General features: G+C 32.9%; 55 protein-coding genes and 7 tRNA genes (2 of these 62 cut by a window edge). 49 read left to right on the forward strand and 13 right to left on the reverse strand.

Annotated features, from left to right (window positions below; translation table 11 throughout):
• From EG348_RS10650 to EG348_RS10680, 8 genes are all read left to right on the forward strand, one after another.
• On the forward strand, nucleotides 1-158 hold the 3' end of the coding sequence (locus tag EG348_RS10650; RefSeq protein WP_228414861.1) for a hypothetical protein. It extends 376 nt beyond the left edge of the window; the window shows 158 of its 534 coding nt (coding positions 377-534); its start codon lies off the left edge, out of view; the stop codon is at nucleotides 156-158.
• 446 nt (nucleotides 159-604) lie between these two features.
• Nucleotides 605-1,132, forward strand: coding sequence for a hypothetical protein (locus tag EG348_RS10655; protein WP_228414862.1), 528 nt, complete (start codon nucleotides 605-607; stop codon nucleotides 1,130-1,132).
• A 100-nt stretch (nucleotides 1,133-1,232) separates the two neighbouring features.
• Entirely contained in the window at nucleotides 1,233-1,502 is a 270-nt protein-coding gene (locus EG348_RS10660) for a reprolysin-like metallopeptidase (protein WP_123983108.1), read from the forward strand.
• 4 nt (nucleotides 1,503-1,506) lie between these two features.
• Complete coding sequence (locus EG348_RS10665; RefSeq protein WP_228414863.1) at nucleotides 1,507-2,124, forward strand: hypothetical protein; 618 nt, start codon at nucleotides 1,507-1,509, stop codon at nucleotides 2,122-2,124.
• Nucleotides 2,125-2,681: 557 nt separating this feature from the next.
• Complete coding sequence (locus EG348_RS21690; RefSeq protein WP_164463281.1) at nucleotides 2,682-2,828, forward strand: phage baseplate assembly protein V; 147 nt, start codon at nucleotides 2,682-2,684, stop codon at nucleotides 2,826-2,828.
• 192 nt (nucleotides 2,829-3,020) lie between these two features.
• Nucleotides 3,021-3,734 (forward strand): DUF434 domain-containing protein, encoded by a 714-nt coding sequence (locus EG348_RS10670; RefSeq protein WP_123983109.1) that lies wholly within the window; start codon nucleotides 3,021-3,023, stop codon nucleotides 3,732-3,734.
• Nucleotides 3,735-4,385 carry a hypothetical protein gene (locus tag EG348_RS10675; RefSeq protein WP_123983110.1) on the forward strand — a complete coding sequence of 217 codons (651 nt, stop codon included), beginning with the start codon at nucleotides 3,735-3,737 and terminating at the stop codon, nucleotides 4,383-4,385.
• A gap of 60 nt (nucleotides 4,386-4,445) precedes the next feature.
• Nucleotides 4,446-5,231, forward strand: coding sequence for a TatD family hydrolase (locus EG348_RS10680; RefSeq protein ID WP_123983111.1), 786 nt, complete (start codon nucleotides 4,446-4,448; stop codon nucleotides 5,229-5,231).
• A gap of 56 nt (nucleotides 5,232-5,287) precedes the next feature.
• Here EG348_RS10680 and deoD read toward each other — a convergent pair whose 3' ends face one another.
• Nucleotides 5,288-5,998 (reverse strand): purine-nucleoside phosphorylase, encoded by a 711-nt coding sequence (gene deoD, locus EG348_RS10685; protein WP_123983112.1) that lies wholly within the window; start codon nucleotides 5,996-5,998, stop codon nucleotides 5,288-5,290.
• 114 nt (nucleotides 5,999-6,112) lie between these two features.
• On the opposite strand from deoD, the gene EG348_RS10690 reads away from it, so the two are divergent.
• From EG348_RS10690 to EG348_RS10770, 20 genes are all read left to right on the forward strand, one after another.
• A complete protein-coding gene (locus EG348_RS10690; RefSeq protein ID WP_123983113.1) occupies nucleotides 6,113-6,502 on the forward strand; it encodes a VOC family protein in 390 nt (129 codons plus the stop codon).
• 407 nt (nucleotides 6,503-6,909) lie between these two features.
• Nucleotides 6,910-7,551 (forward strand): hypothetical protein, encoded by a 642-nt coding sequence (locus tag EG348_RS10695; protein ID WP_228414864.1) that lies wholly within the window; start codon nucleotides 6,910-6,912, stop codon nucleotides 7,549-7,551.
• 156 nt (nucleotides 7,552-7,707) lie between these two features.
• Nucleotides 7,708-8,841: an AAA family ATPase gene (locus tag EG348_RS10700; RefSeq protein WP_123983114.1), complete on the forward strand. Its 1,134-nt coding sequence runs from the start codon at nucleotides 7,708-7,710 to the stop codon at nucleotides 8,839-8,841.
• Nucleotides 8,814-9,557, forward strand: coding sequence for a hypothetical protein (locus EG348_RS10705; protein ID WP_123983115.1), 744 nt, complete (start codon nucleotides 8,814-8,816; stop codon nucleotides 9,555-9,557). Before EG348_RS10700 ends, EG348_RS10705 begins: the two co-directional genes overlap by 28 nt.
• Nucleotides 9,548-11,941, forward strand: coding sequence for a hypothetical protein (locus tag EG348_RS10710; protein ID WP_123983116.1), 2,394 nt, complete (start codon nucleotides 9,548-9,550; stop codon nucleotides 11,939-11,941). Before EG348_RS10705 ends, EG348_RS10710 begins: the two co-directional genes overlap by 10 nt.
• Complete coding sequence (locus EG348_RS10715; RefSeq protein ID WP_123983117.1) at nucleotides 11,931-13,643, forward strand: APC family permease; 1,713 nt, start codon at nucleotides 11,931-11,933, stop codon at nucleotides 13,641-13,643. Before EG348_RS10710 ends, EG348_RS10715 begins: the two co-directional genes overlap by 11 nt.
• A complete protein-coding gene (locus tag EG348_RS10720; RefSeq protein WP_123983118.1) occupies nucleotides 13,636-14,658 on the forward strand; it encodes a tetratricopeptide repeat protein in 1,023 nt (340 codons plus the stop codon). Before EG348_RS10715 ends, EG348_RS10720 begins: the two co-directional genes overlap by 8 nt.
• Before the next feature lie 877 nt (nucleotides 14,659-15,535).
• A tRNA-His gene (locus EG348_RS10730) sits at nucleotides 15,536-15,603 on the forward strand.
• Between the two features lie 91 nt (nucleotides 15,604-15,694).
• Nucleotides 15,695-15,768: transfer RNA gene (locus EG348_RS10735), tRNA-Arg, on the forward strand.
• 69 nt (nucleotides 15,769-15,837) lie between these two features.
• Nucleotides 15,838-15,909: transfer RNA gene (locus tag EG348_RS21695), tRNA-Pro, on the forward strand.
• Nucleotides 15,910-16,294: 385 nt separating this feature from the next.
• Nucleotides 16,295-16,376: transfer RNA gene (locus tag EG348_RS21700), tRNA-Cys, on the forward strand.
• 186 nt (nucleotides 16,377-16,562) lie between these two features.
• Nucleotides 16,563-16,646, forward strand: a tRNA-Tyr gene (locus EG348_RS21705).
• A gap of 175 nt (nucleotides 16,647-16,821) precedes the next feature.
• Nucleotides 16,822-16,893 (forward strand) — tRNA-Glu (locus EG348_RS10740).
• Between the two features lie 77 nt (nucleotides 16,894-16,970).
• Nucleotides 16,971-17,044 (forward strand) — tRNA-Leu (locus EG348_RS10745).
• Nucleotides 17,045-17,186: 142 nt separating this feature from the next.
• Nucleotides 17,187-17,672: a ribonuclease H-like YkuK family protein gene (locus EG348_RS10750; RefSeq protein WP_123983120.1), complete on the forward strand. Its 486-nt coding sequence runs from the start codon at nucleotides 17,187-17,189 to the stop codon at nucleotides 17,670-17,672.
• A gap of 18 nt (nucleotides 17,673-17,690) precedes the next feature.
• A complete protein-coding gene (locus tag EG348_RS22020) occupies nucleotides 17,691-17,852 on the forward strand; it encodes a hypothetical protein (protein ID WP_317127007.1) in 162 nt (53 codons plus the stop codon).
• Nucleotides 17,849-18,061 (forward strand): cyclic-phosphate processing receiver domain-containing protein, encoded by a 213-nt coding sequence (locus EG348_RS22025; RefSeq protein ID WP_317127008.1) that lies wholly within the window; start codon nucleotides 17,849-17,851, stop codon nucleotides 18,059-18,061. Before EG348_RS22020 ends, EG348_RS22025 begins: the two co-directional genes overlap by 4 nt.
• A gap of 216 nt (nucleotides 18,062-18,277) precedes the next feature.
• On the forward strand, nucleotides 18,278-18,823 hold the full coding sequence (locus EG348_RS10760; RefSeq protein WP_123983121.1) for a 3'-5' exonuclease: 546 nt from the start codon (nucleotides 18,278-18,280) through the stop codon (nucleotides 18,821-18,823).
• 106 nt (nucleotides 18,824-18,929) lie between these two features.
• Nucleotides 18,930-19,478 carry a 3'-5' exonuclease gene (locus tag EG348_RS10765; protein WP_123983122.1) on the forward strand — a complete coding sequence of 183 codons (549 nt, stop codon included), beginning with the start codon at nucleotides 18,930-18,932 and terminating at the stop codon, nucleotides 19,476-19,478.
• A 983-nt stretch (nucleotides 19,479-20,461) separates the two neighbouring features.
• Entirely contained in the window at nucleotides 20,462-21,562 is a 1,101-nt protein-coding gene (locus EG348_RS10770) for a slipin family protein (protein WP_228414865.1), read from the forward strand.
• A 55-nt stretch (nucleotides 21,563-21,617) separates the two neighbouring features.
• Here EG348_RS10770 and EG348_RS10775 read toward each other — a convergent pair whose 3' ends face one another.
• Nucleotides 21,618-22,064 carry a VOC family protein gene (locus EG348_RS10775; RefSeq protein ID WP_123983123.1) on the reverse strand — a complete coding sequence of 149 codons (447 nt, stop codon included), beginning with the start codon at nucleotides 22,062-22,064 and terminating at the stop codon, nucleotides 21,618-21,620.
• A gap of 232 nt (nucleotides 22,065-22,296) precedes the next feature.
• Here EG348_RS10775 and EG348_RS10780 point away from each other — a divergent pair, with 232 nt between their 5' ends.
• A complete protein-coding gene (locus EG348_RS10780) occupies nucleotides 22,297-23,814 on the forward strand; it encodes a TROVE domain-containing protein (RefSeq protein WP_123983124.1) in 1,518 nt (505 codons plus the stop codon).
• 496 nt (nucleotides 23,815-24,310) lie between these two features.
• Entirely contained in the window at nucleotides 24,311-24,538 is a 228-nt protein-coding gene (locus EG348_RS10785; protein WP_123983125.1) for a phosphate ABC transporter substrate-binding protein, read from the forward strand.
• Between the two features lie 1,807 nt (nucleotides 24,539-26,345).
• Here EG348_RS10785 and EG348_RS10790 read toward each other — a convergent pair.
• The 4 genes from EG348_RS10790 to EG348_RS10805 form a co-directional block, all read right to left on the reverse strand.
• Nucleotides 26,346-27,851 (reverse strand): transcriptional regulator, encoded by a 1,506-nt coding sequence (locus tag EG348_RS10790; RefSeq protein ID WP_123983126.1) that lies wholly within the window; start codon nucleotides 27,849-27,851, stop codon nucleotides 26,346-26,348.
• A gap of 1,512 nt (nucleotides 27,852-29,363) precedes the next feature.
• Complete coding sequence (locus EG348_RS10795) at nucleotides 29,364-30,824, reverse strand: helix-turn-helix transcriptional regulator (protein ID WP_164463282.1); 1,461 nt, start codon at nucleotides 30,822-30,824, stop codon at nucleotides 29,364-29,366.
• A 290-nt stretch (nucleotides 30,825-31,114) separates the two neighbouring features.
• On the reverse strand, nucleotides 31,115-31,450 hold the full coding sequence (locus EG348_RS10800) for a helix-turn-helix domain-containing protein (protein ID WP_123983128.1): 336 nt from the start codon (nucleotides 31,448-31,450) through the stop codon (nucleotides 31,115-31,117).
• A 10-nt stretch (nucleotides 31,451-31,460) separates the two neighbouring features.
• Nucleotides 31,461-31,889, reverse strand: a complete 429-nt coding sequence (locus tag EG348_RS10805; RefSeq protein WP_123983129.1) for a helix-turn-helix domain-containing protein — start codon at nucleotides 31,887-31,889, stop codon at nucleotides 31,461-31,463.
• 739 nt (nucleotides 31,890-32,628) lie between these two features.
• Between EG348_RS10805 and EG348_RS10810 the strand changes: the two genes are divergently transcribed.
• The gene (locus EG348_RS10810) at nucleotides 32,629-34,167 is read left to right on the forward strand and encodes a SulP family inorganic anion transporter (protein WP_123983130.1); all 1,539 of its coding nucleotides are present in this window, start codon (nucleotides 32,629-32,631) and stop codon (nucleotides 34,165-34,167) included.
• Between the two features lie 230 nt (nucleotides 34,168-34,397).
• Here the strand turns inward: EG348_RS10810 and EG348_RS10815 are convergent, their stop codons facing one another.
• On the reverse strand, nucleotides 34,398-34,610 hold the full coding sequence (locus tag EG348_RS10815) for a hypothetical protein (protein WP_317127009.1): 213 nt from the start codon (nucleotides 34,608-34,610) through the stop codon (nucleotides 34,398-34,400).
• Between the two features lie 180 nt (nucleotides 34,611-34,790).
• Here EG348_RS10815 and EG348_RS10820 point away from each other — a divergent pair, with 180 nt between their 5' ends.
• The 7 genes from EG348_RS10820 to EG348_RS10850 all read left to right on the forward strand — a co-directional run bounded on the left by EG348_RS10820 (nucleotide 34,791) and on the right by EG348_RS10850 (nucleotide 40,889).
• Nucleotides 34,791-35,459 carry an HAD family hydrolase gene (locus EG348_RS10820; protein ID WP_123983131.1) on the forward strand — a complete coding sequence of 223 codons (669 nt, stop codon included), beginning with the start codon at nucleotides 34,791-34,793 and terminating at the stop codon, nucleotides 35,457-35,459.
• Nucleotides 35,460-35,465: 6 nt separating this feature from the next.
• Nucleotides 35,466-36,290: a phosphoribosyltransferase family protein gene (locus tag EG348_RS10825; RefSeq protein WP_123983132.1), complete on the forward strand. Its 825-nt coding sequence runs from the start codon at nucleotides 35,466-35,468 to the stop codon at nucleotides 36,288-36,290.
• On the forward strand, nucleotides 36,280-36,834 hold the full coding sequence (locus EG348_RS10830; RefSeq protein WP_123983133.1) for a TerD family protein: 555 nt from the start codon (nucleotides 36,280-36,282) through the stop codon (nucleotides 36,832-36,834). The genes EG348_RS10825 and EG348_RS10830 overlap by 11 nt, the downstream gene beginning before the upstream one ends.
• Nucleotides 36,835-36,840: 6 nt before the next feature.
• Complete coding sequence (locus tag EG348_RS10835) at nucleotides 36,841-38,019, forward strand: toxic anion resistance protein (protein WP_123983134.1); 1,179 nt, start codon at nucleotides 36,841-36,843, stop codon at nucleotides 38,017-38,019.
• Nucleotides 38,020-38,035: 16 nt separating this feature from the next.
• A complete protein-coding gene (locus EG348_RS10840; protein WP_123983135.1) occupies nucleotides 38,036-38,983 on the forward strand; it encodes a hypothetical protein in 948 nt (315 codons plus the stop codon).
• Nucleotides 38,984-39,047: 64 nt separating this feature from the next.
• Nucleotides 39,048-39,659: a TerD family protein gene (locus EG348_RS10845; protein ID WP_123983136.1), complete on the forward strand. Its 612-nt coding sequence runs from the start codon at nucleotides 39,048-39,050 to the stop codon at nucleotides 39,657-39,659.
• A gap of 189 nt (nucleotides 39,660-39,848) precedes the next feature.
• Nucleotides 39,849-40,889 (forward strand): TerC/Alx family metal homeostasis membrane protein, encoded by a 1,041-nt coding sequence (locus EG348_RS10850; protein ID WP_123983137.1) that lies wholly within the window; start codon nucleotides 39,849-39,851, stop codon nucleotides 40,887-40,889.
• A 94-nt stretch (nucleotides 40,890-40,983) separates the two neighbouring features.
• Here EG348_RS10850 and EG348_RS10855 read toward each other — a convergent pair whose 3' ends face one another.
• Nucleotides 40,984-41,982 carry a catalase gene (locus tag EG348_RS10855; protein ID WP_123983138.1) on the reverse strand — a complete coding sequence of 333 codons (999 nt, stop codon included), beginning with the start codon at nucleotides 41,980-41,982 and terminating at the stop codon, nucleotides 40,984-40,986.
• A gap of 176 nt (nucleotides 41,983-42,158) precedes the next feature.
• Here EG348_RS10855 and EG348_RS10860 point away from each other — a divergent pair, with 176 nt between their 5' ends.
• The 5 genes from EG348_RS10860 to EG348_RS10880 all read left to right on the forward strand — a co-directional run bounded on the left by EG348_RS10860 (nucleotide 42,159) and on the right by EG348_RS10880 (nucleotide 46,116).
• Nucleotides 42,159-42,593, forward strand: a complete 435-nt coding sequence (locus tag EG348_RS10860) for an FKBP-type peptidyl-prolyl cis-trans isomerase (protein WP_123983139.1) — start codon at nucleotides 42,159-42,161, stop codon at nucleotides 42,591-42,593.
• Nucleotides 42,594-42,785: 192 nt separating this feature from the next.
• On the forward strand, nucleotides 42,786-43,736 hold the full coding sequence (locus tag EG348_RS10865; RefSeq protein WP_123983140.1) for a hypothetical protein: 951 nt from the start codon (nucleotides 42,786-42,788) through the stop codon (nucleotides 43,734-43,736).
• A gap of 66 nt (nucleotides 43,737-43,802) precedes the next feature.
• Nucleotides 43,803-44,213, forward strand: a complete 411-nt coding sequence (locus tag EG348_RS10870; RefSeq protein ID WP_123983141.1) for an Rrf2 family transcriptional regulator — start codon at nucleotides 43,803-43,805, stop codon at nucleotides 44,211-44,213.
• Between the two features lie 58 nt (nucleotides 44,214-44,271).
• Nucleotides 44,272-44,925 (forward strand): NAD(P)-dependent oxidoreductase, encoded by a 654-nt coding sequence (locus tag EG348_RS10875; protein WP_123983142.1) that lies wholly within the window; start codon nucleotides 44,272-44,274, stop codon nucleotides 44,923-44,925.
• A gap of 15 nt (nucleotides 44,926-44,940) precedes the next feature.
• Nucleotides 44,941-46,116: an MBL fold metallo-hydrolase gene (locus EG348_RS10880; protein ID WP_123983143.1), complete on the forward strand. Its 1,176-nt coding sequence runs from the start codon at nucleotides 44,941-44,943 to the stop codon at nucleotides 46,114-46,116.
• 75 nt (nucleotides 46,117-46,191) lie between these two features.
• Here EG348_RS10880 and EG348_RS10885 read toward each other — a convergent pair whose 3' ends face one another.
• A complete protein-coding gene (locus tag EG348_RS10885) occupies nucleotides 46,192-47,229 on the reverse strand; it encodes a M23 family metallopeptidase (RefSeq protein ID WP_123983144.1) in 1,038 nt (345 codons plus the stop codon).
• Between the two features lie 227 nt (nucleotides 47,230-47,456).
• Between EG348_RS10885 and EG348_RS10890 the strand changes: the two genes are divergently transcribed.
• Entirely contained in the window at nucleotides 47,457-48,497 is a 1,041-nt protein-coding gene (locus tag EG348_RS10890; RefSeq protein WP_123983145.1) for an NAD(P)H-dependent glycerol-3-phosphate dehydrogenase, read from the forward strand.
• 55 nt (nucleotides 48,498-48,552) lie between these two features.
• Here the strand turns inward: EG348_RS10890 and EG348_RS10895 are convergent, their stop codons facing one another.
• The 3 genes from EG348_RS10895 to EG348_RS10905 are packed head-to-tail and all read right to left on the reverse strand — an operon-like array spanning nucleotide 48,553 to nucleotide 51,279.
• Entirely contained in the window at nucleotides 48,553-49,335 is a 783-nt protein-coding gene (locus tag EG348_RS10895) for a hypothetical protein (RefSeq protein ID WP_123983146.1), read from the reverse strand.
• A gap of 11 nt (nucleotides 49,336-49,346) precedes the next feature.
• Nucleotides 49,347-50,174 carry a hypothetical protein gene (locus EG348_RS10900; RefSeq protein WP_123983147.1) on the reverse strand — a complete coding sequence of 276 codons (828 nt, stop codon included), beginning with the start codon at nucleotides 50,172-50,174 and terminating at the stop codon, nucleotides 49,347-49,349.
• A gap of 4 nt (nucleotides 50,175-50,178) precedes the next feature.
• Complete coding sequence (locus EG348_RS10905) at nucleotides 50,179-51,279, reverse strand: hypothetical protein (protein WP_123983148.1); 1,101 nt, start codon at nucleotides 51,277-51,279, stop codon at nucleotides 50,179-50,181.
• Between the two features lie 441 nt (nucleotides 51,280-51,720).
• Here EG348_RS10905 and mqo point away from each other — a divergent pair, with 441 nt between their 5' ends.
• Complete coding sequence (gene mqo, locus EG348_RS10910; RefSeq protein WP_123983149.1) at nucleotides 51,721-53,226, forward strand: malate dehydrogenase (quinone); 1,506 nt, start codon at nucleotides 51,721-51,723, stop codon at nucleotides 53,224-53,226.
• 96 nt (nucleotides 53,227-53,322) lie between these two features.
• Nucleotides 53,323-53,724 (forward strand): hypothetical protein, encoded by a 402-nt coding sequence (locus EG348_RS10915; RefSeq protein WP_123983150.1) that lies wholly within the window; start codon nucleotides 53,323-53,325, stop codon nucleotides 53,722-53,724.
• Nucleotides 53,725-53,905: 181 nt separating this feature from the next.
• Here EG348_RS10915 and EG348_RS10920 read toward each other — a convergent pair whose 3' ends face one another.
• Nucleotides 53,906-55,483 carry a GMC family oxidoreductase N-terminal domain-containing protein gene (locus tag EG348_RS10920; protein WP_123983151.1) on the reverse strand — a complete coding sequence of 526 codons (1,578 nt, stop codon included), beginning with the start codon at nucleotides 55,481-55,483 and terminating at the stop codon, nucleotides 53,906-53,908.
• Nucleotides 55,484-55,739: 256 nt separating this feature from the next.
• Here EG348_RS10920 and EG348_RS10925 point away from each other — a divergent pair, with 256 nt between their 5' ends.
• The 3 genes from EG348_RS10925 to EG348_RS10935 all read left to right on the forward strand — a co-directional run.
• On the forward strand, nucleotides 55,740-56,357 hold the full coding sequence (locus EG348_RS10925) for a DUF1684 domain-containing protein (protein ID WP_123983152.1): 618 nt from the start codon (nucleotides 55,740-55,742) through the stop codon (nucleotides 56,355-56,357).
• Nucleotides 56,358-56,365: 8 nt separating this feature from the next.
• On the forward strand, nucleotides 56,366-56,839 hold the full coding sequence (locus EG348_RS10930) for a GNAT family N-acetyltransferase (protein WP_123983153.1): 474 nt from the start codon (nucleotides 56,366-56,368) through the stop codon (nucleotides 56,837-56,839).
• A gap of 206 nt (nucleotides 56,840-57,045) precedes the next feature.
• Nucleotides 57,046-57,671, forward strand: partial view of a glucose 1-dehydrogenase gene (locus tag EG348_RS10935; RefSeq protein WP_123983154.1) — the 5' portion only. 184 nt of this gene lie beyond the right edge of the window; only the first 626 of its 810 coding nucleotides appear in the window; it begins with the start codon at nucleotides 57,046-57,048; its stop codon lies off the right edge, out of view.

Raw genomic sequence — 57,671 nt, forward strand, 5'->3', positions numbered from 1 at the left:
AAACAAGTGTTTATAAAAAGGAAATAGATGGCAAAAAAGTTTGGCAAATCTCTTATGTAATTGCAGTGGGAAAAGAGGAGTTTATTGAAGAGATCATTCTTGATGGTAAAACGGGTAAGCTAATTAAGAAAAAGCAGGTTTCTTATATTAATAATTAAGAAGGAAAAACTAGCTTTAAATATTATTCAAAGAATTACTTTAAAATACAGCAATCACTTCAAAGCATTTTATTTTGCCGAAAAAGGATATAGCGAACCTGTTTCAAACCTTAATGGATATTCAGCTACTAATGCTGATTTTGTTGTTGCTTTTAATACTCAAGACGATCAAACAGTTGTGCATGAATTTTTACATTCAATGGGATTGGCACATACATTTACCAATAAATATACTGACAAGAATGCATTATTTACTTATGATTATGAAAGAACTGATAATTTAATGGATTATGTATCGGATACAGAAAAAAATAAACGTAACTCACTTTACTATTGGCAGTGGAAATTGGCAAATAATTCAATAAAATAATAACATGAAAAAAATACTAATCATCATAATATTAATAAATACTCTGAATCAATGCAACTCTCAAAGTAATCAAAAAATGAAAATAGACCCATTAGATAAAAAATTCGAGCTCATTTATCCTGAAAAAGCACAACGTATTTCTATAGAAGGAGATAAAAAAACAATTTATATTTCATCAAAAGTAGGATATAATTTAACGAGTTATTACAATAATAGCTTTTTTATGCAAGTAAAAAATTATTACCCTTCCAGAAATATAGAGAACAAGGGTATTGCTTTTAATGAAGGGGCTCCTATTGGAATTTGGTACTATTTTGACGAATCTGGAAAACTAATAAAAGAAGAAAATACAGATGATGGTTACGATTTCACACCAAAAGATGTTGTAAAATACTGCGAAAGTCATAAAATAAAACTCCCAAAAGGATATCAAGATTCCGGCTATAAAACAAGTGTTTATAAAAAGGAAATAGAAGGCAAAAAAGTTTGGCAAATCTCTTATGTAATTGCAGTAGGAAAAGAGGAGTTTATTGAAGAGATCATTCTTGATGGTAAAACGGGTAAGCTTATTAAGAAAAAGCAGGTTTCTTATATTAATAATTAAGAAGGAAAAACTAGCTTTAAATATTATTCAAAGAATTACTTTAAAATACAGCAATCATTTTAAAGCATTTTATTTTGCGGAAAAAGGATATGGCGGACCTATGTCAAACCTTAATGGATATTCAGCTACTAATGCTGATTTTGTTGTTGCTTTTAATACTCAAGACGATCAAACAGTTGTGCATGAATTTTTACATTCAATGGGATTGGCACATACATTTACCAATAAATCTACTGACAGTAATGCATTATTTACCTATGATTATGAAAGAACTGATAATTTAATGGATTATGTATCTGATATGGAGAAAAACAAACGCGCCTCACTTTATTATTGGCAATGGAAAGTTGCCAACGAAACAATAAAATAATATTATGAAAAAAATAATTTTAATAGTATTGATAAATATGTTTATACAATGCCATACACAGAAAAAAAATGAAATAATGATACCAATAATAGATAATAGATTTGAAAAATTTGATGTTAATTCTTTTAATACTAATTCTACTAAAGATTATTTTTATATAAGTAAAGACAGCACTATCTATATTCAAGAAACCCAATCATTTGGTTATGTTGAAAGTCAGTTTAATTTAAATACATATTTTAAAATTAATAAATTTTTCTTTAAAAATGGTAACGTAAAAATGAAGGGTTATTTATTTCATGAGGGTTCTGCCATTGGTATATGGTATCATTTTGACGAATCTGGAAAACTAATAAAAGAAGAAAATACAGATGATGGTTACGATTTCAAACCAGAAGATGTTGTAAAATACTGTGAAAGTCATAAAATAAAACTCCCAAAAGGATATCAAGATTCCGTCTATCAAACAAGTGTTTATAAAAAGGAAATAGATGGCAAAAAAGTTTGGCAAATCTCTTATGTAATTGCTGTGGGAAAAGAGGAATTTATTGAGGAGATCACTCTTGATGGCAAAACGGGTAAGCTTATTAAGAAAAAGCAGGTTTCTTATATTAATAATTAAGAAGGAAAAAATAGTCTAATATGAAATCACAAATACAGATTTTATATACCTTTCTTATTCTATTAATTTTTCTGGGAGCTTTAATAGAATGTTTAACTTCTGCTTACCAAAATAATGTTATTGGAGTATTTATGAAAAAAAGAAATACAATCTTTTAAAAACCAATGGGGAAACATTATTAATTGACTTCGATTACATACATTATGATGGTAATTTTGGTTTAAAAGAAAATTCAATTCTAGTGTTTAATTCTGTTGGAAGTTATTTCTATTATTATAAGATAAAATAAAAATATATATATTTCTCAAAACAGTTGGCATGATTTGATTTCCAGAAGTTTATAGAATAGGCATTCCGTTTGGAAGATAGAGCATTTAAAGAACTAATTTAATTGAAATTATAAAATTAGATGGTGTTACAGGAAAAATTGTAGGTACAGAAAATCAGGAATATATTAATAATTAATAACAAAATCTCTGCTATCAATTTAGCGGAGATTTTGTTATTAGGCACAACCATGATCCGATTGGAAAGGAAAAAATAAGAGTTCAGTTCCTATGGCAGGAAAAGAAAGCGGGAAAACGCCTTGGCAGAGACTGATACAGCCACATTCGGGAAGTGGAAAAGGTTTTCATTTTATTCCTGAAATTGGCGAAGAAGTATCTGTTGATTTGAATCTCATAATATTGAGAAACCTTTTGTAGCGGAAGCTCATTATAATAGTTCAGAAACAAACTCTAACCATACATGTGGAAATTTAAAAAATAACTCAACACAAAGCTGAACTAAAGCCAAAGCTCTTCAGTTTTGTTACTAATCTAAAAATTAAATTCTTTTCATTTTTTATATCAAGAACCCATGCTTCAAATTTTAAATAAATCTTTTTACATTTGAGCATGAACAACAGAAACCGCGGTAAAAACACAGGCGACGACACCCTATTTGGATCAGAAAAGCAAATTGACAAATTAAAATTGGCGGTTCAGGATATGAATTATCTTTTAAGCAGAGACTATGCTGAAAAGGCAAGTTCGGAATTGATAGGAAATCACTATAGATTAAAAACCAGACAGATTCAGGCTTTGCGTGGGGTATCTGCATCAGAAAATCAAATCCAAAATCGAAGATTAAAACAGTTTGAAATATCAGATGTAAAAGATAAAATTATTTATTTAGACGGTTTTAATGTGTTGATTTTATTAGAAAGTCTGCTTTCCGAAGCCTATATTTTTAGAGGTGTTGACGGTTGCTATCGCGATCTTTCGGGTGTTCATGGAACGTATAAAAGAGTGAATCAAACGCAAAGGTCTATAGAATTGGTTTCAATTTTTTTCCAAAAAGCAGAACTTCAAAAACTGATCTGGATTTTCGATAAGCCCGTTTCAAATAGCGGAAGGATCAAAGAAATTATTATCAAATTTGCTCAGGAAAATAACCTCAGTTGGGAAGTTGATCTACAATTTAATCCAGATAAGTTTTTAGCAGAAAATGCTGAAATCATCGTTTCTTCCGATGCTTGGATCTTAGATCATTGTCAGAAATGGTTCAATCTTATTGATTTTTTAATTCAGGAGGAAAAACTTTCTGTTAATCTTGTAAAAATATTTTAAATGAATGTATTCGAAAAATATATTCCACTGTTTTCTGAGCCTTGGAAAGAAAGATATAAAACCATTTTATCCGAAGAGCACGTAAAAAGTATTCAAAATAATATTCAAAAGTATAAAGACAACGCTTTAGATTGGGACTTACCTTATTTTAATGAAGAAATAAAAATAAAACGCCACCAAAGTTTTAATACATTCATCAATATTCTTGAAACAGCTGATTCAGATGAGGTTAAAGTTCAAAAACTACAGAAAATTCCGTTTGAATATTGGCTTGATGTTTTAGGGCAGAGATTGACTTCGGCAAGTATTCGTGATGAAACTGCAATTCCGCCACTTAGAAATATATTGATTGAAAGCTGTGAGAAACCTTTTAATAATGAAATTACCATCGCACAGCGCGCTTGGGAAAAGCATGTCGGGAGAATGGATGACTTGTTTTGGAGCGAAGTAAAAGGCAATAACAAACAGAAACAGCAAAAAGTAATGGAGAAAATTAATTACATTATTGACAATAAAACCTGGTGGAATGTCTTCTTTCATTACAAACATGAGTTGGTCTACGAAATAAGAGAAAAAGAAGGTCACGGAATCCGATGGAGCCATGGAGGTGAAAATTTGATTGGTTTTTTAGAAGGTTTTATTAATGAATAAATGTAGAACGTAAAAATATTGCGCACCTGTTTTTCATTTTTACACATTAAAATTATAAAAATGAACACATTTATCGACATTGGCATTAACCTGACCAATAAACAATTCGACAACGAACACGAAGAAATCATCAACAGAGCGTTGGATAATGGAGTAGAACAGATGATCCTTACAGGGACAAGCGTCCGCGGAAGCAAAGAATCAGCAGAGATTGCAGAGGATTTTCCCGAAATTTTATTTTCAACGGCAGGAATTCATCCTCACGATGCTAAATCTTTTAATAATGAAAGCATCAATGAACTTCGAAAATTATTAAAACAAAACCAAGTCATCTCCGTCGGAGAATGCGGGCTGGATTTTGATCGCGATTTTTCACCAAGACCTATTCAGGAAAAATGTTATCGCGCTCAACTCGAATTGGCAATTGAAGTTGACAAACCTCTTTTTCTTCACGAAAGATCTGCATTTAAAAAATTCAATGAAATCACGGATGAATATCTTTCAAAACTTCCTGAAGCGGTCGTTCATTGTTTTACAGGAACTTTAGAAGAAGCAAAAGTTTATCTGGATAAAGGATTTTATTTAGGATTTACGGGAGCAATTAGTGATGAAAAAAGATTCAAACATTTGGAAGATGTTATCAAATATATTCCTCTTGACCGAATGATGATCGAAACAGACGCACCATTCATGTTGCCGAAAAATATGCCGAGGACACAAAACCGCAGAAACGAACCATCTTATCTACCTTATGTTGCACAAACAATCGCCAAATTAAAGAAAGTAAGTATTTCCGAAGTCGCGGATGAAACGACAGAAGTCGCCAGAAAGTTTTTCAGAATATAGAAAAGAGCTCTACAAATTAATGTAAAGCTCTTTTTATTTATAGCATTGCTTTTTGTTTAGATGCTTTTCCAAGCAGCTTCTAAAGCCAGTTCGATCATTGGTTTCAAAGCTGTTTCTCTTTGGTCAGCCGAAATATTTTCGTGAGTCGGAATAATATCAGTTACGGTAAGGATCGTTGCTGCATTTTTCCCTAAATGTTTTGCATTGGCATATAATCCGAAAGCTTCCATTTCCACGGCCGGACAGTTATATTTTGTAGCAATTGCCGGAACAGCAGGATCTTTTCTGTAGAAAATATCACTACTGTGAACATTGATCGCTTTAGTTTTTAAAGCTAATTCTTCCGCAGTTGTATTAATGGTGTCAAAAATATTTCCTTGGTGAGAAAGAATTTCATCTTCAATTTCCCATGCGTATTTTGCATAGGTACTTTCACTCGCAGCATTTTCAACATTTAAAATATCAAAAGTTTTCAAATCTGTTGTATAAGCACCACAAGTTCCGATTCTGATGATCGTTTCCACTTCATATTCTGTGTACAGCTCAAAAGAATAGATTCCAATGCTTGGAAATCCCATTCCGCTTGCTCCTACAGTGATTTCTTTACCTTTATAAAGACCCGTATAATAAAAAATACCTCTTGTTTTACTTACTAATTTTGCGTTTTCTAAAAAGTTTTCTGCAATATACTGTGCGCGAAGCGGATCCCCCGGCTGCAATACAACTTTAGCAATTTCTCCTTTCTTTGCACTGATGTGAATACTCATAATTTTATTTTGAATGGTGCAAAGATAGCAAATCTGTGAAAAGCGAATTGTCAATTTGTTCTACACATCAATGTATAAGAGACAATTATTATCTTTATGTAAAATTTAAAAAAAATGAAGATAGAGCATATCGCTATTTGGGTCAAAGATTTAGAAAAAATAAAAGAATTTTATCAAAAATATTTCGGAGCGGTTTCCAATGAAAAATACCATAATCCTATAAAAAACTTTGAGTCATATTTCTTAAGTTTTGAAGACGGTTCACGATTGGAGATCATGACAAGACCAGATATCCAGGAAGGAAACAGTTCTTATGAAGCTCAGAGATTCGGAATTACACATCTTGCATTCTCAACAGGCAGCAAAGAAAAAGTTGACACGCTGACAGAAACCTTAAGGAATGACGGCTACAAAATTGCCGGAGAACCGCGTACATCAGGCGATGGTTATTACGAAAGTGTAATTCTCGATCCGGAAAATAATATTATTGAGATTATACGTTAAGTCTTTGTGAGAAACAAAGCGAGCTAGTGATGAGGCTGTTGAAGTAAAGTAATCTCAAAAATATTTATTACCAATTACCAATTGCTCATTATTTATTTTTAGGAGCAATTTCCCGATTGAAACGGCATCCTTTTTTGTTACGGCCTCCGCTTCGCTCCGGCCGTAACAAAAAAGGATGCCGTTTCAATCGGGGCTAGGGTCTTTGTCTTTCTTTCAAAATTTGTCATTGAGAACCGAAGGTGAAGCAATCTCAAATAAAATAATAAAGCCAACTATAACATCCATTTTGTCATTTCGGAGGAATCTCAACTATCACCAATAAAACCTTGTTAAAAAAACAATATTTACAGCAAAATATTTATATTTTTTTAATTCATTAATAACGAATAATATTTTATTTTTGTTAGATGCTGGAAAATACCTCCCCATTTTTAGACACCTTGTTTCTTCTCCGAAAAGATGAATGCATCACTATTTTCTCGGATTTGAAAGAAATTTCAAAAAAGGAAGAACAAGACGCATCCGATTATTTTGAAACCGAGTTTGAAAAAGAAAGACTGGAGTTTTTATCAGATCAAATAAACTGTAATAAAGAAACAGCAGTTTGGGCAGGAAAAATATTATATCACAGTGCTCAATTGTATTTAATTCGTAGAGATACAGCAAAGGATTTAGGTCAATTAATTCCACCATATAAAGGAACAAGGGATATTTCATCAATTTTGTCGGCAGACTTATCATTAAGATTTTTACCGCAAATTGTTGAGGGATTACAAATTGCAGATGCGGAGGATCCTTTGATTAAAATGTTGGAAAATATTTTATCACAATTTCATTATTCAGCAATCGGATCTGAAATTGATGTAGAAAAAGTAAATTGGGAAGAAGAATTAAAAGATAAAACCTACCGAAAACTATATCTCGAAAGAATTGTAGAAAAGAAAGCCTACCAATTGGCGGAAATTCCGTTTATTAACAAATTATTGATTGCAGAATTTGGTATGCATAAAGACGTATTCTGGAGAGAATTAAAAAATGTAAATAGTTGATAGAAACTTTGTGAACTTTGCTGAGTTGAACGCCTTTGCGAACTTAAAAACAGTTAGTAGTCAAAAAAACTTTGCGTGCTTTGCGTTAAAAAAAGCATTATTCAGGAAAGAAAGCACTCTTTACATTAGAAAAAAAATATAAAAACTGAGAAATCAATGACTCAAAATATAAATAAATTAAACACAGTTCTTAATTACGTAAAAGATACCTTCGTCGGCAAAAACGATGTAGTCGATCTGTTGGGAATCTGTTTATTAGCAAGAGAAAACGCCTTTTTATATGGCCCTCCGGGAACGGCAAAATCCGCCATTATAAGAACATTGGCAAAAACCGTGAAAGACGGAAAAAACTTTGAGTATCTCTTAACCCGCTTTACAGAGCCAAACGAAATTTTCGGACCTTTTGATATCAGAAAATTAAAAGATGGCGAACTTTTAACCAACACAGAAGGCATGATGCCGGAAGCATCAATGGTCTTTCTGGACGAGATCTTCAATGCCAATTCTGCCATTCTGAACTCACTTTTGATGGCGTTAAATGAAAAGATCTTCAAAAGAGGAAAAGAAACAAAAAAGCTTCCTGCATTAATGTTTGTGGGTGCAAGTAACGTTCTCCCTGAAGATGAAGCTTTGAATGCATTATTCGACCGTTTTCTGATCAGAATTAATGTTGATTATGTACATCCGGATCTCCTTCAACAGGTACTTTTAGCCGGAAGAAAATTAGAAAACAATATTGAAACTGAAACTCCTGAAATTCTTTCTGACGAGATCCGAGAACTTCAAAATTTATGCAGAAGTATTGATCTGAAACCGATTTATGAGGTTTATCTAAATACAATTATCAGCCTTCGAAATACAGGAATCGCAATTTCCGACCGTCGAGCCGTGAAACTGCAAAATTTAATTGCTGCAAGCGCTTTGATTTGTGGCAGAAATGAAGCGATCCTTTCTGATCTTTGGGTATTGAAACACATTTGGGACACTGAAGAACAGATCGAGATTCTGGAAGGAATCATCAACCGAACCATTGAAAAAGATGAAGATCCGAAATCGCATCCGCAAGCTTTACAAAACAAGACTCCGAATCCGGAGGAAGTGATGAAAGATGTAAAAATCTTGATTGATAAATGGGAAGGCGGAACTTTGAGTTTTGAAGAGCAAAATGTTATTAAAGATAAATTAAGATACCTTCAAACCCGATGCGACTGGATCAGACATCCTGAACAAAAACTATACATTCAAAAAGAAATTGAAAGTCTATGGCAGAAGATTCTTCAAACCGTATAAAAGAATTTTGGGCAGAACTTCCACGTGCTGATGAAGATTTTCTGGGCTCAATTCGTGACTGGAAAAATGTTCAGATCGCTTTGGAAGAAGATGTAATCTGGTTGAAAAAATTTACCGAAGAACAGTCTGTTTCTGCGGAAATTCAGCAATTGCCTAACTTTTTATTGTATGAATTAAGAGGCGGACTTCTGTTCCGAAAAGATGCTTTGGTTCCCACTAAGAAAGTGAGAACAGCTTTGCTGTGGTCGCCAATTGATAAAGCTTTGCGTTTGACTTTTCCACCATCAAATCATAATTTTTTTGGAATTGATGAAAAAGTACTGGTTAGATTAAAAACAAGCGAAGAAGAGCAACCCGCAATTGCTTTATTAAGCTCAATATCAGAAATAAAAAAAGTGATTGTTGCTTTTCCAAAATTCAAATTAAACAAAATTGAATGGATCGTGATGGAAAATAAGGCTTTATTTCTCGGAACTCCGTTATTAAGTTTTCCGGGGAAAACATATTGGACGAAAGACGGACATCTTTTGCCGACAGGTTTTGATTTTGAATTTAAAAATTTGAGTTCATTACTTCAAAAAAAGTATAATGAAAGTTTAGATCAATGGCTTGTGTGGAATGAAGACGGAACTTATATTTCAATTAATAAAAAGGATTTCCGAAAATTGTCTGTAAGCTCGTTTCGTCTCACTGAAAAAGCACAAGAATGGATGTAAAAGAATATTTTCAGTCATATGAGCATTATTTCTGGGAGTGGACAACTGATGAAGATATTCATGATGACACCGGATATAATGAAAACAATCTTATTTCGATTCCGAATGTAGGTACAATCGCTTATAGACCTTATATTATAGAAGTTTTAAAAGAATTACAGTCTCAGGGATTTCCTCCTTTTGGAGCTATACTTTTAGCTTTATATGCAACTCAAGATGGATATTTAAATTTGGATGGAGTTTTTTATTATTTAAAAAAGATCCAATCAGAAAGTCGTGAAGAACTTAGATTAGATATTGATTTGGGCTTAAAATTTCTTGAGAATTTAAGGAATTTAGATATGATTTATAAGAAAGGACAAAATAGGATTATTCTTTTACAAACTATTTTTAAACATTCTCCTAAATCAGTTTCATCTGTTAGTTCAGAGCTCATGTTGAAGGTTTTTGCAAAAAGACCTTATAGTATTTCTGAATGTGCAAAGAAGAAAGAGTTGACAGAACCCGTTAAGATAAAAGATATTCGCACTTTAGCAATATTAAACGGGAAATTTCCCACAGCGCAGTCTATTATCGATGCAATGAAAAGCATGGTAGATCTTCCCGAATTAGAAGATGAAGTTATACAAGAAGAAACCACCATTGAAACCAATAAAGACTTTATTCAGGAATTAATTGAAGATCCCAAAACGTTTCAGGTTGGTAGCTTGATAAAAAGAATTTGGAGCGGTCTTAAAATTCCGATGCGCCATCTTTCTCCCGGTGAACAACCGATCGGAGGAATTTCTGATATGACCAACAAAGGCGAATTATCAAGAATGCTTTTATCTGAATTTGCGAATGAAGATGAGGTTTTCATGAATCGGCTTGCCAATAATGAAGCCTTGTACATTCAGCGTGAAATTCCGCCTGAGGAAAATATTTTTGAAAGAATAATTTTAATTGATACTTCTCTTAAAAATTGGGGAACACCAAAGGTTTTGGCCTTTGCTTCAGCCATCGCTGTGATCAAACATCCGAAAGCGCATTCTGAATGTAAAGTTTTTGCTTTAGGGCAGACAAATGTGGCGATTTCTTTAGATAAAGTGGAAGAAGTGGTTGATAATTTAAATCAGGTAAGTCCGGTTTTAGAAGTTTCATCAGCTTTGGATAGATTTTTTCAGGAGGAACATAAAGAAAAAGATCTGGAAGTTTTCTTCATTACGCATCAGGAAAATTTGTTGAACGAAAATATTCAGAGAACGATTCACGAAAATAGAGATCGGTTAAAATTTTTAGTCACTACTTCGGCTGATGGAGAATTAAATTTCTATAAACATCACAAGGGAGCAAGAAAACATGTTCAAAAAATAGTTCTTCCTTTAAAAGAATTATGGGCAAATCCGCCACAGAGAAGAAAGAATAGAGATCATGATACTTCGTCAAGTGGTAAAAAAACAGACTTACCATTAAATTATCCGATTTTATTTCCAACACCGACTCATAAAATTGCTCAATTTTTATATGAAGGTGAATTTTTCATTTTAAGTAATAAAAAACAGTTGTTGAAGACTTATCTTTCTGATAATTATTACAATAGAGATTATTATGATTATTACAAAACCTACCATGGAAGCGAAGTTTTGATTGAAGATATTTCTGTAAAACCGCGAGGACAGTTTGCTTTGGCGAAAAATAAGCAACAGCAGTTCATTCTCTGTCAATATCAACCGGATAAAAAGTTGATTTCTAAATTAAATGTAAATACTAAAGAATATTCAGATCTTAATGTAACGGGACAGAATATTCCTGCAGATTCAAGACTGATTTATTTTGGCAGGAGTTTTTACTTATTTCATGCAGATGTGCCTTCAATTTTCAAAATAAATATTGATGGAAATATCTCTATTGAATCTGTAAAAAACGATGCAGAAATTCAAAAAAATGATACAAAAGCATTAGCAGAAGCTTCAAGATTAAATTATAATGGAATTAAAATAGTAGGTAATTTCAGTAAAATTGGAATCAATACAAAAGGTAATTTAGTTGTTTCCGGAAATGAATTAAATAAGAATTATGAAAACTCAATAAATTTCATCAAAAACAAATTTGAGATTAAAATTCTTGCTGAACAAAATAAAAATAAATTCACTTTTCCTGATGGAAGCGAGATGATTACAGATTCCCGAGGAATGTTGACCTTTAAAAGCAGTAACGGAAATATTCCAACATTTTATATACCTTCTACAGAACAGGGTTTCTTGTCGTTGTCGACCAATGTAGAATTCGGTGGATCAGAATATTATCTACCCGAAAATACGTTGTTGAAAGTGAAAAAAATGGAAGATATGTACTCTGAATATCTCGAAAAATTTATCAATCAAATTTTGGAATATGGAGCTTAGAATTAAACCTTTTCCGAAAAATAATTATCCTAAAAAAGGACTTTTAATAAAAGGTTCTTCACCATCGATTTGGCTCCACGAAATGGAGATTTTAGGAATTGATTTAGACCAAATTCAGTCTTTTCCGATTCCTTCTAACAAACCGAATATTTTGTATGGTTGTTTTTTAGTTTTTCAAAATAATACTCCAAACGAAATTGGAAAAAATTCTTATTTTCAATGTTTTGATAATAAATTATTCATTCCTGAAAACACGATTTTTTATCCCAAAATAAATTCTGAAGACTGGCAAAATATAGATGCTGACTATCTCATTATGCATCCGGAATTTGGTTTGGTTAAGGTATCAGAACAAATCGATTGGATCTCATTAATTCAAGATCCTGAAAAATCAAATATTGTTGTCCGAAAACCATCAAATGGTGTAAAAATTCCTCAGAAAATTGAGAGTTATACCGTAGAGATGGATGATGAAAAAATTCTGGAAGCTCTTGAAAAACCACAGACAGAAGAAGAATGGATGAAAAACCTGCCTTTTGACTTGAAAAAAGTGATGGCAGGAAACAAAAAAGAAGTTGAAAAATATCTAAGTTATATCGAAAAATATCCCGACAGAGCGGTAGAATTAGGTGTTCCGCTTGATGTGATGGGAACTTCAAGAGGTGACGGTTTCGGGATTTTTAAATTTCAGAATCCATGGCTCAATAAATTATTTGGCGGAAATTCTTCAAATGACAAAAAATCTGCCTATTCTCAAAAATACCGTTGGATATTTTTTGTGTTTTTGATTGCTATTGGATTGTTCAGATTTTTCATTTTTCTAAATAAAGAAAAACCTGTAGAAAATACTCCGATGCCTTCATCAGGAAAGGTTTCGAATGTAGATGAAAATATGATGAAACCTGTGGTTGCCTATCAATCGGGAGTTACAGATATCGATATGAAGATTGATTCAATGTATGGAAGAGAAAGACGCGAATTGATGAACGAACATTTGAATGCATCATTAAAAATTAATATGCCCAATGAAAAAAGTTATGAAGAATATTTAAAGAATGGCGGAAGACCGATTAATAAAATTCAGGATGAAATTTTCAAACTTAATGATAAAACAGATGTTTCAAAAGATTCATTAAAGAAAGTTTACAGCAAAAAAATTGTAAAATATCTTGCTCAAAGTGAAGAAAAATACAAGAAAAAAATCACAGATTCTCTTAATAAAATAAGCTCAGGAAAACCGGCTGAACAGGGAATTGTAAAAACGATATTGAAAAAGAAACAGGTTTTGATTGAAGATTCTTTAGGTCGCCTTTATGGGACAAAAGAATACATCGAACCACCAATTGATCCGAATAAAGCCCAAAAAGTGGAGACATTGGAAAAGGAAAAACCTTATTCAAAATATGATATTTCTTTCTCGGAGATTATCTGGTTAATAATTTTCATGACAGGAGTTGTCGGGCTGTATTCTTTTATTGTAAAAAGAAGATCTTTAAATATTGGAGGCGACAATGTCCCAAGTGGAATTAAAATTTTTCTAATTATAGTGCTTGTCGCTTTGTTAGCATATATTTTCTACCCTTTGATCGAAATGTTCGGCTACAACTGGTTTGTCTGGCTCCTCATTATTGGTGTCGTATTGCTTCTTTACAGGCTTTTCAGTGAAGATAAAACTATTTTAAAATCAGATAAAGATGAATAGGCAGAAGTTTATAGACAAGTTCATGACGGCATTTTTTATTCTGGTGATCATCAAGGTTATCGGGATTTTAGCGCAGCTTTTTCATCAGAGTTTTTGGAGTGTTATTGGGACTTTAGTGATTTTTGCCTTCGTTGCATTTATCATTTTCATTGTCCTTATTCGTTTAGAAGACAAGGAAAAAGAAAAACAAGCATCCGGCCGTAAAGGTGGAGCTGGTGGCGGCAATTTCTATCTTGAACCTTCACTTTTCGATAAGATTAGAAGTAAATACGAAGACTTAGCTCAAAAATATATTGACGAAAAAGATTACAAAAGAGCTGCAAAAGTGTACATGAATCTTCTTCGTGACCATTATCGTGGCGCTCAAACATTGCAAGATGGTGGATTTTATAATGAAGCAGCTGTAATTTATCTTAAAAAATTAAAAAATAAATCTGAAGCAGCAAACTGTTATGAAAAAGCAAAACAATACAGAAAAGCTATCGATTTGTATAAAGAACTAGAACAAAAAGAAAAAGTTGGGGATTTATATATTGAAATTCATGATATAAAAAATGCACATACCTACTATCAAATGGTCGTTGATGATTATGTAAACAATAATCAGATGGTAAAAGCGTCATTAATTTATCGCAAAAAAATGGAAACACCGGAAGCTGCTCAACAGGTTTTATTAAATGGCTGGGAGGAAAATAAAGATGCTTTTAATTGCCTTAATAATTATTTTGCGAATATTTTTGATGTGAAAAAACTGGACAGCGAAATTAAAAATTTATATAAGAAAACTCCATCTGATAAAAAGAATATTTATCTGGAAGCCTTGAAGTATGAGTTTAAAAAAGATGAAAAACTTCATTCTACAACAAGAAATATAGCATACGAAATTATTGCAGAAAAGGTAAACACCCATTCAGAAATCGTAAATGAGCTGAAACATTTCAATCCAAAAGATGAAGTTATTCTAAAAGATATTTCCAGGTTTAAAACTGGGAGGAATAAAATGTTTAGGAATTAATAATCATTAAGTAACAAACTCCTGTCATTGCGAACCGAAGGTGAAGCAATCTATGTCAAAATAACCTGTTTTTTTATTGAGATTGCCTCGGCTCCTCTCACAATGATAAAATTATCAACAAATTAAGAAAAAGATTTATCTTTGCGGCAACAAAATTATGACAATACAAATAGCACATATCAGTTTGAATCTATGCGATCGCCCTGCAATAAAGGGATCGTTTGGATATGAATGGATGATATGGAATGAAGCGAAATGTGCTTGCTTTGGAAATTATTTACTGTAAACTCGTAAAAATTTAATCAAAATACCACAAAAACGCTTCGACAATCGAGGCGTTTTTTGTGTTTTTAGGTCAGAAATTATTTAGAATGAAAAAAAATAACCATAAAAGTGAAAATTATTTAATCAACAATGAACATTTAATACGATAAATAAGCGTGATAAGTAAACCCGATGAGAGACAGTCATTTAGGTAATTAAGATATCTGTAAAATATTACGGACAGAAATTCTCTACTCTAAATGTTGATTTTAATTATTTGATTTTCAGTTAGTTGAAATAAAAATAAATTTGCGAGTTAAAAAAAATCACATTTACTTTGCAACCGAAAATTGAAAGCAACAGGTTTTCAACATTTCAAAAACTTTTTAACATTTCAAAAACTTTTTAACATAACAAGAATATAATGAAACAATTACATAACATATATAATCAGTATTCAAGACTACACGGACAAGAGCCGATGGGATGTGTTGCATGTATTCTTGATAGTGAATTTGTGGATAAAAGGTGCTTATATAAATACGTCAGTTAATGAACTGATACGTCAAAATATAGAGCGCCTCCCAAAAAGAGGCGCTTTTTTTATGGTTTCTTTAGCTTATTTGGTAAAGCGTCGGTCTGTGGCACCGGAGAACAGGGTTCGATCCCCGGAGATACCCAAAATGTGAATGGTTAATAGTGAATTTTGTTTCGCAAGTGAATTAAAATTGACAAGTAAATCGAATTGACAATTGACTATTCACACTATCAAAATTCTGTAGCTCAATTGGATAGAGCGTTGGTTTTCTAAACCGAAGGTTAGAGGTTCAATCCCTCTCAGAATTACAAAAGATTCATGGATAATTTCCGATCCGACTGTCTCTCGGAAAAGAATTTTGAAATGAATCTGCAAAGCTGGAAAGATAACGGTGGTTGTTTACCCGTCTTGGACGCGGGAGGTCGCAAGTTCGAATCTTGCTTTCCAGACGAAGAAAGTGAATAGTGAATGGTGAATTTTGTTTCACAAGTGAATTTTAAAAATTGACAATCAAAACGAATTGACAATTCACAATTCAGACTAAGTTAATTGTTTCAAAAAGAGAAAAGGAAAAGTTTGTCAAGAGCAGAAGATCTTTACGCAAAAACACAAAAAATAGACAAGCTTTTTCTTAACTCAATTGAAACAGAAAGGTGGAAATTAACTAAGTATAATATAAATTTTTAGGTAAAGTAAAGTTTGTCAAAGCGCAGAAGTTCTTATATCAAATAAAAAATTAAGACAGGCTTTATTTTTTAATTAAAATTAAATAAAAAAAGAATAATCAATACGGTGAAAATTACTCATTACCCATTATTGATTACTCATAAAAACGATGGTTCGCCGAAGTGGAAGAGTCGGGGCGGCCTGCAAAACCGTTGTGAAAACTGAGTGGGTTTGAATCCCATAACCATCTCAAATAACTAAAATGAGATTAGTTCCGGAGAAAAAGTAAAAGTTTGTCGAGCGTAGAAGTTCTTATATCAAACTAAAAAAATAATGACAGGCTTTGTTTTTCTTCACAAAAAAGAAGTTAGATGTTAGAGATTAGAAGTTAGAATGAAAATCATTAATCTCTTATCAATTATCATTTATAAAAAAGGGAAGTACGCCGAAGTTGGAGAGTCGGGGCAGACTGTAAATCTGTTGCTTCATTGCTGAGTAGGTTCGAATCCTACTACTTCCACAAATACCGCTGATAATGTAATGGCAGCATGCAGGAAATGTACTCTTGTTGTTTAGGTTCGATTCCTAGTCAGATGGTCAAAGAAAGTGAAATGTGAATAGTAAATTTTGCTATGCAAGTGAAGTTAAAGATTGACTACGAAGTAAATTGACTATTGATAATTCACAAGAAAAATGCTCCATTCGTCTAACGGTTAGGACGCCTGCCTTTCGAGCAGAAAACAAGGGTTCGATTTCCTTATGGAGTACAAAATATGAGTAATAAGTAATGTGCAATGGGTAATTATGTTGAACGTTTTTAATATGACGAATTACTCATCAATTTGCGGGAATGGCGGAACTGGCAGACGCACTTGATTTAGGCTCAAGATATTGAGGGTTCGACTCCCTTTTCCCGTACAAAAACATGAATAATGAGTAATTACGGTAAATGTAAATTATTAAATATGATTTTAATATTACTAATTACCGATTACTCATTACTAATATCAAAGATCATTTATGAATTATAAAAAGTATAAAACTTAAACATGTAGAAAAAATGGAAACGCAACAACAAACATGGCAGAACATGACCGGAAAAATTTTCCAACACTCTATCACACAGCTGGTAGAAGAAGCCATCATCCGCGAACAGGCAAATGGACACCGACTGAAAGTGTGTGTGGGTTCAGACTCCCACGTTTATGGTGACGCCATTAATTATGCTACGGCAGTTGTCTTTATTCGTGAGGGAAAAGGAGCGTTTACCTTTATCAGAAAAGAAAGAGAAATACAGAATATCAGTATCAAAGAGCGAATGTTGAACGAGGTCAACAAATCCGTAGAAATCGCCTATGCAATTTGCTCTATTCTGGAAACTTATGATGTGGAAATGGAGGTACACGCAGACATTAACACCGACCCTGATTTTAAATCCAACGTTGCTTTGAAAGACGCAATGGGATATATTCTGGGAATGGGATATGTGTTTAAAGCAAAGCCTCACGCATTCGCAAGTTCAAATTGTGCTGATATGATGGTTTAATCTTAAAAAAATAAAGCAATGGAACATACAAAAAGATTATTGTTTCTGGATGACATAAGATATCCGATTGAGGTATATCATTATACCAAACAGGATGTTTTTCTCAGAAAAGACTGGCATATCGTTCGAAATTACGAGCAATTTGTCAACAGGATTTTTGAAAAAGGACTCCGGAAATGATTTCTTTTGACCACGACCTTGCTGATGAACATTATTTAGAACAAGATTCTCAGGAATTTGTTGAAAAAACAGGTTACGATTGTGCAAAATGGTTGGTAGAATATTGCATGGATAACTATTTGGACTTACCAAAATTCTACTGCCACTCAATGAATCCTGTTGGAAAAGCAAATATTGAAGGTCTTTTAGAGAATTTTAAAAACTATTAAAAAACAATTGTAAAAGAGGAATTATTGACTCTGAAATCTAGTTTCGGTATTTATTATCGAAACTTTTTATATTACGTAAATAGAATGCGTACTGGTGGCTTTATCTTTGCAGAGTTTTAGCAGCGATTCTTCTTTAGGGTATTTCTTCCCGCTTTCTCTTCCAACCAATAAAACCGAATGCAGATGAATGAAAATATGTAGAATAAAATAATAAAAATGAAAACAACAAATCAAATATTAATAGTCGACTTAGAAGCTACGTGTTGGGAAAACGACAGAATTCCCAAAGGGCAAAAAGTCGATATTATAGAAATAGGAATTTGCGAATTAGACAGAACAACAAAATCAATTTCCAAGAAACAAAGCATTTATGTCATTCCTGAAAGGTCTAAAATCAGTAAATTTTGTACTGAACTTACAGGAATTACTCCACAATTAATAAAAGAAAAAGGAATTCATTTCGAAGAAGCCTGCGAGAAAATAAGGGATGAATATGATTCAACTTTCCTTACCTGGGCAGGTTTTGGAAATTTTGATAAAGAGCAGATCATGGAACAGTGTGATTATCTCGGAATCGAAAATCCTTTTTCAGAAAATTATCTGAATGTGATGAATCAATTCAAAGGATATAATGGACTTCATAAAATGATGGGTTTAAAAAGAGCCCTGAAGTTCCTGAACATGGATTTTGAAGGTAATCATCACAGCGGAGCAGACGATGCTTATAATGCAGCCAGAATTTTGAGAGAAATTTTGGAATAATAATTTTGGTAAGGAAGATGGGAGCGGGAAGCAGGAAGTTTTTGAAGTATGTCATTCACTTCTAGCCTCGAACTTCAAACTTTCAAGTTTTTAAAACATTTAAAAAGTGAAAACAACAGACAACATATTAATTATAGACCTCGAAGCCACGTGTTGGGATGACCGCCCGCCGAGAGGTCAGGAAAGTGAAATCATAGAAATCGGAGTTTGTATCATAGATGCAAAAACCGGTAAGATTTCGCAAAATGAAGGAATTTTAGTGAAACCTCAATATTCAAAAGTAAGTCCGTTTTGTACGGAACTGACTTCCATTACTCAGAAAATGCTTGATGAAGAAGGTATTTTGCTTGAAGATGCATTAGATATTCTACGAGCAGAATACGATTCTGAAGACCTGACTTGGGCAAGTTATGGAAACTATGACTTGAATATGCTTAAAGATCAGACAAGAAGATTCAATGTCGATTATCCTCTGAGTGATGATCATATCAATGTGAAAACATTATTTGGAGAATTGCATCCGACTGTCAGGAAAAGTGTCGGAATGGCAAGAGCTTTAGGTGAACTGAATTTTAAGCTTGAAGGCACCCATCACAGAGGTGTTGACGATGCGAAAAATATTGCGAAGATTTTACATTGGTGTTTGCAACAATAGTAATGTAACAATTTAGCAATAGCTTCCTTTTTAGGGAGCTATTTTATTTTCAAATTATTTCGTCATTGCGAGGAGCGAAGCGACGAAGCAATCTCAATAAATAACAATAGATTGCTTCACTTTCAGTTCGAAATGACAAAAAAAATCACATTAAAATTTTCTACGCAAAAACATTGCGTAATAACACCCTTACTTTGCATCATCAAAACAAAACAATACTAAAATTTTGAAAAACAGATTTTAGTCAAAATATCAGGCAAGTCTTGTTGAGTGTTTCTGTATAGCACCATTGCAGGAGATTTTGTTGAGAAACATTATTTTTTTCTGTTCAACTTGACTTGAAGGTTTCAGAAGTTTGCCAAAAAACTTCTACCATGCGCTATGGGTCGAAGGTTCGAATCCTTCTATTTCCTTCGGGGAATATAACTCAGTTCGGTTAGAGTAATAGCTTTTTTGGATGCGAGGGTTCGACTCCCTCCCTCATTTCGGATGAGGTAGCTCAGTTGGTTAGAGCACTACACTGTCACTGTAGGTTGAAAATAGACTCAAAATCTATTTTTTATTAGAGTTTGAATATCTCGTTAAAAATATTCACCATGGGAAAATTTGAGTTTTTTTTCAGTTGTTGAATCAACATTTTGAAAAAGCTTGTAAGAAAAGATTTTTTCTGGAAATGAAATTCAGTTGATGAATAGTCAATAATTGGACTGAATTTTCTAAGAAGGACGATTTTCCGCGTGAGCGATGGTAACGGATATCCTTTTTTGTTAGCAAAAAAGATAGAAGTGAACGTAGCGGCCCGAGTTGTTGCTTTCAGCGATGGCAAGGGACACGCCCAAGATCTGATTCATTAGAAAATAAGTTTAAGAATACTATTCTGAAATGAATGGAATTTTGTGAAAAACTTTCCTTCCGCCATTTTTGGAAGAGAGAATCTCGAATTTTCCTTTTTTAATTAAAATTAATAACACTTAAAATAAAATATGATGTTTAAAAATGTACAAATTAAAGCATATCAGGTTGGTTTGGTTTTCAAAAACCGAAACTTAATTGAGATCTTAAAAGAAGGTAATCATTGGATTTTCGGGAATAAATCTGTGGAAATTCATGAAATGAAAAACGAATTTAAAACGACTGAAGACTTGAATCTTTTATTGAAAAATGAAGGCTTGAATTCAATGTTGGAAGTCATTGACGTAAAAGATGGTGAAATCGTTTTAGTACAGGAAAACGGTATCTTCAAAGAAGTTTTGAATGTTGGTCAATATGCCTTTTGGAAAGGTGTTTTGAACAGAGAATTTCAAAAAGTTGATTTAACGAAAGTTGAGATTACAGAGAAAATCTCCAAAACAATCCTGGAAAATATGAAGTTGAAAAATTTCACAAGAAAGTTTGTTGTGACGAATCAATATAAAGGATTATTGTTAATTGACGGAAAATTAACCAAAGTTCTGGAAGCGGGAACTTACTATTTCTGGAACAACGAAATTTCTGTTGAGGTAAAAGCCATTGATACGCGTATGCAACAAATGGAAATTGCAGGGCAGGAACTTTTAACGAAAGATAAAGCGATGCTTCGTATCAATTTCTATGTGCGTTTTCAGGTGGAAAACATTGAAAAAGCCTTGATGGAAAATAAAGAATATGATAAGCAATTATATATTTTGATGCAACTCGCTTTGCGTGAGTTCGTTGGAGCTTTGACGTTGGATGAATTGCTGGTGAAAAAAGATTCTGTAGGAAAAGAAATCCTAGAAAATCTTGGAAACAAAGCAGAAGATCTTGGTCTGAAAGCTTCTGACGCCGGAATCCGTGACGTGATCCTGACCGGAGAAATGAAAGAAATTATGAATCAGGTTTTGATCGCCGAGAAAAAAGCTCAAGCCAACAGCATCATGCGTCGTGAGGAAACGGCTTCCACAAGAAGTTTACTGAACACCGCAAAACTGATGGAAGAAAACGAAGTCTTGTGGAAACTGAAAGAAATGGAATACATGGAGAAAATCGCCGACAAAATTGGAGATATCACCGTTTCCGGAAACAGTAACATCCTTTCCCAACTGAAAGAGATCTTCGCAAAATAAAACTAATAACCATTATTATAAAGGCAGGTTTTGAGAAATCAGAATCTGCTTTTTTTTATTTGTTTTCCAACCATTTTTCGTAAGAAATAACTCCCAATTCCGGTTTTCCATCACCTTCCAAAATAGAAATAAATTCCAGTTGATTTCCATCTGGATCATTAAAATAAATCGCCAACGCAGGCATCCAAGCAAAAACCATGGGTTCATCAATTCCGTCTTTTAAGAAATTGTAAGGCTTTAAATTTTTGTTTTTCAAAAACTCAACGGAATAATTCAGAATATCTTCTTTATCAGCAGAAAAAGCAAAATGTCTTGTCTGTAAATTTTCTTTTTGTTCCCACAAGCCAAGCATGGCTTCTTTATTTTTTCCAATCCATAAAAATGCAATCGGACGAGTTTCGTCATGATGAGCAAATTCCAAACCTAAGACTTCAGTATAAAATTTTATTGAATCGTCTAAATTGCTAACCTGAACATGAGTTTCATATAATCCTTTTATCATAGCTTACATTTTAATGTACACAAAGCTAGACAAAGGATTTTCAAAAATACTGAACTACTGATTCCTTTATGTAAAATGAATGATAGATTTTATCTAAAAACAAAAAAATGTAAAAATTTTTAGTAATTAATTTGTCTACGTAAGATGATTGCGTAATTAGGTTTTTACTTTGCATAAGAAATAAGAGAGGAAGTGATAATCTTCCAAATGTTTAACAAAAAAAACAGTAACCATGAAATTTAATATTTTAAAAAAAGAAAATAGAGTAGTGACCAACTACGAAGGTGCAAAAGCATATACAATGACGCCTGCAGAAGAACTATATAGTGCTGTTGTTACAACAGGATTATCAAACACTTCATATGAAAAAGGAAATGACAGATTGACGAGAATTCAATCTTTAATTACAAACAACGATCCTGAATTCGTTGCGAAATTGGCAATCTATGCAAGAAAAGATATGTACTTGCGTTCAATTCCATTGGTTTTGACAACAGAATTGGCAAAACAAGCTTCAGGTACAGATTTGGTAAGCAGAACTGTTGACGGAGTTATTAAAAGAGCAGACGAAATCACAGAATTGTTGGCTTATTACCAATTGGCAAACGAAAGAACAGAAACAAAAAAGCTGAACAAACTTTCAAAACAAATTCAAAAAGGTTTGGTAAAATCTTTCAACAAATTTGATGAATATCAGTTCGCAAAATATAACAGAAAAGCTGAGGTTACTTTAAAAGATGCTTTGTTCTTGGTTCACCCAAAAGCAAAAGATGAAAATCAACAGGCCATTTTCAACAAAATCGTCAACGATTCGTTGGAAACTCCATATACTTGGGAAGTTGAGCTTTCAGTTTTAGGTCAGACAAAATTCGCTGATGAAGCAGAAAGAAAATCCGCTTTCAAAAACAAATGGGAAGAATTGATTTTCAGCAACAAATTGGGTTATATGGCAACGTTGAGAAACCTGCGAAATATTATAGAAGCCAACATTTCTTCAGACGCGATGTACAAAGTGTGCAATTATTTGTCGGATGAAAAAGCGGTGCGAAATTCAAAACAATTGCCATTTAGATTTTTGGCGGCGTATAGAGAATTGAAAACGATCGATTCACCATATTTGTCGTCAATTTTGGAAGCATTGGAAGATGCTGTGATGGTGAGTGCAAAAAACATTAAAGGTTTTGGTTTCGAAACTTCACTGGTAATCGCGGCAGACGTTTCGGGTTCGATGCAACAACCTGTTTCTCCGAAATCTAAGGTTTTGTTGTACGATATCGGTTTGTTGATGTCGATGATGTTGCAGTCACAATGTAAAAACGTAATTTCAGGTATGTTTGGTGACACGTGGAAAAGAGTTCCGATGCCTAAAAACGGTATTCTGAGAAACGTAGATGCTTTCTACAAGCGAGAAGGTGAGGTTGGTTACTCCACAAACGGTTATTTGGTGATCGAAGATTTGCTGAACAGAAGTGAAAAAGTGGATAAAGTAATGTTGTTCACCGATACTCAGCTTTGGGATAGCAACGGAGGTAGAAATTCCTTTGAAAACTCATGGAATCAATACAAAAGTTTCAATCCTAATGCAAAATTGTACATTTTTGATTTGGCAGGTTACGGAAAACAGCCGTTGGATGTCAGAAAAAATGATGTATATCTTATCGCAGGTTGGTCCGACAAAATTTTCGATGTACTGAATGCTTTGGAAGACCGAAAATCAGCGGTAGCAATGATAAAAAAAGTAGTGCTGTAAAAGGCACTTCTTTAATTATAAATGATGAATGATGAATGATGAATGATGAATGATGAATGATTTTCAAGCTTAAATAATTTAGGAGCTATTTCCCGCTTTCCACTATATCTTTTTCTCCAACGCTTTTTTCAAAGCCAATTCAGAAAAAGGATGTCGTTGCAATCGGGGCTAGAAAAGTGCAATGTTTTAATTAACAGTTAGTTTGTCATTCAGAGCGGAACGAAGTGGAGCGTGGAATCTTTGTGATTAAAAGAGATTGCTTCGTCATTTCATTCCTCGCAATGACAAAAAGAATAGGCGTAAAATCAACTTAAAAGTCTTGAACTTTTGGTTCTTTTGCTTCAAGGCAAAACGAACAAATTAAAAAATAAATTTCAACTGCGTAAAAAGAACGCGTACTAAAGCGATAATTTTGCTACAACAAAAAACAATAATCATGAATAATTGTAAAAAATGTTTGAAAGAAGCAGTGTATTGAGGTTAATAATCAATACTTATGAAAAAATTTAAAACATTAAAACAATCTTTTGGAATCAATGAATATGGATTAATTGATTTCCCAAAGAAAATTTCAAATGTACAAGTTTCCAGAGTTTTATATGGGGACGATATGGGATGCTCTTACTGTTTTCCACATGGCTATGAAACGATAAACTCTAAGGAGGATAAGTTTCAGAGAAATTGGAAAAAATACAGAAAAACCCAATGGAAAAATAAAAAGTAAGTGTCGTAAAATAGAATTTCTTCGTTTGGGGACAGCAATACAGGTTCGAGTCCTGTTCCCGAAAAGTCGGGATGGCGTAAATGGTATCGCTCTGTCAGTAAGTCTCTGTTTGATTTTTCACCTTACTTTATAAAAATAATCGATGCCGTAAGAAAGAGTTCCTTCGAATCCAAATTGAAAAAAAGTCTCTTTCAAATTTTTGCTCGATTTTAAATTGTTAAATATAAAAATCAAGTGTCGTCTTAGAATCATACTTCGATATTAAATCATTCGGTCGCAGGTTCGATTCCTGCCCTTTCTGTTGTAAACGAAATGTAGCTCAGTTGGTAGAGCAAATGAACTGAAAGATTCTTAATTTTTACCTTGATTTAAAAACAAAAGAGTGCCGTAGAAAAGGCTTACTTCGATTAAAATTTAGACCTCAAAATCTATACAAAAGTGCAATTTCCTGAATAATAGTAAGGACCGGGTGCATGTCTGTCTTTTCGCCTTTTGCCTCTTTTTTAATTTAAAAATAAAAAACAAGTGCCGTAGAATAGCATTACTTCGCTCATTACGACGGGGTCACGGGTTCGAGTCCCGTCTCTTCCACAAATCAAAACACAAAATCTTTATAGGAAGAGTAGCTCAGTTGGTTAGAGCACGACTACGCTTTTTGATTGTTGCCTTGTTTTCTTTAAAAATAAAAGTGTTGTAGAAAAAAGTTACTTCGTTACCATTTGAAGGGGAGGAATAATGAAGCTGGTAATTCCGGCAAGGTTATCCGGTTCGATTCCGGCACGACTATGCCCCGATCTTTTCTTAAGAATTACCTTTTAATACAAAAGCCCGTTAATAGTTATTTTATCGGGCTTTTTTGAAAATATATTAAAAAATGAATGTTTTTTTAATGCAATTAGTACACGCGAAAAAAAAGAGCAATATGTTATATTGCCCTTTTTCATCTAATGTTTTTTCATCTTGTGTTTGGTAAAATAAAATCAGAGTTTTCTAATAATTGTTACGACTAATCTTTTTTTGAATTATATCATAGAATATGGGGGCATTATCTATTGATATAAATTTTTCATCATTTGTGTTTTTTAAATAAATCTTACTCTTAATATCTGATTAATTTTACTGATACAAATAGAAGCAAATTTTCTTCGATATCAAAAAAATAGATATACCATTTATATACTATTTTCGTTTAAGTCATTTATAATCAAGGTAATAAATTGTCTGTGAGTAATTGAATATTCTTTACTTTGATTAGTATTAAGTATTTTATAAACTCTATTGAACAGTAAATAAAATATATGTTTTTGATACATATTGAAAAAAAACATCTTTTTGTTTCTGCTAATTTTTTCAGAAAAATTTACATTGATGGAAATTATGATAATTTAATTTTAGGATATCTTGATGGTCATAAAAAAGGCTCTAAATAAATATTTAGAACCTATTGTCAAAACCTTATTATGATATACTAGTTTTTCATTTTCTAATAGCATAAGGGCAATATGAAATGAGAATATTACCCTTTCTCAGCTATTGATTTTTCATCATTGTGTGTTTGATTTACCGTTTTTTGTTTGGAAATTTTTTATACGGTAAGTTTTTTCATTTGTGTTAACTTTTATCGATTGGATCTGACCATTTTTATTTATAAGTTTTTTTCATCATTTGTGTCTGGAAGTTTTTATGATTAGATCTCCGATCGATTTTACTGGTGCAAATAGAAGCAAAAATCATGAAAACATAAAAAAAATAGTATACCATTGGTATACTATTTTCACTTAACTGTCTGTAGATTAGATGTATATTTTTATTGTTCTTTCTCTGAGGTTAAATTTCTTAACCATATTCCCATATCTTCTTCACTTTGAATACCGAATTTTTTCCTTAAACTCTGTTTTCTGTTCCGTATTGTGTTTACGGATTTGAATGTATATTCCGCAATATCTTTAATAGAGAAGCCTAAAAAAGTGTAAGCGCAAAGTATAAGTTCTGATGTTCGTAAAGTTGGGCTGTTTTCCAACAGCTTTTTTTGAAATTCAGGATAGACTTCCTGAAAACGAAAATAGAAAGAAGGATCATTTTTTTTTGCCAATTCTACCACATCATTATAAGCATCATTTATTTTTAACTGAAGCTCTTGGGTTTCAGAATTTTTCTGATAAATTATTTCTTCTTTATTTTGTAAGGTGTTGGCAGCTTCTTTTATAATAGTTTCTTTATGCTTTATTTTTTTTCTTAATATCCTGTAAATAAAAAAGAATATGATAAGAAGTACCAAAATACCAATAGAGATCAGGATATATTTTTGAAATTCCGAAGATTTATATTCTTCTTCTTTGTCTTTTAAAATAATATTAAGGGCAGATTCTACATTTTTATTCCTTTCTGTTAATAATTTTTTTTGAAGATCTGAATAAATTGCCTGATATTTATTTTGTTTGTCTTTTTCTCCTAATTTCCCATAAAGAGCTGAAATTTTGTTATAAAGATCATTGTTTACGAAATGATAAGGAGTGATAGATTGCTCTTTTATATTTTGGATGGCTTTCTCATAATAACTTTTAGCTTCATGATATTTTTTTTGACTGGAGTAGTAATCACCTAATGCCGTATAGTTGAAGAAAAGTACAGGATCATGATGTTTTTGAGTTATCTGAATACTTTTTTGATAATAATAAATTGCAGAATCCGGCATTTTCTCCAGAAACTCTGTGCCTTTATATCGGTAAAAATCGGATAATTCTAAATGTGAATCTTTTTCGGGTAGTTTTTTTAACTCCTTATAGCATAATTCAGAATAATATTTAGCAGAATCGGGTTTTGTTGAACCAATATTCAGATAAGTTCTTTGGAGCAAAATAATTGCGTCTTTACTACTTTGGTTTTTCAAAAGCTTTACAATACCAGGTAATTCTGTATTAAACTGTGAAGTTAATCCTAAACTATAGTAATTAAAAGCTTTTACTTCTTTGAGTTGAGCCTGTAAGAGCTTACTCTTTTTTGTGTAAGGCTGCTGAGATGCTTTATTTATATATGAGAAACTTTCTTTTTGCAGTTCCAGAAACGATAAGGCGCGTGCAATATTATAGTAGCATTCTGCTATTTTTTTGGAATCTTTTATTTCTTCTGCTAAAATAGAGGCCTTCTTGGCATATTTTAACTGATCCAGATTGTTAAATTCTCTCCTGCTTTGTTCTGCTTTTTGTAATAACTGGTCTATTTCTTTGTCCTGATTTTGGCAGAACAGAAAATTTGAAACGAGAATAGCAAAAAATGCTATACTATTTTTTATAAAAGTATTTTTCTTAATCATACTAACTTTCGCCCCTTAAAGTTGTATAATGATTCTTGGGATTACTGCAAAAATAAAATAATTAAAATAAATAGAGTAAATAATATTTATTTTATTTAAAAAGTGGTTAAGGTTTTTTAATCAGGATGTTTTGTAGATTTTGAGAATAAAAAATTAATAGCAGAAGGATAATTATTTGGATGAGAAATATTATCCTTTATCTGCTATTAATTTTCATCATTGTGTGTTTTTGGGTTGCATCAGAAAAAATTGGGGCATTTTACCGATACTTTTTCATCATTGTGTTTTTTTAACTTACCTTCTTGGCTTGGGATTCAATCCGGTAAGTTTTCTTTCATTTTTACTTTTTAGTAGATCTTTAGATTGATATGATTAAAATTTTAAAATTATTTTTTTCATCATTTGTGTTTTAGTTTTTTAACCGTACTCACTATTGATTTACTGATGCAAATAGAAACAAAATTCATGAAAAAGCAAAAAAAGCAGTATACCATTCATATACTATTTTTAGTTAAATGATTGATTTTTAATCTTTTAATTTTAGTTTGTTTTTTTTAAGAATTAAATTTCTTAACCAAATTCCCATATCTTCTTCAGTTTGTATTCTGTTTTTTTTTCTTAAGTTTTGTATTCTTTTCCGAATTGTATTCACATACTTGAATTATATTCCGCAACATTCTTAATTTTAAATCCTAAAAATTTGTAAGCACAAAGTATAAGTTCAGGAGTTCGTAAAGTTGGATTGTTTTCCAATATTTTTTTGCAATAATAAAACAGAAACTATATTTTATTTTTTCAGTAATGTATCTCACAGATCTATATAATGCTCACTATAAGCATTGTAGTATTTATATTCAGGCAAATTTTTTAATTTTTTAATAAAGAATACATTTTAAATAAATGCAGAATCTATTGTAAAATAATGATTGTCAATATTTTTGTAAGTTTTGTACATTATTTTAATGGAAGAAGAATTCCTGCGATGAATCTCTTTGCGTATAAGGGGAGGGTTTCTTTTTGTAGCGCTAGGCAAGATAGAGGTCTTTGAGATGTCATTAAATTTGAAAATAGAAGAAAAGAATGAATATCCTGTTTCCTACGAAAGATTTTCTTTTGATTATGTCACTTTTCTCTTAAAATGGATGTAATGTAAAGTAGAAAAAAAGAAAATTAATAGCAAAAGGGTGAATACTTGGACGAGAAGTATTACCCTTTCTCAGCTATTAATTTTCATCATTGTGTGTGTTTTTGTTTGTATCAAGAAAAATTGGGGCATTTTAATGATACGTTTTTCATCTTTTGTGTTTTTACTTTTTAGTAGATCTTTAGATTGATATGATTAAAATTTTAAAATTATTTTTTTCATCATTTGTGTTTTAGTTTCTTTAACCGTATTCGCTATTGATTTACTGATACAAAGAGAAACAAAATTCATGAAAAAGCAAAAAAAGTAATATACCATTTGTATACTACTTTTGTTTAAGTTTTTGATAATTAAATAGTTAAATTTATTTACGGATTTTGGTCGATTAAATTTCTTAACCATATTCCCATATCTTCTTCTGTTTGTAAATTGAATTTTTTCCTCAAATTTTGTTTTCGATTACGAACTGTGTTCACAGATTTAAATGTATAGTCGGCAACATCTTTAATAGTAAAGCCTAAAAATGTATATGCACAAAGTATGAGCTCCGTTGTTCTCAAGCCCGGACTTATTTCCAATAATTTTTTCTGAAACTCGGGATATACTTCCTGAAAACGTAAATAAAATGCAGGATCATTATTTTTTGCTAGTTCTATTATTTCTTGGTAGGAATCATTTACTTTTTGCTGAAGTTGCTTTGTCTCATTCTTTTTCTGAGTAATAATATCCTCTTTATTTTGTAAGGTATTTGTTACTTCTGAGATGATATTTTCTTTCAGCTTTATATCTTTATTGAGGAATTTGTAAAGGAAAAAAAAGAAAATAAATAATAAAATAACGAGAATAGCGATGTATACATAATTTTTTTGTTGAACTTTATCATATTCATCAGCTTTATCTTTCAAAATAATATTGATGGCATAATTTACATTACTATTCTGCTTGGCAAGTATTTCGTTTTGTATTTTTAAATTAAGACTTTTATAATTTTCCTGTTTGTCTTTTTGTCCCAATATGCCGTAAATGTCTGATATTTGCATGTAACATTCGGTTAAATAGCTTTTTCTTGCAGAATATTTTTTTATATTTTGAGCGGCCTTTAAATAAAAATCCAATGCTTTTAGATATTGTTTCTGATAATAAAAGTAATTTCCAAAATAAGCGTATTCGATATAAAGTACAGGATCTTTATATTTTTGTTTTAATTGGTAACTTTTTTGTAAATAATATAGTGCTGAATCTGACTTTTTACTCGCTAAAAATGCATTTCCGACAAATGAATAATGTTCACAGATTGCAGAAAAATATTTTTCCTCGGGTAATTGCCTCAGTTGCTTTTCTTGTAGTTTGAAATAAATGAACGTAGAGTCTAGATCTCTATTTTTTTTATAACTTAAATTATAAAGAGCAAGGTTTGCATAAGCTCTGGATTTAATTTCAAGAGAAGTATAATCATTATTGTTTTTCAATAGATTAATAGCTTTTTGTTCTTCTTGAGCATATTGGGATGCCAAATTTAAAAATTGATAATTACTTCCTTTCAACTCTGCGAGCATGGCTTGTAGGATAACATCTTTTTTTGTGTATTTTTCAGCAGATGCTTTTTGTATATAGGTAAGACTTTCTTTTTGCAGTTCTAAATTAAGAAGAGAGCGGGCCATGAAAAAATAACTTTTTGCCATTCTTTCAGAATCTTTTGTTCTTTTTGCTAAAGTATTTGCTTTTTTGGCATATTCTAATTCTTTTAAATCTTCATATTTTTTATTACTAGTGTCTGCTTTTTTTAGTAATTCATCTATTTCTTTGAAGTTGTCGATTTGACAAAACACAGAGTTTGATGTAATTATCAAGAGTGAAAAGATATATTTTTTAAGGAAATGAATCATCGATGTATTTTTTACTTTGGGTTTTTAGAAATGTACAATTATTAAGACTAAAATCCTGTATTTGAGCAAAAATACAATAATCTGATGATAATTAAATTTGAAATCGTTAGTTATGCTTGAGTAATAATAACTGAAATTCTATTTATATTGAATTTTTTACTATTAAGATGGTTATAATTAAATTCATAATAAATAAAATAAAAAAACGGATGAAATTTAATTCATCCGTATTTTTATTTTAAAGCTTCAAACTCTTCTTCAAAAGTTATTTTCCACTTAGCCAATGTGGTTCTGCTTATTTTGTATTTTCTAGACATATAACTTGTAGAAAAACCGTGCTTTTTTTGATATTGCAAAAGTTTCAGCATAGTTTTCTTATCATAAGTTTTTAATTTTTGATTATTTTTTTGAGTCTCTTTGGATTGTTCAAACAATTTTTCATTAAAATTCAATACATCTTCACTCGTATTAAGTTTTTGTATAAGCTCTTTTATTTTGGGGTCTTTTAGCTTTTCAGGATGCTCAAGTCTTAGCATATCCTGATATATTTTTGTGTAATTTGGGCGCATCAGGCTTTTTTTATTCGTTATTATCGTCGCTTTTCTGTAACCATCTATGAAGAGTACTTTTCGGAATCGAGTATTCTCTAATTACTTCACTTTGAGTCATTTCTCCGGAAAGTATTCTTTTAATAATAAATTCTTTAATTTCCTGAGTATAAATGTTTTTTCTGAAATAAGGTATTTTTTCAGATTTAGTAGCACTTTTATTTACTGCCGATGGAGGAGCGTATAAGATAAGATGTGAACTGTAGAGTCTGAAAAAATCATACTCCAATAATTTGGAACATCTCAAAAGAAGATCCGTATCTAAAGATTTGCTTGTATAGATCGTTTCAACAAAATCTTCATCCTTGTTCAAGAAATTACAGATTCTCTCCATTGCAACCTCTTTTTCTTCCACCCTTTCTTTGATGAACTTTCCTATATGTATTTCTTTATATAACATTTATTTAAATAAATATTTCTTAATTAAACATGTGTATTGGAAGAATGAATAAGTATGTATTATTTAATATAGAAATGATGGTTTTTGCGCTATTTCTATATTAAGATTTATAAAATGAAGAAAATTTTGAATATGATTTATGTATGAATATATAAAACCGACGATGGTTTTATTAACTACAATAAATTCATTATAATTAATATATGGTTTGCTAAAATCATTATGTATTAATGTAATGACTTCGTTGTTTTCAGGTAGTTTTTATGTTAAAGAATTCTGTGTATTTTAAAATTTCTACAATAATTCTTTTTAATTCTCACTCCATTTGCTTAATAAAAACCGTATATACTTATTTCAAACTTCTTTTTTATAAGTAAGAATAATATATTACTTATTAAAGCTCTCTCATACAATTTTATTTATATGGTTCTAAACTTTTGATTTTCATTGACTTATTTAGCTTTTATCAAAAAAATATTTTGGATAACTCCTATAATAGCTCTTAGAAATTAATCAATTAGTTTGCATTCAAATATATAAAAATAAAGAATCAAACCAAAAAAATGAATTAATAAATATTGTTAAAAATTTAATTTCAATTAAAAACAAACATTGCAAACGTACTTATTGGTTAAATAACGCTAATTTTTCTGCTTTATTATTAAATAATTTGACATTATATTATGGAGGTGATTTTATCATTGTTTAAATTATTTCAAGTACATACCTTTGCACTGAAATGAATAGCTATCTCAACATTTTCGATTTTTCAAAGAAAATAAACTACAAAAATGAATTATTGGCAGGTTTTACAGTAGCCATGACCATGATTCCGGAATCTCTTTCGTTTGCAATTTTGGCAGGCCTTTCTCCATTAACAGGTTTATATGCAGCTTTTATGATGGGATTGGTAACCGCAATTTTAGGCGGTAGACCAGGAATGGTTTCCGGTGGAGCAGGAGCCACAATTGTAGTTTTGATAGCTTTAATAAAAACCCACGGAATAGAATATCTTTTCGCAACGGTTGTCCTTGCGGGGATTTTTCAATTATTGGTGGGAGTTTTCAAGCTCGGAAAATTTGTGAGATTAATTCCGCAACCGGTAATGTATGGTTTCTTGAATGGTTTGGCAGTCATTATATTTATGGCTCAGATCGAACAATTCAAAATAACAGACAGCAACGGAGTTGTTGGTTGGCTTCAGGGTACATCCTTATATATTATGGCAGGATTAACTGCTTTAACGATTGCTATTGTTTACTTTTTTCCTAAAATAACAAAGGTTATTCCGGCTTCATTAGTCGCTATTTTAATAGTTTTTGCCGTTGTTTTAGGTTTTAATATTCATACAAAAACGGTTGCAGATATTGCCAGTATTAGTGGAAGCCTTCCCGGTTTTCATATTCCGCAGATTCCTTTTTCATTAAAAACGTTGGAAATTATTTTTCCGTATGCCATGATTATGGCGGGAGTAGGGTTGATAGAATCTCTTCTTACCTTATCAATGGTGGATGAGATTACAGATTCCAAAGGAAATGCAAACCGCGAATCTGTTGCGCAAGGGGTAGCTAATATTACCAACGGATTTTTCGGTGGAATGGGCGGTTGTGCAATGGTTGCACAGACTTTGGTTAACCTAAATGCGGGTTCAAGAGCCAGATTATCCGGAATTATTGCATCAATTACTATTTTAATTATCATTTTGGTTGGAGCTCCATTTATTGAAAAAATTCCGATGGCAGCTTTGGTTGGAGTAATGATGATGGTGGCGATCAGTACTTTTCAATGGGTTTCAATTCGAATTGTGAATAAAATGCCGAAGTCTGATATTTTTGTAGGTATTACAGTAGCTTTAATAACTGTTTTTTTACACAATCTGGCACTAGCCGTTTTGGTCGGAGTTATAATTTCGGCATTGGTTTTTGCCTGGGATAATGCGAAAAGAATTCGTGCAAGAAAGCATATCGATGAAAATGGAGTAAAATATTATGAAATTTCCGGACCCTTATTTTTTGGTTCTGTGACTGCATTTACTGATAAATTTGATCCTGCAAACGATCCTGCAGAAGTAATCATAGATTTTAAAGAGAGCAGAATTGTAGATATGAGTGCCATCGACGCTTTAGATAAACTGTCGAAAAGATATGCTCAGCTAAACAAAAAATTACATTTAAAGCATTTAAGTGAAGACTGTAGAAAAATGTTAAAAAACGCAGAAGCAGTGATTGAAGTCAATATTCAGGATGATCCTACTTATAAAGTGATGCCGGAGAAGTAGAAGAGTGGGAGTGTTCTAGGGGTTGAGAGTTTTAGAGTGTCATTGAGAGGAGCAAAGCGAGCCTGTGCTGAGCCTGTCGAAGTAAAGCAATCTCAAAAAAAAATGTGGTCAAAAAGGAAAAAATCTGAGCAATCAGCAAAATCCGCGCGAGAAAAATTCACAATTTACCATTCACAATTCACCTTATAACCCAAACAAGGACTGCAAAATAAATTCACAGCCCTTGTTTTTTAGGTTATTACTATATTTGAAATAAAATCAGGCACTAAAGCATAGTGCGACAATTTCATATTGATCGAAGCTCTACCGCTCGTCAGCGTTCTCAGATTAGAAATATATCCGAAATTAGAAGCTAAAGGAACTTCCGTGGTGAATATCTTTCTTCCGGATCTTTCATCGATGGTGAAATGTTTTTGAGTGTGATTGTAAAGTAAATAATAGATTCACATTCCGGGAAATCATAAAATATCATAAAACAGAGAGACAACACTTTGGGTTTATGATAAAAATTTTATCTTTGGGAAAACTGAAAATTTTAAACACGAATTGATGATAGAAAGTAGTAACCATTTAAAACATCTTTTTCAAGAAAAGCTAAATAAAAACTTTTAACTTAAACCATTTTGAAAACAGATATAGACATCCACAATCACTCACATTTTTCTTTTGATTTGTGGCTTACTTTAATAAAATCTCACCCTGAATTTAAAGCAAAAAGAGTTGAGCTGTTCTCCTCATTTTTTAACGTAAATAAACCCATTGAAGAAGTTACGAAAGTCGTAAAATATTACGATGATCTTTGTAATACGATCAATGAAGTTATTGGGGGTAATGTAGATACTTTTGAAATTTATTTATTGATATTGAATTCTTTGGAAGTTGATATAAAGCGAGTGAATAGAGATAATTTAAGCGATTTTTATCAAAAAAGTGAAGATTTATTTTTAGAATATAAACCAGTTGTGATTTTCGAAAATTTACATCAGTTTTTTGATGAAATAAAGAATCAGGGTAAAACGATTAATATTTTAAGTAATACAGGATTTATCAAAGGAAAGACGATGAGAAAATTCCTAATCAATGAAAATCTTGATAAGTATATCGATTTCCATATTTATTCTGATGAACTGAAAATTTCTAAACCAAATCCACTTGTTTTTCAAGAGGTAAAAGATAAAGTTAAAAACCAAGATCTGCCGATGAATCAGATTTTGCATATCGGAGACAATCCGATTGCGGATTACAAAGGCGCAATGGATTTTGGTTTCAATGCACACTTACTTAAACACTAAATTGATATGAATAAGAGGTACAGTTTACACCACATTCATTCGGCGGAGGAGTTTACTTTTTCGCCTGCGGAATACAGCTATTTCAAGTATGGCGATAAATCGTATGCTGAAAAATTTGCAAAAGAATTATTTGAAGGATTTCTTTCTGAACATGAAGAAATTTTAAATACAAATAAAGAAATTGTAGTCTTGCCAAGTCCGTACATGGCGATTCCTACGGCTTCTAATTTTTTATGTTTTTATTTTAAAAAGTATCTGGATTTTTACTTATTTCAGAAAGGAAAAAAGTCGAGTATTTTATCAAAAATCAATAGAAATCATACGTATACAACAGATTACGGGAATTTAAGCTTTGAAGACCGTAAAAATCTGATTGCCAATGATACTTATTATCTCGATAAAGATTTTTTAAGAGGAAAACTTTGTATTTTTATAGACGATATAAAGATAACCGGAAGTCATGAATATACAGTGAATAAAATTTTGGATGAATTTGATGTGAAAGCAGATTTTTTATTCATGTATTACGCTGAATTGATGAATTTTGAGTTGGATCCTAAAATTGAAAACTTCTTCAATTACTACGCTGTGAAAGATGTAAAACATGTTGCAGAAGTAATGGTAAAGCCAAGTTTCCAGTTCAATACAAGGATTGTGAAATATATTTTAGGCCTAGATTCAAGTAATTTTGAGTATCTTACGTCTAAAGTAACAAAAGAACATATGGATAACCTGCTGGAACTTGCGATCAGCAACAATTATCATTTAATAAAAGAATACGAAAACAATATAAACACTTTAACGCAAACTGAATTATATTATGGCTATTAACTTACAAAAAGGACAAAGAGAAAACATAAACGCACCTAAATTTACTGTAGGTTTAGGTTGGGATACCAATAACACGTCTACAGGAACAGGATTCGACTTAGATGCGTCTTTATTTTTATTGGGCGAGAACAAAAAGTTAGTTTCTGATAATCATTTTATTTTTTATAACAACCTTGAGTCTCCGGATAAATCAGTGATTCACTCAGGTGATAATTTGACAGGTGATGGAAATGGTGATGATGAGCAAATTAAAATCGATTTAACTAAAATTGATGATGCTGTAAAAGAAATTACAGTGGTAGTAACGATTCACGAAGCTGAATCCAGAAAGCAAAACTTCGGACAGGTAAGAAATTCTTTCATCAGAATTTTCAATACGGAAACGAATGAAGAGCTTTTAAAATACGAATTAGACGAAGATTTCTCAATCGAAACTGCAGTAGAATTTGGAAGAATCTACAACAGAAACGGAGAATGGAAATTTGAAGCTGTAGGAAGCGGTCAAAGAGACGGTCTGGATAAGTTTGTATCAATCTATCAATAATTTACCATGGATAATCAAGAAAATCAACCGATTGATCCACTTGGATCTATTGAACCTTTAAAGACATTCGAACCTGCTCCGATGGCTCCTCCGACACCGGTTCAGCCGGCAACTCCAAGTATGTCTCCGGCTCCGCTTGTGGACAGAGACGGCAATGTAAATTTGACTCAATTACAGATTGAAGAGCGTAAAAAATATGAGGTTCTTGCAGATTCTATCGATGAATCTAACCCTGGATCTATTGTCAATTTTGGAGCTGATCTTCAGAGAACTTTGTCTAATCAGAGTGATAGTTTCTTAGGAAATGTAAGAAGATCAAATTCCGGAGAAGTAGGAGAGCTTATCAATAATCTATTGGTAGAGCTTAATTATGTAGATGTAGATGAATTAAATCAGAATAAATTCAAAAGCTTTTTAAGCAAACTGCCGTTCATGAAGAGTATTGTGACGCAGATCGAGAATTTATTTACAAAATATGATAAGATCGTTAATAATATCGATCAGATCGCTTATAAAGTAAATGCAGGAATCATTACTTCTACCAAGGATAATGCTGTTTTGCAGACTATTTTTGAAAGTAATGTGAATGCCATCAAGCAGATCGAAGAATTGGTGATCGTCGGAAATCTTAGAATGGAAAAAGCAGGAGCTGAATTGGCTCAAATGGAAGCTGCTCCACAGACTTATCAGGATTATCAAATTGCTGATAAGAGAGATTTTATCGCGAGATTAGACAGAAGACTTGCGGATCTTAAAGTGGTTCGTCTGATCATGATGCAGTCTCTTCCGCAGATCAGATTGGTTCAAAACAACAACGTTTCTATCGCTGAAAAAGCACAGACAATCTTGACGACAACATTGCCACTTTGGAAAAATCAACTTTCATTGGCGGTTGCGATGTACAGACAGCAGCAGAATATTGAGATTCAACAGAAAGTTTCTGCTACAACAGAAGAGATTTTGAGAAAAAATGCAGAGCGTTTAGGTCAGAATTCTGTTAATGTTGCAAGAGCAAACGAGCAGACTATTGTTTCTGTTGATGTTTTAAGAGAGACAACTGCGAAACTTATTGGTACTTTGAACGAGGTGAAACAAATCCAAAAGCAAGGTGCAGAAGGCAGAAGAAAGCTGGATCAGGATCTACAGACATTGGAACACGAGTTAAAAGCAAACGTCAGAGGATAATTAATACCGTATAAAGGTGAATGATGAAGCTGTAACCATATTATCTCAAAGTAAAAGAAGATTAACAAAACTTAAACTTCTTTCGAATTTTTTTGAAAATGTTGATATCATATCGATTTATATTAAAACAGATATTATCGACAATTTATTTCGGGAAAATAAGGGATTGGATTATAGTAAACTCGAGCTTTTTCACCTCCAATATACAGACAGTTTAATAGAATTGCTGACGAAGATAAAGCGTCAGAAAGAAAATGATCTGTTAACGGTAATTAATGAAATTGACGTTAATAATAAATATATTTCGGGTTTTGAGGAAGGCAGAGCAGATAGTTTTGAAACCGACAGGAAAATGTACAGCGGTGTATTTTCCAATCAGTTAAAAAGCCTTTATAAAGACCTTACAGAAGATAAATTTCGGTTGCAGTGGGACAACGTTCTGTATTTTTATAAAAAATATGCAACAGAGTTTTACAGATCAAGTGTTGATGAAGAGCTTTTAAAATGTAATAAAGTTCCATCGTATCAGTATTTGGATTATTCAATCGAAAGAAAACTGTTGGGAAGGCTTAATATACAGGGTTTTAAAGTTCGTTTTATATGCGGTTACATTGTTGCGGGTAATGAGTATGAGCTTTTTAAGGTTTTTCAGTCAGATGATCATTTCATATTTAATATTGAAGAAAAGAAAATGTACATGATTGATTCTAAAATACTCGAAAAGATAGATATCACGCCTAATGAATCAAACCAAAGCTCAATTATTAATCAGTTGAGAAGAAAAAATGAACAGCTGGAAGATACGATCAACGAAAGAAAGCGAACATTACCGGAGGCGGTAACAAACGTTCTGAAAGACTATCTCCGGAATCTCGAAAGTGTAGATATTATGAGCAAAATATTCGACATTAATGAAGAAACGAATATTCTTCGCGCCATGTTGAATTTAAATTTAAATAATTAATAAAAAGCTGAAAAGCTAAGGCAAAATTTGCCCAAACAAATAATAAACAACTAAACATAAAAAGATGGCTATTAACTTACAAAAAGGTCAAAGAATAAACCTTACGAAGGAAAACGGTACAGCTCTTACGCAGGCTTGTGTTGGGATCAACTGGGGTGCAATTGAGAAAAAAGGTTTCTTCGGAGGAGTTACAAGAGAAGCGGTAGACTTAGATGGAAGCTGTATTTTATACGATTCAAATAAAAACGCAACTGAAGTAATTTATTTCGGAAACCTAAAGTCTAAAAACGGTTCTGTAAAGCACAGCGGAGATGATTTAACAGGTGACGTAAACGGAGATGACGGTCTTGATAACGAAGTTATTACTGTTGATTTCAGTCAGTTGGATGCTGGTGTAGAGCATGTTGCATTAGTTTTAAACAGTTATAGAGGTCAGGACTTCGGAACAATTCCTTTTGCTTCGATCAGAATTTACGAAGGAACTCCAACAAACGTTAGAGAAGTTTTTGCTAAATATGACATCGCAAATGATGCATCCTTTAAAGGTCACGTTGCCATGGTAATGGGGGTTTTCTACAAGAGAAACGGAGAGTGGAAATTCAACGCGATCGGAGATCCTACTGCAGACAAAAAATTAGAAGATACAATTAAGACTGTTCAGCAGAAATATTTGTAATAAATTATTAATTCTGGCTCAATTAGAACGGGCTTTAGCCCAGTTACAACAAATAGGTTTCAAATTTGGCTTTAGCCAAAACTTATTAATTGGACAGTATTAAATATGTATATCAAATTAGAATAAATTATTAGCAATAATTGTACATCATACAGTTATTGCTTTTATCATATAATAACACATAATATAGTGGAACAACATCAAAGTATTTTAGAACTGCACCCTGGTTTGGTGTGGGGGTTTGCGATAACGGTTGTTATCATGTTACTTCTGGATTTAGGAGTTTTCAACAAAAAAAGCCACGAAGTTTCTTCGAAAGAAGCCACGATCTGGTCCGTGGTGTGGATTTCATTATCAATGATCTTCTCAGGAGTGGTGTATTGGGTTTACAATTCAGATTTAGGTCCGGGAAGTCATGCACTAGCAGTTGAAAAATTTACACAATACCAAGCGGCTTATTGGGTCGAAAAAGCCCTTTCGGTAGATAATTTATTCGTATTTATCCTTGTTTTTGGGTTCTTTAAAGTTCCAAAGCACCTTCACCATAAAGTATTGTTTTGGGGGATTATCGGAGCATTAATATTCAGAGCGATATTTATTTTTGCCGGAGTTGGTCTTATCAATTTAACGTATTTACCTGAAATGACGATTTTTGGTCAGGCGGTTACTATCAATGTTGTAATGACCTTGTTCGGAATCTTCCTAATTTACGCAGGAATAAAATCATGGGGTGGCGGAGATGACGGAGACGATGAAGATTTCGGCGATTCTGCAGGTGCAAAATTGATCAAAAGCTTCTGGAAAGTTTCTGATAATTACGACAAAGACAAGTTCTTCACCGTTCAAAACGGAATCAAAATGGCGACACCTCTTTTGGTGGTAGTTGCGGTTATCGAGTTTACAGACGTTCTTTTCGCGGTAGATTCAATTCCTGCGATTTTTGCGATCTCAAATGACCCGTTTATCCTTTATACATCGAATATCTTTGCCATTTTAGGTCTTAGATCATTGTATTTCTTGTTGGCGAATTTTATTCACATGTTCAGCAAGTTACCGTATGGTTTAGCAATTATCTTATCTTTCATCGGAGTGAAAATGCTAATTGCACCGTGGATACACATTTCATCACCAGTTTCATTAGGAATTGTGGGTGGAGTATTGGTGATCTCGGTTCTGTTATCAATTATGTTTCCTGACAAAGACGACGAAAAAGATAAAATAGAAGATTAAAAATATAAGCCTTACTGAAAAGTAAGGCTTTTTTATTTTCATAGTAAATTGACTATTGACTATTGACAATTCATCATTCATATCAATTCACCTTTTATCCATGTAAAAGTTTATTGATTTTTTTTCTTGTCTGAAAAGATACTTTATACGCTTCATCACGTAATTTCTGGATCTTTCCTACAGGCTGAAAAATAGATTTACTTTCAAATGGATTAAAAGAAAGCAATTCATTTTCACAATTTCTGGGTTCTGGTAATGAGCCTTTTTCAATTTTTACTTCACCAATTTTAATGAAAGGTGAGTTTTTCCATTCAACATTAAGTTTGTTGATCGGTTGATCTTTTACATCATAACAAAACTGAATAAGAATATCTGCCGAAAAATCATTTGATTTAAAATAATTCTCAATCGCTTCCCGGGTCTTGATTTTCTTGCCGAAATGCTTATCAACACATTTCGGACTTAATTTTATTTTGATCATATTTTCTCCCAATCGATAGGCTCCAACAGAATAATAGTCAAATGACAGAATGAAATCATTCTTTTTACTTAAAAGTTTTACAATATTTTTTAAAAAAGATAAGGTAAAAACTGATGGAGCTGCTTTGAAAATTTGAGTGATTAAGGGAAATAATTGACTCCACTTTTTCATGAAAAAATTATTGACAGAAGTGAATAATTTTAAAAAAGTACTCACCGAATTTACCGGAAATAAAGGAAAATTGACCAAAGGATAATTAGCAATCAAACTTCCGTTCTCATCATTTATTTTTACCGAAAAACCATAGGCAGGAATATCTTTTTTAGAATTTTTAATTTTTAAATGAGCATTGGAAAATCTGATGACAATGTCAAATTTTTCTCTGTCAAAAAATTGTTTTACTTCACCCGGAATATCCGGATTGATGACGAACTTACCCTTCAAAACAGAATAGGTCTTCGCATGAGCATTTCTGGTAGCATAATTCACGTCACTTATTGAAGATGATTGTTCTACAAAATCTGCGATACTTTTTTTGTTGATTTCCAGAAGTGTCTTTTCCTCTTCGTTCAGTTCATCAAATTTCTTATTATATTTTAGTGGATCTGGCATTTAGTTTTAAAATTCAATTATAACGCCAAGTTTCGAGATGTGTGTTAAAATAACATTAATGTTATTTGAATTTTTGGAGATGTTTAGAATCGAGGTAATTACGAGCTTCCAAAACTTCCATCCTCCAGCTTCAAACTTCCCGCTTCAAAATCTTATCTTTGTAAAAAAAATCAATTATGGGAGTAGCAGATTTGTTATTTAAACGTAAAAAAGAATTGGCAGAGAAAAACCTTAACGACGGTAAGGAATACATGGAAGAATATGGTAAAAGAGAAAGCGTAGTGCAATTGCCAAGCGGTTTGCAGTATGAGATTATTACCGAAGGAGATGGTGAAAAACCAGGCCCTAAATCTATGGTTAAATGCCACTACCACGGAACTACAATTGGCGGAAAAGTTTTCGATAGCTCTGTAAAAAGAGGAACGCCGGCTTCTTTCCCATTGAATAAAGTAATTAAAGGCTGGACGGAAGCATTGCAGTTAATGCCCGTAGGAAGCAAATGGAAATTGATCATTCCTCCACATTTGGCTTATGGAGAGCAAGAAGTAAGTAAAGAAATAGGACCAAACAGTACACTTGTTTTCATCGTGGAATTGTTGGGAATTAAATAATCTTACCTTAAATATAAATTAAAATTTACCTGATTTTCGGGTAAATTTTTTTATTTGTGTATCTTAGTGTTTACAACTACCTTGAATAATAAACGTAATGTCATTCCGATGATAGAAGGAATCTCTTTACCACATGAGATTCTTCATTTTATTGCATTTTGCTAAGAATGACAGATGCCAAAACATAATTAAATGAAGAAATTATTTTATCTTTTTGCTATTTTTAGTTTAATAACTTCCTGTGTTTCCAAGAAAAATCAGGCTATAAAACAGAATATTCTTACGTTAAGAGACAGTTATTGTAAAGCGCCATTTCAATATAATTATTCCAAAAAATTACCTTCATATAATTCAGACTCAATTATATCAGCGAATAAAGATCTTAAACCCATGTTTTCTGATCAGAGCATTTTGATTTTAAATGCTTTGGATAATCTGGATGAGGTGCATAAAATTATGGAACTTAAAAAAGATTCATCTTTGGCTTCTCAGGTTAAAGTTTTACAGCTTAAAACAATAATTAATAGTAAAATAACAATTTCTCTAACAGAACTGGATGCCGTTGCTGCAGAATTTGATTGTGAAGGTGAACGTGTTGCCCAAATTGGAAATTATGTTGATAACCTAAATGATTCAAAAAGTAATAAACTCATTTTATATTCAATCGTTGCCGGAGCTGCTGCATCTATCGCAGGCGGAATTGTAAAAGATGACGCCTGGAGTAGTGTGATTGATATTGGTGGTGGAGCCTTGGGAGCAGGTTTTGGTTTGGCAACATTAAATCCGAAAGGTAAAAAAGTTGAATTTGTACATACAAGAAATCTTCTGCGTGACATTTGGCGAGAAAAATTGGAGTCTCCGAACTTTCCGCCATTCATTTGGTATATGTATACGGAGAAAAAGTTTTCAAATAAAGAAACCCATTCTATTATTCAGAGCATGAAGGAAAGATGGCTGCATTATCAGTTTGATGACAGTAAAATAGAAGCAGATAAGTCGGTTATTTTTAGTGATGGAGGGTATTACAGAGCAGATGATCTTCATAATCGTGCCGCAATGTTGAACCAGATGCAATCTGCTACAAGAACGATCAATCAGAATATCAATTATTTGCTGTTGGATTTAGATAAATTAATTCTTTAAGAAAAATTTAACTGTAATAAAATTTGTTACATTTAAAAATTTGTCTACCTTTGTTATGTAATTAAGATGAACAATACAAGATTTGCTACGGCGATACATATTATGACCTTACTGGCTAAAAGTCCGCAGGAGTGGTTAACTTCTGAGTGGATGGCGGGTAGCATTAATATAAATCCGGCGGTTGTTCGTAAAGAGATCAGCGTTCTTCGAGAAGCGGGTTTAATTACGAGCAGACAAGGCAAAGAGGGTGGAAGTCAGCTTTCCAGAAATGCAGATTCAATTACAATTTCTGAAATTTATTCAGCAGTAAAGAACTCTGAAGTGTTAGGAAAGAAGAATAACAATCCAAACCCTGTCTGTAGTGTCGGTCGTGAGATCAATAATCATCTGAATGATTTGTTTGTAGAGACAGATCAGTTAGTGGTAAAATTTTTGGGAAACAAGTCATTGAAAGAATTCACTGATCAGTTCGATTAAAATTTTTTAATCCTAAATGTAACAAGATTTATTACAATTAATTTAAAATAAAAATAGTATGAAAAAAGTAGCAGTAATTGGTGCAACAGGATTTGTAGGTACTCAAGTCGTAAACGAATTGGCAAACAGAGGATATGCGGTAGAAGCTATCGTGAGAGATGCCTCTAAAGTCGAGCAAAACGATAAAGTATCTGCAAAAAGTATTGATGTAAATAACATAGATGAGCTATCAGAAGCTTTAAAAGGCAGCGATGCCGTGATCAGCACCTTCAATGCAGGTTGGACGAACCCAAATCTTTACAACGATTTCCTTACAGGTTCTGAAAACATCGAGAAAGCGGTTGAAAAAGCTGGTGTTAAAAGATTTATTACAGTAGGTGGAGCTGGAAGTCTTTACATCGCAGATGGCGTTCAGATTGTAGATACTCCGGATTTTCCTGAAGCGTACAAACCTGGTGCGACAGCGGCAAGAGATTATTTAAATAAAATCAAAGAAAACAACACATTGGATTGGACGTTCTTCAGCCCCGCTATCGAAATGAATCAATCAAATGTTGGAACAAGAACAGGGAAATACAGAACTTCTTTAGAAACTCCTGTTTTAAATGAAGAGGGTAGAAGCATCCTTTCTGTAGAAGACGTTGCGGTAGTTTTGGTTGATGAATTGGAGCAGAATAATCATATCCGTGAGCGTTTCACAGCTGCTTATTAATTAAAAAAGACAAGAATGTTAGGAAAGAAATTATTATCATTAATGGCCTTATTGGGTTTTGTAAGCATTTTATTTGCTGGAAACTTAAAGATTAAAGTTTATAATCCAGGTTCAAAAGCGATTTTTCCAATCACTTCAACGATAATTTACGGAGATAAAGATGCCATACTTATTGATGCGCAGTTTCAAAAGCAATATGCTGAACAGCTTGTCAAGGACATTAAAGCTACTGGAAAGACTCTGAAAACAGTTTTTATTTCTCACAGCGATCCGGATTTTTATTTCGGTTTGGATGTCATCAAAAAAGCTTTTCCAAATGTAAAAATAATTTCCACAGCACAGACGGCTTATCTTATTTCGGCTTCGAAAGACGATAAACTGGCAGTTTGGAAACCTCAACTAAAAGAAGATGCACCTTCAGAAATTATTGTTCCGGAAGCGGTAAATTCAATTCCTGATTTAGAAGGAAATAAAATTGAGATTAAACAAAACCCTGATGATCCGGCTCATAATTTTCTTTGGATTCCTTCTTTGAAAACGGTTGTCGGCGGAATTTCAGTTTCTGTAGATTCTCATCTCTGGATGGCCGATACGCAGAATCAAAAAGCTATTGATCAGTGGATTGGGCAAATTGATGCCATGAAAGCATTAAATCCTACACAGGTTGTACCTTCTCATTTTGCAAAACTGAGTCTTTCTCCAAACTCGTTAGATTTTGTTAAAAATTATCTTGAAAACTATAAAAAAGCAGTCGCAGAAAATAAAACTTTAGAATCGACTGTCAATTTTATGGTTAATAAATATCCAAGTCTTCCGGGAAAAGATGAATTGGCGATGGGAGCTAAAGTTTTCTTAGGAGAAATGGATTGGGATTTAAAATCACCTTATCCTGCCATCGGACGAAAAGTGGAAGTGAACTTTGGAACCGCTCAATTTATTCTAGATTTTAAAGATAATAAAACCATGTCTTTTGTCGGAACAGCAGGTGAAGTGAAAGGACTTACTGATACTGTTGAATATATAGTGACAGAAGTTTCGAAAAATGTCTTTATGGTCTATTGGCATGAGCCTAAAGTTGGTGTAAACGTTGTGAATGTTCAGGATTATAATAAAAACATCATTTATTCAAATATTCTGAAAAAAGATGGTTCATCAGATCATCCGAAAGGAACAATTAAGATTTTAAAATAATTCTTTCTTACTGATATAAACAAGTTTCGGCGGCACCTTTGGTGCCGCCGAAACTCTATAAAGATTAAATCTCGTTTATAAATTCATAAACAATTTCGGATTTACCGGCGTATTGTTTTTGTGTACTTCATAATGAAGATGCGGTCCAGTGGAACGTCCCGAATTTCCGGATTTTGCAATTACCTGACCCACTTTTACTTTTTCATTAACTTTCGCTACCAATTGAGATAAATGTCCGTATAATGTAGCCAATCCATTTCCGTGAGAAATAATTACACAGTTTCCGTAACCTCCTTTCTGTCCTGAGAAAATTACAGTTCCTGCAGCAGTTGCGATAACATCAGAACCAAAAGCGACGCCAATATCCAACCCTTTGTGAAACTGCATCTGATCAGCCTCAGCAGGCGGATTATTTTTTTCAACAACAGGAACCTTAGACCCTGAACTTGAATTACTGGCGATTGATTTTGTAGAAGTACTTGCAGGAGCCGAAGCCACAGGAGCTGATTTTGGCGTCACTATTACTTTTACTTCTCTTTTATTTCCGTAGCTGTCGGTTAATTCGATTGTTTTTTCAACGGGTTCTGCCTTTACTTCAGGTTTTGCGGCTGCGACAACAGCGGCAGGTTTAGATTCTGAAGACGCACCCGATCTTACAGATGCGTAAACAGTTTTAAAAGGAATAGGATTTTTTCTGATACCGAAATTTGATGAGATATGGCCTTCAGTAGGCATTCCCAATGGAACTTGCATTAATTTTTTCTGCAGATCTATTAAATACTGGCTGTATCGGTTAGATTGTTTTGCCAGATATACGGAGCTTGAAATACTGTCTTTGCTAAGAATCATTAGCTTTTCATTCGAAATATCTTTTGATTTTAAGAATGAATTGAGTTGAGCAACAGTTTGATCTACAAGACCTAAATCTGTTTTCATTTTTAAGTAATCTACACTGTCTTTTTCAGTATTTATTTTTACAAGGTTCACTTCATAGGTTTTATCATCTCTGTCAGAAAATAATTTGGCTATGAAAATCCCTTGTGCAAAAACTACTAATAAAAGTCCTCCCAGAAGGATGTTTACGTTCTTCTTGCTGCTTAGAAATTTTTTCATTTTTCTTCTCTTAGTATATTAAAAAAACGGTTTTAAGCTTGCAAATTTAATTAAAAATAAATTTTGAGGGTTATTTTTAACAAAACTTTAGTTATTTCTGTAATTAACGTTCAATTAGATATTTAATTGTGTTGAAGTGTTAATTTTTTCAGAAAATAGAGTTTATCATCCCTTGAAAAGCTTTGTTGAATCTTTGTTTTAATATATTTGCAGTTCACATTTCAATTATGACGAAAAAGAAAACAATTTCAGAATCTTCAAATCCTAAAAAGAATAAAAAGGAGGTTTCAGTAGGTGTTGTGGGAAGTGGAAGTTTTGCAACGGCGATTGTAAAAATGCTTGTTGAGAACTGTAAATTAGTACATTGGTGCGTGAGAAGTGAGTTTGTAAAAGGTGCGATCGAACTTCGTGGTCATAACCCAAATTACCTTACGGCAGCCACTTTTAATCTTAAAAATTTAAAATTAACAACAGATATCAACGAATTAGTTTCTGCCTGTGATATCGTTGTGTTGGCAACACCGTCAATTTATTTGTCCGATACGTTGGATAAAATGAATTGCGATTATAAAGACAAAATTTTCGTTTCAGCGATCAAAGGAATTATTCCTAAAGTGAATGATGTAGTTGCCCATTATTTAAGAGATGAATTTAAAATAGGTTTTAGAAACCAGGCTGTAATAGCAGGACCTTGTCACGCAGAAGAAGTGGCGATGGAAAGACTGTCTTACCTTACCATTGCGACTGTGGAAGATGAGGTTTCTGAGAAGTTATTTAATATTTTCAACTCAGATTTTATAAAAGTACATTCAAGCAAAGATGTTCTTGGGAATGAATATAGTGCTATTTTGAAGAATATTTTCGCGATTGGAGCAGGTATTGCAAGCGGATTGGGCTATGGAGATAACTTTACGGCTGTTTTCGTTTCCAACGCGATCCGTGAGATGGAAACTTTCCTTGAAGCGATCTATGAAGCTCCGAGAGACGTTAATGAAAGTGCTTATTTAGGGGATTTACTAGTAACGGCTTATTCATTATTCTCAAGAAATAGAAGCTTAGGAAACCTTATCGGAAAAGGGTATACCGTAAAATCTGCAATTCAGTCTATGAATATGATTGCAGAAGGTTATTACGCTGCAGATTCTATCTATAAAACAGCGAAACAGAAAAACCTTAAACTTCCAATCGTAGATACGATTTACGGAATTTTATATGAAGGTAAAAATGCAGAAAAACAGTTCAAAAAACTCACTGCAAAACTAAATTAATAAAGAAAGCAAGGTTTTTAGGCCTTGCTTTTTTATTGTATAAAACTCAAACTTCTTATTGACTCAGCTTTATGATAATTAAAGAAAAAGATGATCTTATCAAAAGATTACTGCTTGTAAAGCCATTTCCTGAATCAAATTCAAATTTTTGTCTGATCGTTGTTGGTGCAGTTAATTTCAGAAAAAATGTTCCCTGAAAAAATGTAAATGAATTGGATAATTGACACATCCTGTTAGTTTCCGATATCGTTGCAGTTGTTGCAGCGTTGATCAAATAAGAACGTGTACAGGTAAGATTCTGCGACATGTATTGTGTGTTTGCGGGTCCGGTATTATTGTTATCATTACTCGCATCCACAGCATATCTGATGATGTAGGTTCCTGCCGGCAGTGTAATAGTAGATTTATCTGCTGCGAGAGAACCTCCTGTTATTTTGTTGGATCCAACGGTAAAATTAGACATCGTATTATTGGTACTTCCTGTAGGAATTAATATATTCGTAGTAGACGCTGTAATATTGTTAACCGACATGATCTGTGGCTCTGTTCCTCCAAGAATGGTTCTTTGCCATTGATTGGTTATCCAAACATAATACCCTTTCGGATAGGTAGATGCTCCACCTTTGTTGTAGATCATTAAACCGCTGACAGGATTTGCCACTGGGCTAGTAGTACTGTTTAGTACCGTAAGATCATATTGCGGAAAAACGACTCCTTTATTCGTAGAATTGATATCTAAAACACTGCTCGCATTTGGTGTCGTGGTATTGATACCTACTTGCGAAAATATTTTAATACCGAATAATAGAAAAATAAATATATAATTAAGTTTTTTCATCTCTTTAAAAATTATTGGTTGAGTGCAGATCTTTGAATATCAACTTTTGCATTGGTGATAATGATTTCTCCGGTACTTGCTGCTGTTGTAGTAGCACCGTTGCCCAATTGATAGGTACCTCCGTTTGCATGAGCTATTGAAGGCAACAGATTGATTGGCGTTGCAGAATTGGTTACAAAAGAAAAACTCAGGTTTAAGGTATGTGTTTTTGTACTTGCGTTAGACTGAGCATTAATACTGATGGTCTTTCCATATTGAGTTCCGCTTACCGGATCTATTAGTTTCAAAGTGTATTGATGCAGGTGAATTTGCGTATTCCCGATTCCATTGGTTGTGCCTTCAAGATTATCGGTGATGTTTAAACAAATATTCACCAAATATCCACTGTTTCCTGGTAAAGTGATAACTCCGGTTGAACTGTTGTAAGTCGCTCCGATATCATTGGAAAGGACGGTAAAAGCTGCGTCATTGAAGTTTTTGTACGAACCGTTTGTAGTGTTTCCTAATACAGAATAATTTGTTGTTCTCTGTAATACAAGATAACTTACAAGATTATAAGTGTCGGCAATTTGGCTCCACATATTATTTTTCCAGACATAAATTCCGGGGCTTATAGTGTTTCCTTTATTATATACGATAAGACCTTCTTTGGGATTAGATACTGGTGAAGTATTGTTTAAAATATCTACAATATCAACTCTGGGAAGCAAAACTCCCTTATTAGTAGCCCCTGAAATATCCAATACGGCAGAATTATCAACGTTTGTTTTTCCAATGGCTACTTGTGCGTTAAAAACACTGGAAATCGTCATTAAAATTAAAATAATTGTATTTTTCATGTTTTTAAAGCTTTGAAATTTTAATATAAGATTCATCAGAAATGATGTTGACCAGATCATAGAATGTACTGTTCTGCATTCTTCCGAGGTATAATCTTAAACCTCCGATAACATTGGCATTTGCATTCGCGGGTACAGAATAGTAATAAGACCATGTCGCCAAGTGGTTGGTACTTACCTTAGAAACAATAGGAACTTCTTTTCTAGCTGAAGTTGATGGAGTGAAAACACCTGTTGTATTATTATAAATATCATTATAGAAATCTATAAAATATCCCATCACATAATAAGAACTTCCTGTAAGAGGTGCTGTTCCATTATATCCGGCCGGATTTTCCTGAGGAGAATTAAGATTAAGATTCACTTCAATCAAATAATTTCCCTGTGGTAAAACTAAAGAATAAGCATTGTCATAAGGCAAAACTTTAAATCCGTTAATATTGGAAACTCCAGATACAGAAAGCGGATTTTTCAATAATCTTTCACTTAAACCTTGTATTGAATTATCTAACACGGCTAAATTTCCGGTAAATTGTATATACGCGATCTTAGGTGTATTTTCTGCATCAATGGTACTTTGCCACTGGCCAATCGTGCTGTTAAAGAAATGTAAAGCTTTATTATTACTGTTCGTTCCACCGTTAAAAGCTAAAAGCCCGTCTGTAGGTGATGTTACGGGAGTAGTTGTACTGCTTAGATTGGCTATATTCAGACTTGGAAATAAAACTCCTTTATTCCCCCCGGATATTACGACGGTTGGGGCGGTTGTATAGCCGGTTCCCCCATTATTTATCAAAATCCCGGTAATTACACCTCCTGAAACTGCGGCAGTTGCTCTTGCTTTTGAGCCGCCATTTATAATAGAGCCTCCGCCATAAAAATTAATGGTTGGTGGGCTTGTGTAGCCGCTTCCTCCATTTGTAATGTTGATTGCTGTTACAGCACCTCCTAATATAGTAGCTGTAGCAGTGGCAGGAGTTCCGTTAAAGTTGTCAATGTGTAAGATTGCACTTGCGTCCGGAGTGGACGTGTTGATTCCGACATTTCCACTTTGGGCAAATGTCATAGTAGCGAGCAGTATGCTCACCAAGTTAAAAATTTTCATCCCTGTATATGTTTTAGTTCGAAATAATCAATTAATGTCAGTTTAAGCTGTATTAATTGTTACAAAATTAATTAAAATATTAATATAAATGCAAAATATTTATTTTTATTGATATTTTTTAGTTTATTTTTCATTATTTTAACGAATTATGGCTTTAAATTAACATTTTTTATCACTGATTGTTGATAAAATACTTAAGTAAAATGACTATGGATGGCATAAAATAATAACTATGGAAATCCCCCTTTAAGGATAAATTATTTTTGCCTCATTTTTTTTAAATTTTACACAAATAATTTTTAAAATACTTTATAGTGTCGCTTTTTTGTATAAAATGTATTGAACGCGTGTTTAAATTAGTTGAAAATTAACGTGTTAAAATCGTTAAATGCAACTTAACTTCTAAAACTTTTCACGAAATTTGATGTAAAATTTAGAATTATGTCACAATCGCTTACAAGCAGAACGCCGAAACCAAAATACGACGTTGTACTAATAGGTGGCGGAATTATGAGTGCCACTTTAGCTACATTATTACACGAGTTTGATCCCAATCTTGAGATCGCAATCTTCGAAAGGCTTGGCAGGTTTGCTAAAGAAAGTACCGCAGCCTGGAATAATGCAGGTACCGGACACTCCGCTTTTTGTGAGCTTAATTATACTCCCGAAAAACCGGACGGAACAATAGATATTTCAAAAGCAGAAAGCATTGCAGAACAGTTTGAGATCTCAAAACAGTTTTGGTCATATTTATTGACTAAAGGATATATTCAGGAGCCAAAAGATTTCATTAATTCTTGTCCGCACATGAGTTTGGTATTTGGTGAAAAAGATGCTGAATATTTAAAAAAACGTCACGATAAAATGTCAGAATCTGTTTTGTTTAACGGAATGCAGTTTTCCACAGATCACGACAAGTTAAGAGAATGGATTCCTTTGGTGATGAGCAAAAGAAATGAATCTGAAATAATGGCTGCCACCAAAATGGATATGGGAACAGATGTAAATTTTGGTTCTTTAACAAGAAAAATGGGAAGACATTTGTTGGAAGATTCTAATGTTGAGGTGTTCCTTTATCACGAAGTGAAAGATATTGACCCAAGAGAAAACGGACAATGGGAAATGAAGGTGAAAGACAGAATTCACAATCACAAACAGGAAGTGGTTGCAGATTTTGTGTTTATCGGAGCCGGAGGTTACGCACTTCCATTATTAGACAGTTCGGATATTAAAGAAAGTGAAGGTTACGGTGGATTCCCCGTTTCAGGAGAATGGTTGGTAACGCATAATCCTGAATTGGTGGAAAAACATCAGGCTAAAGTTTACACGCAGGCAACTGTAGATGCACCGCCAATGTCGGTTCCACATTTAGATTTAAGAATTATTGATGGTAAAAAAGCATTGCTTTTTGGTCCATTTGCAGGGTTTTCAACAAAATTCCTGAAAGAAGGAAGTTATCTTGACCTTCCCGAAAGTGTTAATACTAAAAACATCAGATCTTTATTCGGAGCTTGGTGGCATAATATTCCGTTAACGAAATATCTTGTGCAGCAGGTTGCCATGACAAAGGCTCAAAGAATACAGCATTTGAGAGAATTTGTTAAAGATGCCAACGAAGCAGATTGGGAATTGAAAGTGGCCGGACAAAGAGTTCAGGTCATCAAAAAAGATGAAAAAGACGGTGGAAAGTTAGAATTTGGAACCGAAGTCGTTGTCAATAAGAGCGGAACTATCGCTTCATTATTAGGAGCATCTCCCGGAGCATCCACAGCGGCTTACGCAATGTTGAATGTTCTTGAAAGATGCTTCCCGGAAAAGCTTAATGGAGAATGGAAAGATAAATTATTGGAAATGATTCCTTCTTACGGACAAAAATTAGCCGGAAATCCTGAGCTTACAGAAAAGGTAAGAACTTATACAAAAGAAAAATTAGGATTAGAATATTAAACATAGATAATAAGTAACGTGCAATGGATAATAAATGATTAATTTTGCTGATTAGTAATTACCTCATTGCACATTACCTATTATTCATAATCAGAGATGTCAGATACAATTGTAAAACCCATCATAGCAAAAGAACTTCTGGAAGCCCTTCAGACGAAAATAGAAGAAGAAAAACAGGTCATTGTTCATTGTTGTTTTCCTGCATCTCCATTTTTGGGTAATCTGATCAGAATTTGGAATTCAACCTATCTTTTTGATAATAATTCTGACCATAAAAGTAAATTGATCCACGCAGAAAATATTTCCATATCTCCCAACTGGACGGTTGTTCCTTTTATGAAGGATTTTTGGTTTACATTAATATTTTCAGGACTTCCGAAAGACTGCAAAAGCTTTGATTTAATGGAAGTAATTCCCGAAGAAGGCGGTTTTTTTGTAGAATCTATTAAAAGAAATTCCTTGGATGTATATCGCGTTAAAATTTCAGAAGCATATTAATTGAAAATTTTTGGTGAACTTTGCTGAGTCAAACGCCTCTGCGAACGAAAATATGCATGCCAATTTTAATAAACCTTTGTGTTCTTTGTGTTTAAAAAAATAAAAATAATCAGCAAAAAAAATCAACTCCATTAATCTAATGGAGTTGAAAAATATCTTAATAATCTTAAATCAGAAGGGTCTAAGCAAATTCATTTTGTTTAATAAGATTTTCAATACAATATTCTGAAATGGCAACAATCGTCACAAAAGGATTCACTCCAATCGTCCCGGGAATCAAAGAACCATCTAAAACATACAGGTTATCATGTTCTTTTAACTTTCCATATTTGTTGGTTGCTTCTCCTAATACACAACCTCCGAGTGGATGATAGCAGATATCTGCCCCAAAACCGTTGTCAAAAAGAAGATGTGCTCTTGTACCTCCATTGGCTTTATTCATTTTTTTGATGAAATAATCAGCATTTTCTTTCATCTTTTCGGTGTGGGTCTTATCCCAGTCTAAGACAAGTTTTTTATTGGTTTTATTATAAGAAACCTGCCCTTTTTTGTCTACTTTGTTGATGAGTAAGTATAAAGCTGTGGCTACATCCATTCCCATCGGGAGAGGTGCAATTTCTGTGAAGAATGTATGTTCTTTATCATCCCAATTATCTACGCCACCTACAGGAATTGTAGATTGCTCAGTACCTGTTCCTCCATGAAGAGGATTTACAAAGTTTCTTCCCGTCATAAAGTTTCCATTATTTCCCCAGTTCTTTCCTACGTTTTGACCAATCGGAAAATCGTTAATCGCATTAGAACGAAGTAGAAGTTTTAAGGTTCCCATTGTGCCGGCAGCCATAATCAGTTTTTTACAATGAAAAACTTTTTCAGCCACAACATCGCCTGAGGTATTGATGTTTTGAGCATTCAGAGTATAGGTTTTATCTGCATTAAGTTTGATATTATCAACGTAATGAAGATCAAGGATCTCAAGGTTTCCTGTGTCTAGAGCTTTTTTAAGGTAGGTTTTATCTAAACTGTTTTTACCGTGATTATTTCCATAGATCACTTCAGTATTCAGTGCAGAACGCGGAACTTCATTTTTATATTCCTTTTCCATGTATTTAAAATCATACACATTCGGAACTCTCATTGTTTTAAAGCCTGCTTTGTGCGCTTCTTCTTCACCGACTCTTGTAAATTTATAGTAAGGACAGTCTTTTAAAAACTGCTCATCAATTACATTTACTTTAAGTTCTTTTCGAGCTAATGGAAAATAGAAATTATAGAATTTTTCGGCGTCAAGGTTAGGAAAAACCTCTTTGAAATAAGCTTCCTTTGGAGTTACAGCCATACCGCCGTTTACCAAAGATCCTCCGCCAACACCTCTTCCCATCCAAATGTTGATGTTTTCAAATTCTATTCTATCCAAAGCTCCTGTGAAAGGAGTTAAATTGAAGAGATTCATAAACGGAGCAATGGTTTTCTTTCTCAGCCATGCCGAACTTTTCCCAGGTTTAAGTAAATTAGAAAAAGGAATTCCTGATTTCTCCCAGTTTAGCCCCATTTCCAACATGAGCACTTTTTTTCCGGCCTCACAAAGTCTTAGCGCAGAAACTGCACCGCCATATCCGGAACCGATAATGATAATTGGAGCTTCAGTTTCCTTCTGCTCATTAATTTTCGGTTGTGTTGCCTTAAAAAGATTGGAATTTAAAAAATAAAAACCGCCAACGGCAAGAAAGCTGGATTGGATAAATTTTTTTCTGTTCATTTGTATGATCTGTTTTTCTTATCTCCCTATCCAAAAAACATGCTAGAGAATTATTTTAGTTCTATTTTAAGTTATAAATCTCATTATTTGTCTTTTAATTGGCTTTTATTGTGATTTTTTAGTTTAAAATAATCTTTAAATAATTTTATTTGATGAATTTTATTTTTAATGAAAAAAATGAATGCTTTGTAATATATTTTTAATCTTTATAAAATTAAAATTTCATAGTTTTAAACTTTAATTACTTAATAAGTTTATGAAAAGATACATATTGATAATGTTGATGTTTCCATTGTTTGTTTTCTCTCAAAAAATGGTTTCAAAAGATGTGATGGAGGTGAAGAAATTTCAGGAAGAGCTGAATGCAGAATATCTTAATTCCAAGGAAACGCCTTTGCGTGGAGATAATTTCACCAATTTCAAAGGTCATCCTTTCTTTCCTTTTAGCCCCAAATATAAGGTCAATGCAAAATTTATAAAGACTAAAAATCCAAAGCCTTTTGATCTTCCAACATCATCCGGAAAAACAAAATCTTACAGAGAATACGGGAAAGCAACTTTTGAGCTGGACGGAAAATCCTATACTTTAACCTTATACCAAAGCTTAGATTTAATCAAACAAAAAAAATACAAGGATTATCTTTTCCTTCCTTTCCACGATCTGACGAATGAAAAAGAAACCTACGGCGGCGGAAAATATATGGATCTCACCATTCCGAAAGGAAATACAATTGTACTGGATTTTAATAAGTCTTATCAGCCATTTTGCGCTTATAATGCTTACGACTATAATTGCCCGATCGTTCCTGAGGAGAATAAATTACCTGTGGAAATTCGCGCAGGAGTTATGTATGAAGACATTTATCATCATTAAAATCTAATATGGTCAAGTTAAATTTTTTCAAAAGGGAAGACTTTTCAGAAGTTAGTTATATATTGGATGAGGTTCAGTCAAAATATACATCCACAGCAGAATTTGCTTTAAATAGAATAAAAGAACGCAATACCGGTTTAGAATTTCCGATAACCATTTTTGAGGATGAAAAAGCGGCCGGTTTTTTCACATTAGATTTCGGAGAAGACAAACTTGACCTTACAGATAACCCAAATTCCACTTTGTTGAGGTCTTTATCAATCAATCCAAAATTTCAAGGTAAAGGAATTGGAAAAGCTTCTATGATTCAGATTGATGATTTTGTAAAAGAAAATTTCAAAAACTGTGACGAAATTGTGTTGGCCGTGAATCAAAATAATAACTCCGCTTATGATCTCTATATCAAAGTAGGATATAAGTTTGATGGCAAAACAAGAATTGGAAGAAGTGGTCCACAGCGTTTGATGTACAAAAAACTTTGAAATTTCACCAATTTTATTCTCGCTTACGATAGGATAATCTTACCAATCAATAAGAGCGGGATTTAGCCCGTTTCACAATAAAAATAAATTCCAAAAGGCTTTAGCGGAAACCGATTATTTCTAAACTTTAAGAAAAATTTAATGATATAATTTCCTGTTTGGCGTGATACTTTCTGCTAACTTTGAGTAACATCAAATAATAAAACATGGAAATATCACTTCGTAATCAGGTAGCAGTCGTTACCGGAGCTTCAAGCGGAATAGGAACAGGAGTAGCCAAATCATTGGCATCAGCGGGCGCAACAATTATTGTGAACCATTCTTCGGAAAGATCTACAGACGAAGCCAAAGCTGTTTTAAAAGAAATTACAGATGCAGGCGGAAACGGAATTACCTATCAATGTGATGTTTCCAAAGAAGATCAGGTGGTAAAAATGTTTCAGGATGTAGTTTCACAATTTGGAACGGTTGACATTCTTGTGAATAATGCTGGAGTGCAAAAAGACGCCAAATTCACAGAAATGACGCTTGATCAATGGAATACCGTCATCGGAATCAATCTTACAGGTCAGTTTCTTTGTGCTAGAGAAGCGATCAAAGAATTTCTTCGTCGCGGAATTGATCCTACACGATCTATTGCCTGCGGAAAAATCATTCATATCAGTTCGGTTCACGAGATCATTCCTTGGGCAGGTCACGCGAATTACGCTTCGAGTAAAGGCGCCATCAGAATGTTGATGCAAACGTTGGCCCAGGAATACGGAGCAGATAAAATCCGTGTTAATTCTATTTGTCCTGGAGCCATTCAAACGCCGATCAATAAAGACGCCTG

Source organism: Chryseobacterium sp. G0201 (assembly GCF_003815655.1).
Taxonomy (GTDB): Bacteria; Bacteroidota; Bacteroidia; order Flavobacteriales; family Weeksellaceae; genus Chryseobacterium.

Excerpts from the sequence above, each read along its gene's own strand:
- EG348_RS10655 (WP_228414862.1), top strand. The coding sequence starts at position 605 with ATGAAAATAGACCCATTAGATAAAAAATTCGAGCTCATTTATCCTGAA.
- EG348_RS10660 (WP_123983108.1), top strand. The coding sequence starts at position 1,233 with ATGTCAAACCTTAATGGATATTCAGCTACTAATGCTGATTTTGTTGTT.
- EG348_RS10665 (WP_228414863.1), top strand. The coding sequence starts at position 1,507 with ATGAAAAAAATAATTTTAATAGTATTGATAAATATGTTTATACAATGC.
- EG348_RS21690 (WP_164463281.1), top strand. The coding sequence starts at position 2,682 with ATGGCAGGAAAAGAAAGCGGGAAAACGCCTTGGCAGAGACTGATACAG.
- EG348_RS10670 (WP_123983109.1), top strand. The coding sequence starts at position 3,021 with ATGAACAACAGAAACCGCGGTAAAAACACAGGCGACGACACCCTATTT.
- EG348_RS10675 (WP_123983110.1), top strand. The coding sequence starts at position 3,735 with ATGAATGTATTCGAAAAATATATTCCACTGTTTTCTGAGCCTTGGAAA.
- EG348_RS10680 (WP_123983111.1), top strand. The coding sequence starts at position 4,446 with ATGAACACATTTATCGACATTGGCATTAACCTGACCAATAAACAATTC.
- deoD (WP_123983112.1), bottom strand. The coding sequence starts at position 5,998 with ATGAGTATTCACATCAGTGCAAAGAAAGGAGAAATTGCTAAAGTTGTA.
- EG348_RS10690 (WP_123983113.1), top strand. The coding sequence starts at position 6,113 with ATGAAGATAGAGCATATCGCTATTTGGGTCAAAGATTTAGAAAAAATA.
- EG348_RS10695 (WP_228414864.1), top strand. The coding sequence starts at position 6,910 with ATGCTGGAAAATACCTCCCCATTTTTAGACACCTTGTTTCTTCTCCGA.
- EG348_RS10700 (WP_123983114.1), top strand. The coding sequence starts at position 7,708 with ATGACTCAAAATATAAATAAATTAAACACAGTTCTTAATTACGTAAAA.
- EG348_RS10705 (WP_123983115.1), top strand. The coding sequence starts at position 8,814 with ATGGCAGAAGATTCTTCAAACCGTATAAAAGAATTTTGGGCAGAACTT.
- EG348_RS10710 (WP_123983116.1), top strand. The coding sequence starts at position 9,548 with ATGGATGTAAAAGAATATTTTCAGTCATATGAGCATTATTTCTGGGAG.
- EG348_RS10715 (WP_123983117.1), top strand. The coding sequence starts at position 11,931 with ATGGAGCTTAGAATTAAACCTTTTCCGAAAAATAATTATCCTAAAAAA.
- EG348_RS10720 (WP_123983118.1), top strand. The coding sequence starts at position 13,636 with ATGAATAGGCAGAAGTTTATAGACAAGTTCATGACGGCATTTTTTATT.
- EG348_RS10750 (WP_123983120.1), top strand. The coding sequence starts at position 17,187 with ATGGAAACGCAACAACAAACATGGCAGAACATGACCGGAAAAATTTTC.
- EG348_RS22020 (WP_317127007.1), top strand. The coding sequence starts at position 17,691 with ATGGAACATACAAAAAGATTATTGTTTCTGGATGACATAAGATATCCG.
- EG348_RS22025 (WP_317127008.1), top strand. The coding sequence starts at position 17,849 with ATGATTTCTTTTGACCACGACCTTGCTGATGAACATTATTTAGAACAA.
- EG348_RS10760 (WP_123983121.1), top strand. The coding sequence starts at position 18,278 with ATGAAAACAACAAATCAAATATTAATAGTCGACTTAGAAGCTACGTGT.
- EG348_RS10770 (WP_228414865.1), top strand. The coding sequence starts at position 20,462 with ATGATGTTTAAAAATGTACAAATTAAAGCATATCAGGTTGGTTTGGTT.
- EG348_RS10775 (WP_123983123.1), bottom strand. The coding sequence starts at position 22,064 with ATGATAAAAGGATTATATGAAACTCATGTTCAGGTTAGCAATTTAGAC.
- EG348_RS10780 (WP_123983124.1), top strand. The coding sequence starts at position 22,297 with ATGAAATTTAATATTTTAAAAAAAGAAAATAGAGTAGTGACCAACTAC.
- EG348_RS10785 (WP_123983125.1), top strand. The coding sequence starts at position 24,311 with ATGAAAAAATTTAAAACATTAAAACAATCTTTTGGAATCAATGAATAT.
- EG348_RS10790 (WP_123983126.1), bottom strand. The coding sequence starts at position 27,851 with ATGATTAAGAAAAATACTTTTATAAAAAATAGTATAGCATTTTTTGCT.
- EG348_RS10800 (WP_123983128.1), bottom strand. The coding sequence starts at position 31,450 with ATGCGCCCAAATTACACAAAAATATATCAGGATATGCTAAGACTTGAG.
- EG348_RS10805 (WP_123983129.1), bottom strand. The coding sequence starts at position 31,889 with ATGTTATATAAAGAAATACATATAGGAAAGTTCATCAAAGAAAGGGTG.
- EG348_RS10810 (WP_123983130.1), top strand. The coding sequence starts at position 32,629 with ATGAATAGCTATCTCAACATTTTCGATTTTTCAAAGAAAATAAACTAC.
- EG348_RS10825 (WP_123983132.1), top strand. The coding sequence starts at position 35,466 with ATGAATAAGAGGTACAGTTTACACCACATTCATTCGGCGGAGGAGTTT.
- EG348_RS10830 (WP_123983133.1), top strand. The coding sequence starts at position 36,280 with ATGGCTATTAACTTACAAAAAGGACAAAGAGAAAACATAAACGCACCT.
- EG348_RS10835 (WP_123983134.1), top strand. The coding sequence starts at position 36,841 with ATGGATAATCAAGAAAATCAACCGATTGATCCACTTGGATCTATTGAA.
- EG348_RS10845 (WP_123983136.1), top strand. The coding sequence starts at position 39,048 with ATGGCTATTAACTTACAAAAAGGTCAAAGAATAAACCTTACGAAGGAA.
- EG348_RS10855 (WP_123983138.1), bottom strand. The coding sequence starts at position 41,982 with ATGCCAGATCCACTAAAATATAATAAGAAATTTGATGAACTGAACGAA.
- EG348_RS10860 (WP_123983139.1), top strand. The coding sequence starts at position 42,159 with ATGGGAGTAGCAGATTTGTTATTTAAACGTAAAAAAGAATTGGCAGAG.
- EG348_RS10865 (WP_123983140.1), top strand. The coding sequence starts at position 42,786 with ATGAAGAAATTATTTTATCTTTTTGCTATTTTTAGTTTAATAACTTCC.
- EG348_RS10870 (WP_123983141.1), top strand. The coding sequence starts at position 43,803 with ATGAACAATACAAGATTTGCTACGGCGATACATATTATGACCTTACTG.
- EG348_RS10875 (WP_123983142.1), top strand. The coding sequence starts at position 44,272 with ATGAAAAAAGTAGCAGTAATTGGTGCAACAGGATTTGTAGGTACTCAA.
- EG348_RS10880 (WP_123983143.1), top strand. The coding sequence starts at position 44,941 with ATGTTAGGAAAGAAATTATTATCATTAATGGCCTTATTGGGTTTTGTA.
- EG348_RS10885 (WP_123983144.1), bottom strand. The coding sequence starts at position 47,229 with ATGAAAAAATTTCTAAGCAGCAAGAAGAACGTAAACATCCTTCTGGGA.
- EG348_RS10890 (WP_123983145.1), top strand. The coding sequence starts at position 47,457 with ATGACGAAAAAGAAAACAATTTCAGAATCTTCAAATCCTAAAAAGAAT.
- EG348_RS10895 (WP_123983146.1), bottom strand. The coding sequence starts at position 49,335 with ATGAAAAAACTTAATTATATATTTATTTTTCTATTATTCGGTATTAAA.
- EG348_RS10900 (WP_123983147.1), bottom strand. The coding sequence starts at position 50,174 with ATGAAAAATACAATTATTTTAATTTTAATGACGATTTCCAGTGTTTTT.
- EG348_RS10905 (WP_123983148.1), bottom strand. The coding sequence starts at position 51,279 with ATGAAAATTTTTAACTTGGTGAGCATACTGCTCGCTACTATGACATTT.
- mqo (WP_123983149.1), top strand. The coding sequence starts at position 51,721 with ATGTCACAATCGCTTACAAGCAGAACGCCGAAACCAAAATACGACGTT.
- EG348_RS10915 (WP_123983150.1), top strand. The coding sequence starts at position 53,323 with ATGTCAGATACAATTGTAAAACCCATCATAGCAAAAGAACTTCTGGAA.
- EG348_RS10920 (WP_123983151.1), bottom strand. The coding sequence starts at position 55,483 with ATGAACAGAAAAAAATTTATCCAATCCAGCTTTCTTGCCGTTGGCGGT.
- EG348_RS10925 (WP_123983152.1), top strand. The coding sequence starts at position 55,740 with ATGAAAAGATACATATTGATAATGTTGATGTTTCCATTGTTTGTTTTC.
- EG348_RS10930 (WP_123983153.1), top strand. The coding sequence starts at position 56,366 with ATGGTCAAGTTAAATTTTTTCAAAAGGGAAGACTTTTCAGAAGTTAGT.